At 58.7% G+C, this 57,671-nt stretch carries 53 protein-coding genes (1 of these 53 cut by a window edge); 25 read left to right on the top strand and 28 right to left on the bottom strand.

All coding sequences use genetic code 11. The features are described from left to right. From ACYZT0_RS20850 to yaaA, 11 genes are all read right to left on the bottom strand, one after another. Positions 1 to 888 carry the 5' portion of an alginate O-acetyltransferase gene (locus ACYZT0_RS20850; protein WP_462042803.1) on the bottom strand. The gene continues 288 nt to the left of window position 1, outside the view, so 888 of the gene's 1,176 nt are visible here — the first part of the coding sequence; it begins with the start codon at positions 886 to 888; its stop codon lies beyond the left edge, outside the window. Between the two features lie 11 nt (positions 889 to 899). Next, positions 900 to 2,465, bottom strand: a complete 1,566-nt coding sequence (locus ACYZT0_RS20845; protein ID WP_462042802.1) for an MBOAT family O-acyltransferase — start codon at positions 2,463 to 2,465, stop codon at positions 900 to 902. A gap of 215 nt (positions 2,466 to 2,680) precedes the next feature. Beyond that, on the bottom strand, positions 2,681 to 3,805 hold the full coding sequence (locus ACYZT0_RS20840; protein WP_462042801.1) for a mannuronate-specific alginate lyase: 1,125 nt from the start codon (positions 3,803 to 3,805) through the stop codon (positions 2,681 to 2,683). A gap of 7 nt (positions 3,806 to 3,812) precedes the next feature. After that, positions 3,813 to 5,261: an alginate O-acetyltransferase gene (locus tag ACYZT0_RS20835; RefSeq protein WP_462042800.1), complete on the bottom strand. Its 1,449-nt coding sequence runs from the start codon at positions 5,259 to 5,261 to the stop codon at positions 3,813 to 3,815. A 10-nt stretch (positions 5,262 to 5,271) separates the two neighbouring features. Beyond that, the gene (gene algG / locus ACYZT0_RS20830) at positions 5,272 to 6,861 is read right to left on the bottom strand and encodes a mannuronan 5-epimerase AlgG (RefSeq protein WP_462042799.1); all 1,590 of its coding nucleotides are present in this window, start codon (positions 6,859 to 6,861) and stop codon (positions 5,272 to 5,274) included. Between the two features lie 26 nt (positions 6,862 to 6,887). Then, positions 6,888 to 8,375, bottom strand: coding sequence for an alginate export family protein (locus ACYZT0_RS20825; protein WP_462042798.1), 1,488 nt, complete (start codon positions 8,373 to 8,375; stop codon positions 6,888 to 6,890). Beyond that, positions 8,372 to 9,778, bottom strand: a complete 1,407-nt coding sequence (gene algK, locus ACYZT0_RS20820) for an alginate biosynthesis TPR repeat lipoprotein AlgK (RefSeq protein WP_462042797.1) — start codon at positions 9,776 to 9,778, stop codon at positions 8,372 to 8,374. Before algK ends, ACYZT0_RS20825 begins: the two co-directional genes overlap by 4 nt. 11 nt (positions 9,779 to 9,789) lie before the next feature. Then, positions 9,790 to 10,959: a PilZ domain-containing protein gene (locus ACYZT0_RS20815; protein WP_462042796.1), complete on the bottom strand. Its 1,170-nt coding sequence runs from the start codon at positions 10,957 to 10,959 to the stop codon at positions 9,790 to 9,792. Positions 10,960 to 10,994: 35 nt separating this feature from the next. Then, entirely contained in the window at positions 10,995 to 12,476 is a 1,482-nt protein-coding gene (alg8, locus tag ACYZT0_RS20810) for a mannuronan synthase (RefSeq protein ID WP_462042795.1), read from the bottom strand. 122 nt (positions 12,477 to 12,598) lie between these two features. Next, a complete protein-coding gene (locus ACYZT0_RS20805; protein WP_462042794.1) occupies positions 12,599 to 13,915 on the bottom strand; it encodes a nucleotide sugar dehydrogenase in 1,317 nt (438 codons plus the stop codon). 806 nt (positions 13,916 to 14,721) lie between these two features. Next, positions 14,722 to 15,501: a peroxide stress protein YaaA gene (gene yaaA, locus ACYZT0_RS20800; RefSeq protein WP_462042793.1), complete on the bottom strand. Its 780-nt coding sequence runs from the start codon at positions 15,499 to 15,501 to the stop codon at positions 14,722 to 14,724. 250 nt (positions 15,502 to 15,751) lie between these two features. Here yaaA and ACYZT0_RS20795 point away from each other — a divergent pair, with 250 nt between their 5' ends. The 12 genes from ACYZT0_RS20795 to cyoE all read left to right on the top strand — a co-directional run bounded on the left by ACYZT0_RS20795 (position 15,752) and on the right by cyoE (position 27,230). After that, a complete protein-coding gene (locus ACYZT0_RS20795; protein WP_462042792.1) occupies positions 15,752 to 16,876 on the top strand; it encodes a polysaccharide deacetylase family protein in 1,125 nt (374 codons plus the stop codon). Between the two features lie 349 nt (positions 16,877 to 17,225). After that, entirely contained in the window at positions 17,226 to 18,620 is a 1,395-nt protein-coding gene (locus ACYZT0_RS20790) for a PhoH family protein (protein ID WP_462042791.1), read from the top strand. A gap of 103 nt (positions 18,621 to 18,723) precedes the next feature. Then, positions 18,724 to 19,197 (top strand): cyclic pyranopterin monophosphate synthase MoaC, encoded by a 474-nt coding sequence (gene moaC / locus ACYZT0_RS20785; protein ID WP_033061025.1) that lies wholly within the window; start codon positions 18,724 to 18,726, stop codon positions 19,195 to 19,197. After that, a complete protein-coding gene (moaD, locus tag ACYZT0_RS20780) occupies positions 19,194 to 19,436 on the top strand; it encodes a molybdopterin converting factor subunit 1 (RefSeq protein ID WP_462042790.1) in 243 nt (80 codons plus the stop codon). The genes moaC and moaD overlap by 4 nt, the downstream gene beginning before the upstream one ends. Before the next feature lie 3 nt (positions 19,437 to 19,439). Further along, positions 19,440 to 19,892, top strand: coding sequence for a molybdopterin synthase catalytic subunit MoaE (gene moaE, locus ACYZT0_RS20775; protein WP_462040347.1), 453 nt, complete (start codon positions 19,440 to 19,442; stop codon positions 19,890 to 19,892). Between the two features lie 196 nt (positions 19,893 to 20,088). Then, a complete protein-coding gene (locus tag ACYZT0_RS20770; RefSeq protein WP_462042789.1) occupies positions 20,089 to 20,865 on the top strand; it encodes an ABC transporter substrate-binding protein in 777 nt (258 codons plus the stop codon). A gap of 191 nt (positions 20,866 to 21,056) precedes the next feature. Further along, complete coding sequence (locus ACYZT0_RS20765; protein ID WP_462042788.1) at positions 21,057 to 21,566, top strand: disulfide bond formation protein B; 510 nt, start codon at positions 21,057 to 21,059, stop codon at positions 21,564 to 21,566. 817 nt (positions 21,567 to 22,383) lie between these two features. Then, on the top strand, positions 22,384 to 23,328 hold the full coding sequence (gene cyoA / locus ACYZT0_RS20760; protein ID WP_462042787.1) for a ubiquinol oxidase subunit II: 945 nt from the start codon (positions 22,384 to 22,386) through the stop codon (positions 23,326 to 23,328). Positions 23,329 to 23,331: 3 nt separating this feature from the next. Beyond that, a complete protein-coding gene (gene cyoB / locus ACYZT0_RS20755; protein WP_462042786.1) occupies positions 23,332 to 25,362 on the top strand; it encodes a cytochrome o ubiquinol oxidase subunit I in 2,031 nt (676 codons plus the stop codon). 3 nt (positions 25,363 to 25,365) lie between these two features. Continuing rightward, a complete protein-coding gene (locus ACYZT0_RS20750; RefSeq protein WP_462042785.1) occupies positions 25,366 to 25,992 on the top strand; it encodes a cytochrome o ubiquinol oxidase subunit III in 627 nt (208 codons plus the stop codon). Continuing rightward, a complete protein-coding gene (gene cyoD, locus ACYZT0_RS20745; RefSeq protein ID WP_462042784.1) occupies positions 25,993 to 26,331 on the top strand; it encodes a cytochrome o ubiquinol oxidase subunit IV in 339 nt (112 codons plus the stop codon). A gap of 11 nt (positions 26,332 to 26,342) precedes the next feature. After that, complete coding sequence (gene cyoE, locus ACYZT0_RS20740) at positions 26,343 to 27,230, top strand: heme o synthase (RefSeq protein WP_008147631.1); 888 nt, start codon at positions 26,343 to 26,345, stop codon at positions 27,228 to 27,230. Positions 27,231 to 27,350: 120 nt separating this feature from the next. Here the strand turns inward: cyoE and ACYZT0_RS20735 are convergent, their stop codons facing one another. Then, a complete protein-coding gene (locus tag ACYZT0_RS20735; RefSeq protein WP_462042783.1) occupies positions 27,351 to 28,760 on the bottom strand; it encodes an aminotransferase-like domain-containing protein in 1,410 nt (469 codons plus the stop codon). 148 nt (positions 28,761 to 28,908) lie between these two features. Between ACYZT0_RS20735 and ACYZT0_RS20730 the strand changes: the two genes are divergently transcribed. The 10 genes from ACYZT0_RS20730 (at position 28,909) to ACYZT0_RS20685 (ending at position 38,189) form a co-directional block, all read left to right on the top strand. Further along, positions 28,909 to 30,012 carry a hypothetical protein gene (locus ACYZT0_RS20730; protein ID WP_462042782.1) on the top strand — a complete coding sequence of 368 codons (1,104 nt, stop codon included), beginning with the start codon at positions 28,909 to 28,911 and terminating at the stop codon, positions 30,010 to 30,012. Positions 30,013 to 30,054: 42 nt separating this feature from the next. Next, a complete protein-coding gene (locus ACYZT0_RS20725; RefSeq protein WP_462042781.1) occupies positions 30,055 to 31,335 on the top strand; it encodes an ATP-grasp domain-containing protein in 1,281 nt (426 codons plus the stop codon). A gap of 50 nt (positions 31,336 to 31,385) precedes the next feature. Next, the gene (locus tag ACYZT0_RS20720; protein ID WP_462042780.1) at positions 31,386 to 31,880 is read left to right on the top strand and encodes a RidA family protein; all 495 of its coding nucleotides are present in this window, start codon (positions 31,386 to 31,388) and stop codon (positions 31,878 to 31,880) included. 84 nt (positions 31,881 to 31,964) lie between these two features. Next, positions 31,965 to 32,429 carry a cupin domain-containing protein gene (locus ACYZT0_RS20715; RefSeq protein ID WP_462042779.1) on the top strand — a complete coding sequence of 155 codons (465 nt, stop codon included), beginning with the start codon at positions 31,965 to 31,967 and terminating at the stop codon, positions 32,427 to 32,429. A gap of 225 nt (positions 32,430 to 32,654) precedes the next feature. Then, a complete protein-coding gene (gene yfcF / locus ACYZT0_RS20710) occupies positions 32,655 to 33,299 on the top strand; it encodes a glutathione transferase (protein WP_462042778.1) in 645 nt (214 codons plus the stop codon). Positions 33,300 to 33,330: 31 nt separating this feature from the next. Next, positions 33,331 to 34,671, top strand: a complete 1,341-nt coding sequence (locus ACYZT0_RS20705; RefSeq protein ID WP_462042777.1) for a KamA family radical SAM protein — start codon at positions 33,331 to 33,333, stop codon at positions 34,669 to 34,671. Positions 34,672 to 34,695: 24 nt separating this feature from the next. Continuing rightward, positions 34,696 to 35,568, top strand: a complete 873-nt coding sequence (locus ACYZT0_RS20700; RefSeq protein WP_462042776.1) for a branched-chain amino acid aminotransferase — start codon at positions 34,696 to 34,698, stop codon at positions 35,566 to 35,568. A gap of 21 nt (positions 35,569 to 35,589) precedes the next feature. Further along, entirely contained in the window at positions 35,590 to 36,348 is a 759-nt protein-coding gene (locus ACYZT0_RS20695) for a TauD/TfdA family dioxygenase (protein WP_462042775.1), read from the top strand. 66 nt (positions 36,349 to 36,414) lie between these two features. Then, positions 36,415 to 37,374: a diiron oxygenase gene (locus ACYZT0_RS20690; RefSeq protein ID WP_462042774.1), complete on the top strand. Its 960-nt coding sequence runs from the start codon at positions 36,415 to 36,417 to the stop codon at positions 37,372 to 37,374. Positions 37,375 to 37,388: 14 nt separating this feature from the next. Further along, the gene (locus ACYZT0_RS20685) at positions 37,389 to 38,189 is read left to right on the top strand and encodes an N-acyl homoserine lactonase family protein (protein WP_462042773.1); all 801 of its coding nucleotides are present in this window, start codon (positions 37,389 to 37,391) and stop codon (positions 38,187 to 38,189) included. Positions 38,190 to 38,303: 114 nt separating this feature from the next. Here ACYZT0_RS20685 and ACYZT0_RS20680 read toward each other — a convergent pair whose 3' ends face one another. The 5 genes from ACYZT0_RS20680 to ACYZT0_RS20660 all read right to left on the bottom strand — a co-directional run bounded on the left by ACYZT0_RS20680 (position 38,304) and on the right by ACYZT0_RS20660 (position 43,608). Then, entirely contained in the window at positions 38,304 to 39,734 is a 1,431-nt protein-coding gene (locus tag ACYZT0_RS20680) for an aminotransferase-like domain-containing protein (RefSeq protein ID WP_462042772.1), read from the bottom strand. Positions 39,735 to 39,955: 221 nt separating this feature from the next. Then, on the bottom strand, positions 39,956 to 40,660 hold the full coding sequence (locus ACYZT0_RS20675; RefSeq protein ID WP_462042771.1) for a hypothetical protein: 705 nt from the start codon (positions 40,658 to 40,660) through the stop codon (positions 39,956 to 39,958). Between the two features lie 137 nt (positions 40,661 to 40,797). Continuing rightward, positions 40,798 to 41,313, bottom strand: a complete 516-nt coding sequence (locus ACYZT0_RS20670; protein ID WP_462042770.1) for a hypothetical protein — start codon at positions 41,311 to 41,313, stop codon at positions 40,798 to 40,800. A gap of 64 nt (positions 41,314 to 41,377) precedes the next feature. Next, positions 41,378 to 42,895, bottom strand: coding sequence for a sensor histidine kinase (locus ACYZT0_RS20665; protein ID WP_462042769.1), 1,518 nt, complete (start codon positions 42,893 to 42,895; stop codon positions 41,378 to 41,380). After that, positions 42,892 to 43,608 carry a response regulator transcription factor gene (locus ACYZT0_RS20660; protein ID WP_462042768.1) on the bottom strand — a complete coding sequence of 239 codons (717 nt, stop codon included), beginning with the start codon at positions 43,606 to 43,608 and terminating at the stop codon, positions 42,892 to 42,894. Before ACYZT0_RS20660 ends, ACYZT0_RS20665 begins: the two co-directional genes overlap by 4 nt. Before the next feature lie 151 nt (positions 43,609 to 43,759). Here ACYZT0_RS20660 and msrB point away from each other — a divergent pair, with 151 nt between their 5' ends. Further along, positions 43,760 to 44,278 (top strand): peptide-methionine (R)-S-oxide reductase MsrB, encoded by a 519-nt coding sequence (gene msrB / locus ACYZT0_RS20655; protein ID WP_462042767.1) that lies wholly within the window; start codon positions 43,760 to 43,762, stop codon positions 44,276 to 44,278. A gap of 68 nt (positions 44,279 to 44,346) precedes the next feature. Beyond that, positions 44,347 to 45,051: a peptide-methionine (S)-S-oxide reductase MsrA gene (gene msrA, locus ACYZT0_RS20650; RefSeq protein ID WP_462042766.1), complete on the top strand. Its 705-nt coding sequence runs from the start codon at positions 44,347 to 44,349 to the stop codon at positions 45,049 to 45,051. Between the two features lie 12 nt (positions 45,052 to 45,063). Here the strand turns inward: msrA and ACYZT0_RS20645 are convergent, their stop codons facing one another. From ACYZT0_RS20645 to ACYZT0_RS20635, 3 genes are all read right to left on the bottom strand, one after another. Further along, entirely contained in the window at positions 45,064 to 45,468 is a 405-nt protein-coding gene (locus ACYZT0_RS20645; protein WP_462042765.1) for a GNAT family N-acetyltransferase, read from the bottom strand. Beyond that, a complete protein-coding gene (locus tag ACYZT0_RS20640; RefSeq protein ID WP_462042764.1) occupies positions 45,465 to 46,478 on the bottom strand; it encodes a sensor domain-containing diguanylate cyclase in 1,014 nt (337 codons plus the stop codon). The genes ACYZT0_RS20645 and ACYZT0_RS20640 overlap by 4 nt, the downstream gene beginning before the upstream one ends. A 75-nt stretch (positions 46,479 to 46,553) precedes the next feature. After that, complete coding sequence (locus ACYZT0_RS20635; RefSeq protein WP_462042763.1) at positions 46,554 to 47,459, bottom strand: LysR family transcriptional regulator; 906 nt, start codon at positions 47,457 to 47,459, stop codon at positions 46,554 to 46,556. 102 nt (positions 47,460 to 47,561) lie between these two features. Here ACYZT0_RS20635 and ACYZT0_RS20630 point away from each other — a divergent pair, with 102 nt between their 5' ends. Next, positions 47,562 to 48,737, top strand: coding sequence for an acetylornithine/succinylornithine family transaminase (locus ACYZT0_RS20630; RefSeq protein ID WP_462042762.1), 1,176 nt, complete (start codon positions 47,562 to 47,564; stop codon positions 48,735 to 48,737). Between the two features lie 8 nt (positions 48,738 to 48,745). On the opposite strand, the gene ACYZT0_RS20625 is transcribed toward ACYZT0_RS20630, so the two are convergent. The 8 genes from ACYZT0_RS20625 to ACYZT0_RS20590 form a co-directional block, all read right to left on the bottom strand. Then, positions 48,746 to 49,000, bottom strand: coding sequence for a Txe/YoeB family addiction module toxin (locus ACYZT0_RS20625; protein WP_462042761.1), 255 nt, complete (start codon positions 48,998 to 49,000; stop codon positions 48,746 to 48,748). Beyond that, positions 48,997 to 49,251, bottom strand: coding sequence for a type II toxin-antitoxin system prevent-host-death family antitoxin (locus ACYZT0_RS20620; RefSeq protein WP_134096615.1), 255 nt, complete (start codon positions 49,249 to 49,251; stop codon positions 48,997 to 48,999). Before ACYZT0_RS20620 ends, ACYZT0_RS20625 begins: the two co-directional genes overlap by 4 nt. A 182-nt stretch (positions 49,252 to 49,433) precedes the next feature. Continuing rightward, positions 49,434 to 49,943 carry a P-loop NTPase family protein gene (locus ACYZT0_RS20615; RefSeq protein ID WP_462042760.1) on the bottom strand — a complete coding sequence of 170 codons (510 nt, stop codon included), beginning with the start codon at positions 49,941 to 49,943 and terminating at the stop codon, positions 49,434 to 49,436. Between the two features lie 31 nt (positions 49,944 to 49,974). Further along, a complete protein-coding gene (locus tag ACYZT0_RS20610) occupies positions 49,975 to 51,897 on the bottom strand; it encodes an alkaline phosphatase D family protein (RefSeq protein WP_462042759.1) in 1,923 nt (640 codons plus the stop codon). A 170-nt stretch (positions 51,898 to 52,067) separates the two neighbouring features. Continuing rightward, positions 52,068 to 52,289, bottom strand: coding sequence for a formate dehydrogenase subunit delta (locus tag ACYZT0_RS20605; protein ID WP_462042758.1), 222 nt, complete (start codon positions 52,287 to 52,289; stop codon positions 52,068 to 52,070). Next, positions 52,286 to 55,168 carry a formate dehydrogenase subunit alpha gene (gene fdhF / locus ACYZT0_RS20600; RefSeq protein ID WP_462042757.1) on the bottom strand — a complete coding sequence of 961 codons (2,883 nt, stop codon included), beginning with the start codon at positions 55,166 to 55,168 and terminating at the stop codon, positions 52,286 to 52,288. Before fdhF ends, ACYZT0_RS20605 begins: the two co-directional genes overlap by 4 nt. Then, a complete protein-coding gene (locus tag ACYZT0_RS20595) occupies positions 55,165 to 56,712 on the bottom strand; it encodes a formate dehydrogenase beta subunit (RefSeq protein ID WP_462042756.1) in 1,548 nt (515 codons plus the stop codon). Before ACYZT0_RS20595 ends, fdhF begins: the two co-directional genes overlap by 4 nt. Next, positions 56,709 to 57,185 (bottom strand): formate dehydrogenase subunit gamma, encoded by a 477-nt coding sequence (locus tag ACYZT0_RS20590; RefSeq protein ID WP_462042755.1) that lies wholly within the window; start codon positions 57,183 to 57,185, stop codon positions 56,709 to 56,711. The genes ACYZT0_RS20595 and ACYZT0_RS20590 overlap by 4 nt, the downstream gene beginning before the upstream one ends. Positions 57,186 to 57,671: the final 486 nt, after the last annotated feature.

The following is a 57,671-nucleotide window of genomic DNA, read 5'->3' as shown; positions in this document are numbered from 1 at the left end:
CCAGTTGGGGTTGGCGCTGTAGCTGGTGCCGATCAGGGCCACCGGCACTTCAGTGTTGGCGAACAGGGCGTCATCACCGGCAGGCTGGTCTTGCGCCGCAACGGTATTGCGCTTCTGCAACGGCTCTGGCTTCGGCATCAGGTTTTCGAACAGCGGGTCCAGCGGCAGGAACAAGCGCAGGTCGCCCTTGTGAGTCACCTTCTCCGCAGGTTCAGTGACGAAGTGTTGCGGCTCGCCGCTCAGCGGGTATTTATCGGTAATGGATTTCGCCAGGGTCTCGGCGGCGATTTGCGCGCCTTCCGGGGTCCAGTGGGTGTCGGTGCGCAGGAACACTTGCTGACCGTCCAGTTTGCCCTTTAGCAGCGGACCGAACAGGTCGGGAGCGAGTACGTTGTTGGCCGCCACATGAGCGTGGAAGTCCTCATAAAGGTTGGCGTGGATGCTCGAAGGCTTCACTTCACCCAGGTGTTCCGGGTACAGGCGAGTCTTGGCCGGCACAATCGCCATGACCAGTTTCACGCCTTTCGCTTTCAGTTCCTGGCGCACGCCTTCGACCAGCGCGTAGTTGCCTTGCAGGTTCAGCTCTTCGTTTACGATCGGGTTGAATTCCTCATCGCTGTACAACCACTGATCGCGACCGAGCACAACGCCCGGACGACCTTCGTTGAACAGTTTGAAATCCAGCGCAGCCCAAAGGTTGGTGCCCAGACGCTTGATCGGGAACTCGTCGTCGTAATGCGTCTCCACAGCTTTGCTCCAGCGGCCGTTGAGCACCGTCGTTTCGGCGCTGGTGTTAAAGCCGAAGAAACTGCGCGTGGACCACACGCCCAGCACCAGCAGGGTCAGCAGGAACAAGGCGATGTAGAGGATGCGTAATGAGCGGGTCATAGTCAGATCCCTCAGAACTGGAAGTAAAGGAACGGCGAGAAGCTTTGCGCCGAGAGTTTGAAAATCGAGGCGATGAACAACACCAGTACCAGCGTGCGCATCACGTAACGGGACCAGTCAGCGGTCCAGTAGGCCGGTTGCACGGTCGCTTCAACGCCAACGGTGTAGCCAGGTTCGTGGATGCTGCCCGGGTTGTCGCCCGGTACGGCTTTGATCATTCCAGGCGTCGCGGTGGCCGGGCCATCGGCCTCGACGTTCACCACAGGCTTGGTCTTTTCAGGCGGCAGGTTGGTGTAGAAATCACGAATACCGAAGAACGCCAGGGTGACGTAAGCCACCACCAGCGTCGCCACTTGCAGGCCGGTGAGGCTGGCCTGGTTGAGTTCCGACAGTGACCATTCACCGAAGCTGAACATCGCACCGTACATACGACCGGCGACATGCAGGTTTTCCGAGCGGAAGATCACCCAGCCCATGACCACGAGCAGGAAGGTCAGCGCCCAACGGATCGGGTTGATGCTGCGCGGCGACGTGTTCAGGCCGAGGGCTTTTTCGATTGCCAGCCACATGCCGTGCCAGGCGCCCCAGACGATGTACGTGATGTTCGCGCCGTGCCACAGACCACCCAGCAACATGGTCAGGAACAGGTTGCGATAGGTCATCAGCGTACCTTTGCGGTTACCGCCCAGCGTGATGTACAGGTAGTCACGCAGCCAGGTGGACAGGCTGATGTGCCAGCGACGCCAGAACTCGGTGATCGACTGGCTGATGTACGGCTGTTTGAAGTTTTCCATGAAGCGGAAACCCATCATCAAGCCCAGACCGATCGCCATGTCGCTGTAACCGGAGAAGTCGAAATACAGCTGCGCGGTGTAGGCCAGGGCGCCGAGCCAGGCGTCGCCCGTGGTCGGGTTCTGCAAGGCGAAGCAATGGTCGGCCACCACCGCGAGAGTGTCGGCGATGAAAACCTTCTTGATGAAACCCTGCATGAACCGCGTGGCACCCTCGGAGAACTTGTCGAGGGTGTGAGTGCGGTTGTTGAACTGGTCGGCGAGGTCGCGAAAACGCAACACGGGACCCGCGATCAGGTGCGGGAAGATCGCCACGAAGGCGGCAAAGTCGATCAGGTTACGGGTCGCCGGCGTGTCGCCACGGTAGACGTCGATGATGTAGCTGATGGACTCGAAGATGTAGAACGAGATCCCGATCGGCAACAGCACGTGGGTCAGGATGAACGGCGACAAACCGACCGAGGTCATCATCGCGTTGATGCTGTCGACGCCGAAGTTGGCGTACTTGAAGTAGCCGAGAATGCACAGGTCGACGCCCACGCCCAGGAGCAACCAGCGCTGTGCCGGTTTGGTCCGAACGCCTGCGGCACCGACTTTGAGGCCGATCCAGTAGTTCCACAACGTGACGGCTGCGAACAGCGCAAGGAAGTCCACACGCCACCAGGCATAGAACACGTAGCTGGCGATCAGCAGCAGCAGGTTGCGATAGCGTATTCCGCTTAAGTAGTACATGCCGAGAAAGATCGGCAAGAACAAAAACAGGAACACGTTGGATGAAAATACCATCCCGGTCTCTCCATGTTTAACCAACAGTCAAGGGCCAACGGCCCCCCCAAACCCCCCACCGAAAAACCGGGGGATGTATTGCATTCAAAATCGCCGCGATCCCTTGTAGGAGCGAGGCTTGCCCGCGAAGGCGGAGTGTCAGTCGACATCATTGGTGGATGTCAGACCGCCTTCGCGGGCAAGCCTCGCTCCTACAAAGGGTTTTGCGTTTGGTTCTAGGAGCCTTTTTTGCCCTTCTCGTTCGCCGGGTCGTAGACCTTGGTCAGGTCACCCCCGAGGCGGAAGGTCTTGAACGGCTGCATCTCATGCTTTTTCTCAAGCACATCCGGCGAGCAGGTGTAGAGCGTGCAAAACGGTTCGAGCCAGGCGAATTTCGAGTCGACCTTGAGGTCGGTCATGTCCTGTTCTTTACCGTTCTTGCTCTCGAATTCTTCCGGGTCTTCGACACCCGCGAGCACTCGATCACCCAGGCGCTTCAATGCACCGTTGTTTTCCTGACGCAAGTCCACGCCGTTGACCTGGGCGAAACTGGCGATCATCGCCAGCGGCGGCAGGGCGTAGTTGTGATAGGCGAGGGCGCGTTGCTGGCGCTTGAGTTCGTTGGGCAGGAAACCCTGGGCGTCGATTTGATTGGCGCCGACCTTGAATTCCTTCACCGACCAGTCGAACAGGTCGCGGCGGTTGGTGGCGATGGAAGTCGCCATCACTGACCAGGCGGCCCAGTACGAGTGGTTGTTGGTTTGTTCCAGCGGCAGGTTGTCCCAGTCGCTGACCACTTGATCGGCCATTTTGTTGAACCAGGCCTCAATCAGTTGCGACTCTTGTTGATGGTTCGCCAACGGATGCGAGTCGGAAAACTTCAGGCGGATATAGGACGAGGCCATGCTGCCCAACGCCCATTTGCGCATGGACTTGCCGGTGTGGTTGAAGTCCTTGGACATCAACGCATCGGCCTTGGCCCAGGCGGTCAACCAATTCAGGGTGCATTCCAGCTGTTCCGGGCGACCGTCACGCATGTACTGCATCACGCGCTTGCTGGTGCCGCGCTCAATCTTGGTGATGTCGGCAGTCGTGTCACGGAAGGCTTTTTCCGATGCCTCGTTCAGGGTCGAACGGGCCTTGTCGGAACCTTCGTATTTGCTGCGAAATTGCAGGGCACCGGTGTACGGCGTCGGCATGGCGTCACAGCCTTCGCTCTTGTCGCCGGTTTTGACTTTTTCAATCGGCGCGAAGTATCCCTGTGGCGGACGCAGTGGCGCGGCGGCCTGGGTGGCCCCGGCGAACATCGCCAGCGTCAGCAGGGAGGGCGCGAGTAACTTTTTCAAAGTTCGGGTTTGCATATGAACCTCATTGCCCGGCCTGAGCGGTACGCTGCCCAGCGCCGGAGAACACGTTGCGTTTGCAGATTTTCGCTTCGACTTTCTGTGGCGCGGCACCTGCTTCAGGGCCCTGGACTTCGACGGCCAGCAGATTCTGCGAGGCCCAGTCTTCGTCCGTGCGCAACTCAAAGGCGAAACGCCCGTCGGTATCGGAGGTTTCCGGTTTCTCGATCTTGATGTCCTCGTGGCGACCGTTCATGTACCAGAGGGTGGCTTGCAGAGTTTTCACCGACGGATCGGCGAAGCGAATGTCAACCTGGTGGCTGCTGTTTTGCAGATTCAGGTTCTTGGTGTTGACCATCAATTCGTTCTTGCCCGGTTTCAACGTGGTGCTGCCAGTCATCTGTGCATCCTTTCCTTCGCAACCGTTGTCCAGCAGCGCCATCATCTGGCGGTAGATGGTTTCCTGGTCGAGGCGATAAAGCGGCGAGAATTCCCAGATCAGAATCTTCGGCGGCTTGGTCTGGAACTCTTCGCTGCCCAGGTACTGCAGCATTGAACCTTCCAGGCCACCACCGGGGAACGCCACGTTGAGGATATCGGCGCCGATGGCCTCTTCGAGGAAACCGGCAAAGTTGTAGTTCTTGCCACTGTGGCTGGTGCCGACCAGGGTGACTTCCGGATTGCCGGAATCACTGAACAGATCGCCATCAGCTGCCTCGCCTTTCGGCTCGGTGGTGAACTGATCCATGTACTGGGTCGCGTAGCTGGTGCCACAGAGTTGACCGGCCATATTGTGTAACGTTCCGGTCTTGCCCATGCGACCCGACTTATGGCTCTCGAATTCGCGTTTCGGCACGTCGGCAAAGGCCGGCATTTTCTTGATTTGTTCACCGACGATTTTCGCCGTGCGCTGGGCACCATAAGGCGTCCAGTGTTGGTCGCCGCGGAAGTAGAAGTCGTGGGCCTGCAGGGTCTCAGGCAGCGATTCGTTGGTCAGCGGCGACAGGTCCGGCACGGTGTAGCCCATGGCGGCGAAACGCCCGAGCATGGTCTTGTAGTTCTTCAAGGCCTTGTCGAAATCGAACTTGGCCTTGTCTTCCGGGTTGAGCTTGTTACGGTTCACAAGACCACGGGTCGGCTGGTAAACAACGACCAGTTCCACGCCTTTGCTCTTGAACGCGTCGTGCAGTTCTTTCATGCGTTTGTAGCCAGCGGGCGTGGTGTCGAACTCGGTGCGCAAGTCTTCTTGCGTACGGAATAGCCAATCGCCCTGGGCCTGCACCAGCGTGGTGAAGTTCTGCTGGTAACGCGTGGTGTAGTTCTTCGCGTCGTGCGCTTCCGGGCACAGGTTGCAGCACGGTTCGGCGTCGAAGCTGGGTGCTTTGGCTTCATCAGCACGAGCGCCAGCGCTGGCCGCGAGAATGCCGGCGGTCAGGGCCGACAGGCTGAGTAATTTGATCAAGTGTGAGTGCATAAAATTATCCTCAGTCCCGCATTTCGGTCTGGCGTTCGACAGGGTCGATCAGCACGGCTTTCTGCTGGCGTACCAGCAGGTCGAGAATTTCATCCTGGCGCTCGCCAAGAATCCCGTTGAAGCTGATGCCGCTGGATTTGGTCGGTGCAAGCATGGACACGCGATACAACTCGACGCTCAGCGGCGAGTCGATGGACAGTGGTCCGCTGCCGTTGCCGGCCAGTTCGCCGCCGACCACGATCAGGGACACCTGGGCGTCGAACGGGTCGAGCTTGATGTCACGGTCGGTGTCGCTCAGGTCCTTGATGTGCCCGTAGACACCGGTAAGGCCGTTTGCCATGGACAGGTTTTCGTAGAGGCGGATGTTCACGCTGTTACGAATCCGGATGCCGTGACGACGGTTGCTGATCACTTTGTTGCCCCACAGCAGGTTGTCGCCACTCTCGTAGAGGGTGATGCCGTCGGTGTGGTTCTTGTAGATCTCGTTGTAGGCGATCAGGTTGTTCACGCTGTTACGGTCGATCACCAGGCCCGACAACTTGTTGTCGTAGCTGCGGTTGTTGAAGATGAAGCTGTCGTTGACCTCACGGGAAATAATAATCCCGTGCTTCTTCTTGGTCCCGAACACCGTGTTGTCGGCGATGATCAGACCGTGGGAACGGTCATGCGGGTCAATGCCGTAGACGATGTTGTCTTTGTAGGTGTTGCCCTTGACCACAAAGTCGCGGGCTTCGTAACAGTAGAAGCCGTACCACATGTCCGAGAACTCGGAGCCGACGATCCAGCCGGTCGGTTCAGGGCGCTTGAGCACCTTGGCCATGTTCGGCGTGTACTGGGAAATACTCACGCCGTAAGACTTACTGTTGGCGTAGCCGAAACTGGCGATTTTGCTGTTGGCGATGTAGGTCTCGGTACCGCCCCAGGACAGCAGGAACGGACGGAAATCCTTCGGCGAGGTAAACGTTGCCGGGCCGTTGGTCTTCTCGCGCCAGCCAGTGATTTTGGTATCACGCACAAACAGCTGACCGTCGTTGACCAGGAACGAACCGGCCTCTTGGGACAGGCGCAATTCCTGGGTCTGCTTGTCGATTTCCAGAATGCCGTGTCTACCGACCACGATCGGCAACTTCGCCAGGAACACACCCGGCGAGGTTTCGCTGAAGTACTGCTTGGGCACCTTCTTGGCCAGATCCTTGAGGTTCATGTAGCCGTCGTCGACGAAGATGGCCTGCGGGATGCCGTGCTGACGCACCACCCATTCAGACATCTTGTTGTCGCCGCCGATGAAGTCCTTCAGCGCGTCTTCCTGCATCATCCGGCGCACGCTGATTTTGCCGGCCTTGGTGCGCACGATTTTCGCGGCGATGGCTTCGGCGGTGTAGCCGGACATGTCCGGCAGTTTCGGTTTGGCCAGCTCCAGCGGCGCAGTCGGTGCGCTGCTGACGGTGTAGGTCCTGGCCTGTTGCAACCCTTTGGCAATGGTCGCCGGTTGCCCTTTTTGAGCGGGCACGGCCGGCTCCACCGTGGCGAAGGCTGCCGTGCTGGCCAGCAACATCGCACCGGCCAGCAAGGTTATCGAGCCTCTCTTCGGACTGATCATGACAGGAACTCCCTTAGCCGTTCGCATCAGAAGCGCCAGATCACGTCGACAAACGCGCGGTGCATGTACGAGTCGACGCCTTTGCCATACGCATCGCCGGGCTTGAACACACCGCCACGCAAACGCACCAGGGCCGAAGGCTCATCGATCGATTGGCTCAAGGCTGCGGGCAGCAGGCCTTGCTTGAAGTACTTGGTGACGACCACGTCCATTTCCTGACCGAGGTCTTTGCTGCCATCTTCCAGCGGCAGGGACGTGCTGGAGAGCACCGCGCCGGTCACGTCGTCGGTGTCATTCTGGACGGCATTGATGCCGTTGCTGCCGACCGGCTTGTTGCCGTCGACGCGCCAGAATTTGTGGTAGATCACACTGGCGTCGTATTCGTCGTTGAGCATCCACGAGCCGAACAAGGTCGCGGACTGCATGTTGTTCGTTTCACCACGGAACGCTTCGCCGAAACGGTGAACCCGCGAGCGGGTACCGGTGTAGTTCGAACGGTTGCTTTGCAGGCCGTTCTGTTGGTAATCAGCGCTGGCACGGGCATAAGCTGCACCGACTTGCCATTGCGGATCGAGGCGCAGACGCACGCCGAGGTCGGTGGCCCAGCCATCAATGTTGCCGCTGGTTTTGGCTTGTGCCGGCGCGGAGCCATCGGCGTTCAACGGGTTGGCCTTGTCGCGGTCGCCGCTCATGCCGGTAACGCTGCCCCAGTAATTGACGGTGTTGGTGTTGCGCCAGTTGTAGGCATCGCTGTCGGCGGTGAGGCCGAGCCAGCTGATATCGCCATTCTCTTTCTTGTCCAGAGAATCGGCGGGAACACCCGGCTGCGCGATATCGAGCTTGCCGTCATCGTGGGTGTGGTGACCACGAATGCCAACCCAGTTGCCCGGGTTCCACTGGTACGCCGCGTCGGCGTAAGCGTGCAGGCGATCCTTGTCCTTGGGCGCGAGTTCGGTGAGATCGGTGCGGTATTCGCTGAAGCGCTCAGCAACACCGGCGTTGGCGCGCAACAAGGTGGTGTCGAAGGTCCAGTTCAGGGCTTCGATGTTGGTGTCGCGCCATTGGCCGTCGTCATTGCGCAGGCGCTGGCGACCGAGTTTGAGTATCTCGCCGGGGTAGGGCGTAAGGCCGCTGTAACCGACCCAGAACTCGCGCATCGCCAGGTAGTTTTTCTTGGTCTTGCGATCACCGTTGTCGGTGGCCTGGGTGCCGGCGCTGTCGGACTGCTGCAGGGTGTCGGTCTCGATGATGTCGGTGGACGTCACGGCCTGACCCATGGCATAGGCGCTCCACGCGCCGCTCTCGCCATAGACCCACGGACGCAAGTCGAGGCCGACGCCATTGACATCACCGCCCTTGGCAGTGCCGAGGTCGGCGTCGTCTTCGGACTGGGCGGTGACTTTCACGTCAAGGCCGTAGTTCTTGCTCTCAGTCAGGGCCGCCAGGGTCGGGCACGACCACAAGAGGGCGAATGACAGGCCAATACCAGCCTTAACGAATGGATTCAACTTCATAGGGATTCCTCGCCGTCTTTTTCTTCCAGGGCATGCAGTTCCAGCGTGTTCTGGCGCAAGGCACCACGAACGGCCTGTTCTTGTTTCAACAGGCGTTGGGCCTCGGCGAGCTGGGCAGGCGGCAGTTGGGCTTCGAGAGTTTGCGCAAGTTCAGTGGCTTGCGGGGTGTTCTGAGCCTTGGCCAATTGGCTGAAGACATAAGCGTTGAGCGGGTCGGGCCTGGTGCCCTTGCCTTGGGAGAACAGTTGGGCAATGGCGAAGTCGGCGCTGTTCTGGCCGTTACGCGCAGCCTTCAACAGGTGATCCAGCGCTTTCTGCGAATAGACCTTGCCCAGGTAACCACGGCGGTAGATCTGGCCGAGGTAGTAATCGGCGGCCACTTCCTTGTCGACAGCTTTCTGGAAATGTTCTTCGGCGACTTTGGCGTCGGCCGGCACCCATTTGCCTTCGTAGTAGAGCTTGCCCAGCAACAGTTCGGCTCGCGGCTGGTCAGCGGCGCGGCCGTTGTCCAGATACTTCATCATCGTGTCGACGTCGCCGAGTTCAGGAAAGTCGTAGAGCAATTGCGCCAGGCTGACCCAGGAAGCAGGGTAGGCGGGAGCGATGCCTTCGAGCAGCGACTGAGCCGTTTTCTCGTCGGTCTTGCCCAGACTCGCATCGCCCAATACACGGGCCACGCTGTCAATTCGTTGAGCAGAAACCGTGCCGCGGCTTTGAGCGGCCTGCATCTGCTTGATCAACTCGGCCTGTTGTTCTGGCTGGGCTTTTTTCTGATAGACCGTGGCCAGTTCGACGTAGCAGATGTCGGTGGTGTTCAACGCGGCTTTGCAGATGGTTTCCACTTCGTCCAGGTGCTGGTCGTAAGTGCCCTGGGTGCGATAGAGCAGCACTTGGGCGAGGCCCGCTTCCGGTTTGCCTTCGGCGCGCCATTGGCTGATCTGCTGTTGCGCGTTGACGTTCGGGAAACTGTGCGGGTATTGCAGGTACAGCATCGCCAGTGGGATCAGGGTGTTGCCTTCGCCATTGGCCGAGGCTTTTTTCAACAGGCCTTCGGCTTCGTGCTGTTCGGCTTCGGTGGAGCCGGGTTTGGCCACCAACAGACGACCCAGGCGAGCCTGAGCCCGTGGCGAGACGCCGGCCGCGGCGCGGTAAGTCGCTTCGGCACGCTTGATCTGCGCCGGGTCACGGCTGTCGACTTGAATATCGGCCAGGCCAACCTGTGCTTCGCTGTAGCCCAGGTCTGCCAGTTGCTGGTAATTCTGCGCCGCCAGCGAGGTATCACCGCGCTTGAGGGCTTCGTTGGCCAGACGCTGGTCGGGCAGGCCGGCGCATCCGGCCAGGGCGATTGCCATGGCCAGAGTCAGCGGGACTGGCAGGATTCTGAGTGGGCTAGTCACGGGCATGTCCTCTGTTATTAACGACCGGCGGCCATGGCTTTATCGATCAGCCAGTTCAGGTTCGGACCACGAGTGGCATTCACTTCAACCGGGCGACCGGCGAAAGCGCTGTCCAGCGGCTCGTCAGGCTTGATCAGCACGCGGATGTCGGACGACAGGTCGGCGCTTTTCAGGCTGGTGCTGCTGACGATCGTGCCGCTGCGGGTTTTGTCTTCGCCGGCGATCTGGAAGCTGACGGCGCTGCCTGGAAGCACATCGCCGAACTGGCGATAGGAGAAGCGCGCTTCAACGTTGGCTTCGCTGTTACGCGGCACCAGTTGGAAGATCACGTCGCCCTTGCTGGCGTATTGACCGTTGGCGACCATTTGCTGCGCCACGGTGCAATCGCACGGCGACGTCAGGGTGCCGGTCATTTGCTTGCCGAACAGTTCTTCAACCTTGGCCGGTTGCAGTTGGTTATCGTCCAGATGGCCCTTGAGTACGTCGAGCATGCTGGTGCTGAACGTCGCCAGGGGGGCGCCTTTGGCCGCAACACCGTCGGTTTTCACCAGGCTCTGCACAGTGCCGTCGCGCGGCATGGTGATGTTCATACCCGCCACGCTGACCAGACCGGCCTGGGCGTGGCTGACGAAGTACATGCCGTACACCGACTTGAAAATGAAGCCGAATGCCGTCAGACCGACGAGGAAGATCGCGAAGCTGAAGGTCACTGCACGCAGACGACCGAACGCGGTCATGCCGTGGCCGCCATCCTTGACCTTGCGCGCCTTGGTGAAGTTATCGCGCTGCAGGGTTGCCAGCACTTCACCCATGCTGACAATGTCGCCGGCCAGGTGCGAGGTGATCAGGTGGCGCAGAGTGGAAATGTCCTGAGACTCGAGGTTCTGGAACTGGCAACCGGTACGGCCGGTTTCGCGCTCGTGGGAGCGGACCAGTAACTCGACGTCCATGGCCAGGCCAAGGTTATCGATGACGAACTGCAGGCGCGCCTTGTACACGTCGCCGATTTTCAGTGGCAACTGACCGGCGTTGAAGGCCAGACCGCCAGCGGAGAGGTCGAGGACCCGAGCTTCTACCGGGGTCCGGTCAGGACCGTAGAAGCGCAGCTTGGCCGGGATTTTCACTCGGGCGTGCTGGCGCTGGGCTTCTGATTCATGGACTACGTTGGCGTTGACGGCGGTATTCATATGGGCGATTTCCTAGTTAATTCAGGCAAGTTCGGTCAGACCATCATCAGCAGCACAGCAACAAAGATGCTGCCGGCGGAGAAGGTCATGGTCCGAGACGACCAGGTGTTGAACCAACGTTGAAAGCTGGCGAGATCACGGGTCAATTTGGTGTCCTGGCGAGTCCAGGATTGTTGGTCGAGGCGGAAGAACACGTAGATCTTCACCAGCGCGCCGACGATTTGGTTGTAATAGAGAATCGCCGGGTAGGCCGGGCCGATCTTGTGACCGGAGCAGGACAGCAGCAGGGTCAGGATCAGGCGGGTAATGCCGATCCACAGCAGGTAAACCAGGATGAACGCGGCGCCGTACTTGAAGGTGGCGATGATCGCGACCGTCAGGCCCAACAGCGATGTCCACATCGATACACGCTGGTCGAACAGCACCACCGAAGTGAACAGGCCGAGGCGTTTCATCCCCAGGCCCAGTGCGCGGGAGTTCTGGCGCAAGTTGTTGCCGTACCAGCGGAACATCAGTTTGCGACTGGCCTTGATGAAGCTTTTTTCCGGCGGGTGTTCCACGGTGTGAATGGCGGCGTCCGGCACGTAGAACGTGTCGTAGCCCAGGCGCATCAAGCTGAACCAGCTCGACTTGTCATCACCGGTGAGGAACTTGAAGCGGCCCAGGCGCCAGTGTTGCAGCGAGTCGCTTTCCACGTCGGCGATGAAGTCCGGGTCTGTCACCACGGTGGCACGGAATACTGACATCCGCCCGGTCATGGTCAGCACGCGTTTGGACAGGGCCATCGAGCACATGTTGATGTGTCGTTGGGCGAATCGCAGTTTGTGCCATTCGCTCATGATGTAGCCGCCGCGCACTTCGCAGAACTCGTTGGTGGTCAAGCCGCCGACATTGCCGAACAGCTGGAACCACGGCACGGTCTTGAGCACGACGCCTTCGGCGAGCACGGTGTCGCCATCGATCACTGCAACCACTGCGCGGTCGTCCGGCAGGTGGCGGGAGATGGCGCGGAAACCGTAAGCCAGGCCATCGCGCTTGCCGGTGCCGGGAATGCGCACGAAGTCGAGCTTGACGCGAGCCGGTGGGTTCATCCGGGCCCAAAGGCTTTTCACCAGCTTCTCATCGGACATTTCCACGATGGAGCAGACCATGGTGGTTGGCAGGCCGCAGTCGATCGCTTCGCGAATCACCGAGGCGTAGACCTGGGCGGTGGTCAGCGCGTCGATACGAAAACTGGTGACCATCAGGTACACATGTGACGGGTTTGCCGCTTGACCCAGCTTGCGCACTTTGCGCCGCAGGTGCGGGTAGACCACGTACAGAAACAGCATGCCGCGCAGAAAGTGCGTGGCACCCATCGAGTAGCGCCAGATACCGACGATACCGATCAGGAAGATGAAGTCCTTCGACTCTGAGTCGAACGTGGACGCAGGCAGCGCCATGGCGATGCCCATCAACAAACTTAGGTAAAACAGCCAACCGGCGGCCTGAAGTAGGCCGTGCTTTAGCCTGTGCATAATCTGCATCCGTCTCTATCTCGGGCGAGCCTGTGGGGTGGCCCGATGGGGTTAAGGCAGGCGAAAAAGCCGGGAGGGTTTGCTGGCGATATGAGCGCCGCAAACCCTCCCGATGCCGCTTGTTACCAGCAGATGCCTTCAGTCCGACCACTTGCGCTAGTGGCTTGGGACATGAAACCGACCAGGTCGATTACTTGCTTGCCGTGTGGAGCTTCTTGCGCCAGCGCGCGGAACTTCTCGTCACGGTTGCCGAGGATGATCACGTCGGAGTTGTTGATCACGTCGTCAAAGTCGGAGTTGAGCAAGGACGAGACGTGAGGGATCTTCGACTCGATGTAATCCTTGTTCGCCCCGTGAACGCGGGCGTATTCGACGTTGGTGTCGTAGATGCTCAGGTCGTAGCCCTTGCCGATCAGCATTTCCGCCAGATCAACCAGCGGGCTTTCGCGCAGGTCGTCAGTACCGGCCTTGAAACTCAGACCCAGCAGGGCGACTTTGCGTTTTCCGTGGCTGGTGACGATGTCGAAGGCGTTCTGCACCTGGGACTCGTTACTGCGCATCAGCGAGTTCAGCAGCGGTGCTTCCACGTCCAGCGAACCGGCGCGGTAGGTCAGGGCGCGAACGTCTTTCGGCAGGCAGGAGCCGCCGAACGCGAAGCCAGGGCGCATGTAGTACTGGGACAGGTTCAACGTCTTGTCCTGGCAGACCACTTCCATCACTTCACGACCATCGACGCCGACAGCCTTGGCGATGTTGCCGATCTCGTTGGCGAAGGTCACCTTGGTGGCGTGCCACACGTTGCAGGTGTACTTGATCATCTCGGCCACTGCGATGTCCTTGCGGATGATCGGAGCATCGAGCTCTTCGTACAGCGATTGCAGAACGTCGCCCGAAGCCTTGTCGAACTCGCCGATGACGGTCATTGGCGGCAGGTCGTAATCGGCGATCGCGGTGCTTTCACGCAGGAACTCTGGGTTCACTGCTACGCCGAAATCGACGCCGGCTTTTTTGCCGGAGCAGTCTTCGAGGATCGGGATGACAACGTTTGCGACAGTGCCCGGCAGAACGGTGCTGCGAACCACGATGGTGTGGCGGGTAGTCTTGTCACGCAGGACAAAACCGATCTCGCGGCACACGGCTTCGATGTAGTTCAGTTCCAGGTCGCCGTTCTTCTTGCTCGGCGTGCCAACGCAGATCATCGACAGATCGGTGGCGCGAATCGCCTCGGCGAAGTCGGTCGTACCGCGCAGGCGGCCCGTCTCGATACCTTTCTGCAGAAGTTCGCCCAGACCCGGTTCAACAATCGGCGATTTGCCGGCGTTGATCATATCGATCTTGTCTTTGGCGACATCGACGCCAACGACGTCATGGCCCCGTGCAGACAGGCAACCGGCACATACTGCACCGACGTAACCCAAACCAAATATGCTGATGCGCATCGCATTTACCTCTGTATTTATCAAGCCATAACATGGCCGGAGTTAATGGTGTTCAGCGGTTATAGTGCACTCGGAAGTGCGCCTTGAAGGCGCCACGATGCCGCGTGCAGGCATATAAGTTCCGAGTGTCTAAATAAGTTCACTCAAAATGTGCGCAACTAGGCTTTATTGTTATGGCTTGCCCTGTTATGCAGCAGATCTTCTAATCAGAAGACATTCGTGCAAAGGTCTTGCGCGCTCAATGCCAGGCCAGAAGCCCGTAAATCAAGCGGTTGGGTGCTCAGGTGAGCACGTTTATAGGGGCGCAGCCTTGGCCTTGTAGGGGATATTTATGAGGCTTATCTCCTATCCTTCATGTGTTGCCCAAATCAGGGACCCGTTCGCAGAAGTTAATGTGACAACTTTGCTAGGTGAATCTCTTCTCTGCGTAAGTTATCTCGTACAAGCGCCGAGAGAATGGTTACCGGTGGTATGAGCGACGCATTTGGACATAGTTCCTGTCCGCCCATCGCGAATTCTGAAATTTCTTGAAATATCGGAAAAGATGGCACTGCTTTCATATTGATAGCAACGCCTGTCTTACCCTTGATACATAAGGTTATTGTCGGATTAGATAGTTATGTGCCACTACCGATAAAAAAATTCAGTGCCACTACTGAAAAAAATCATCAAAGTCGAGTGAAACTAAAGTTAGTAAAAAGAGTGATTGTTTTTTGGCGCCAATGAAGTGGCAAATCGAGCGGGGATTGTTGGACGATCAAACGTCGGCGCACGACCCATTAATGAGGCGTGCACCGATCGGGTGCTTACTCTGGCGCGTGATCGCGCAGGAACACAAAATTGTCCGGTTTAGACTGCTCGGCGCTGTAGCGATAGCCTTGCATATCGAACTGCTTGAGGATTGCCGGGTCGTTGATGCGTTCTTTAATAACGAAGCGACTCATCATGCCGCGGGCCTTTTTCGCGTAGAAGCTGATGATTTTGTACTGGCCGTTCTTCAGGTCCTTGAATTCGGTATTGATGATGCGCGCGTTCAGGGCGGGGCGTTTGACCGACGAGAAGTACTCGTTGGAGGCCAGGTTCAGCAGCACGTCATCGCCTTGATCGGCCAGGGCTTCGTTCAGCCATTCGCTGATCCATGTGCCCCAGAAAGCATACAAATCCTTGCCCCGGGCATTCGCCAGTTTGGTGCCCATCTCCAGTCGATACGGCTGCATCAGGTCTAGCGGGCGCAGCAGGCCGTACAGGCCGGACAACATGCGCAAGTGCTGCTGGGCGTAATCGAAATCGGCTTCGCTGAAGGTTTGAGCATTCAACCCGGTGTAGACGTCGCCCTTGAATGCGAGCAATGCCTGTTTGGCGTTGGCGGGGGTGAACGCCGGCGTCCAGCTGCCGAAACGCGCGGCGTTGAGCCCGCCGATCTTGTCGGAGACGTGCATCAACTCGCTGATCTGCGCTGGGGTCAGTTCGCGCAATTGCAGGATCAGCTCCTGGGAATGGTCGAGGTATTGCGGCTGGGTGAAGCGCTGGGTCGCCGGCGGTGTTTCGTAATCGAGGGTCTTGGCGGGGGAAATCACCATCAGCATGAAGTCGTCTCCTTTAATCGTGGGGGCGATTCTAGGGGGTTGTTCATGCTGACTCCAGCTATGGACGCGATAGGCGCCAGACGGCGATCGTTCCCACGCTCCGCGTGGGAATGCCTCCCCGGACGCTCCGCGTCCGCTTTGGCGGTGACGCGGAGCGTCACTGGCTGCATTCCCACGCAGAGCGTGGGAACGATCATCGAGGCGGCGATCAGCTATAGTGCCGCGCGGGTTTTGTTATGGAGACATCCCATTGCGTATCGTTTTTCTAATCACGGCCTGGCTCTTGAGCTTCGGTGCCCTGGCCACTCCGAGTGATGTGGCGACGCTTGATCGCAGCACGTGGCCCGAACAGCTCAGCAGCCCGACCCTGTTTGACGTTGCGTCACGGGCCGAGATCCTGATGTTCGCCCGTGTTCTGCTGGCCAGCGAGTCTCTGGATGAAGGGAGCCTGGCCCAGCGCATTGGGTTGCGAACGATCAATCTGGAGTCGATCAACAACCTGCGCCAGCGCCTGTGGCTGCGCCTGCTGGCCAACTACAACTTTGCCCAGCAGAGCTGCGATCAGGATGCCTCCTTCTGTTTCCTGGTCGAAGACTTGGACACTCTGCGCCAGCAGGCCGCCAAGTTTCAGGTCAGCGATGAGAGCTACTACATAAAGTGGGCCGAGCCGAGCCGACTGTTCCATGCCCAGTACCTGGACGAGCAATTGCGCAAGGCGGCGCTGTTTCCGCAAAGCAGCAGTGAAGTTGATCGTTTTGGCGACTATGAGCGCAATGGCGAGGCGATGCATGACCGGCTGTTTTTGCTGACTTTCGACAGCGCCGCCAATGCCACGCCGGATAACACGGCCTGGGCCACGGAATACCTGCGCAAGTCGAACATGAGTGGCACGTTCTTCGTCCTTGGCAAGGACATCCAGGCCCGTCTGGCCGATCGCTCGGTGGCCAGCCTGCAAGCGACTTACTCAAAGCAGTGCATCGGCGTGCAAGGCTGGGAGTTTCGCTCCCACAGCCATTGGCAGGACTGGCAGGATTCGGTGCGACGCAGTGTCGAACTGGTCAAGAGCAAACTGCCCGAGAACTACGTACCATTGTTTCGGCCGCCCGATGGTCAGCGTCGTTCTGACGCTGAAGGCTTTTTCGAGTCCCAGGGCTTGCAGGTGGCGCTCTGGGATATCGACGCCCAGGACGGTGCCGGCAAGCTGAAAGCCAATCAGAGCGCGCAACGAGTGTTGAGTCTGATGCTGTTATGGCGACACGGGGTGATCAACTTCAATGTGAAACAGGATGCGCTGAAAACGGCGATGCCTTGGCTCATCACGCAAACGGCGCAAAGCGGAATCGGCTGGGAAGACTGTCAGGACGCGTTTCGCTGAAAACGGCGAAAGGTCGTAAACATTGGGCGAAGGGCGATTTTTGGTGAGGATTCGATGCAGGCGGACTTCCGACTTTAACGGGGTGATGGCAATCCGCCTAGTGCTATTGGTCACTCAGAAAAATAAACTTCAAAAAAACGTCAAAGTACTTTTTTCTGTCACAGGTTTTGGAGTATTACGAAGACAGACCGCCGAAACCTGCAACACAGGTGGCGTCTTCCAAGACCCCTGTGTGCAGTTCACTTGCATTTCGCTTTTTGTAGGTAGTGCGGGGTGAATTCGGTGGCCACTTCGAGGCGCAGCACTGTCACGGTATTGCGTCGACTGGCTCCCACAAAGGTGACCGAGTATGGATGATCACGGACGTAGTTCTTCCTCCAACCAGCCAATCCTTTATGTACTCGATACCAACGTATTGATTCACGATCCAAACGCCCTGCTTAACTTCGAAGAACACCACGTCGCCATCCCGATGACCGTGCTTGAAGAGCTCGACAAGCTCAAGAGCGGGCATCACAGCGTGGCTGCAGAATGCCGTCAGGCCATACGCCTGATCGACAAGACCCTGGGCGACGCCAGCCCTCAAGATGTCGAGCTCGGGGTTGCGATCCAGCGTGGCAAAAGTGGGCCCAAGGGCTTGCTGTCAATTCTGATGAGCAAGCGTGCCGAACCGAACATCATTCTGCCCGAGCACCTGAACGACAACATCATCATCAACCAGTTGATCGACTTGCACGCGCGCGAACCCAATCTGCCCGTGGTGCTGGTCACCAAAGACATCAACATGCGCCTCAAGGCCCGGGCTTGCGGGATCGCGGCCGAGGACTACAGCACCGACCAGCTGGTCGACGACGTGTCATTGCTTCCCAACGGTTATCACAACATGACCGGCTCCTTCTGGGACCGCGTGAGGAATGTCGACACCCGCCAGGATCACGGCCGCACCTGGCACCAGGTGCAGCTGATTGACAACCTGCCGGCGGTGCACATCAACGAGTTCATCATCGATGAACAGGGATTTGTCGGCTGGATCAAGGAAATCCAGAGCGACAAATTGCTGATTCTCGACCTGCATCAGGAACCCCTGTTGCACCAGGAAGCCTGGGGCCTTAAACCGCGTGACATTTATCAGAGCCTGGCGCTGTACGCCTTGCTTGATCCGGATATTCACCTGGTCAATCTGACCGGTGCGGCCGGTTCGGGTAAAACCATCCTCGCATTGGCGGCGGCGATCGAGCAGACCATGGTCAGCAAACGCTACCGGCGCATCATCGCTACCCGTAGCGTGCAGGGCCTGGACCAGGAGATCGGCTTCCTGCCCGGCACCGAAGCGGAAAAAATGGAGCCTTGGCTGGGCGCCATCACCGACAACCTCGAAGCCTTGCACATGGATGACGAAAACACCCATGGCAGCGTCGATTACATCCTCAGCAAAGTGCCGTTGCAGTTCAAATCCCTCAACTACATTCGAGGCCGCAGCTTCCAGCAGAGTCTGATCCTGATCGATGAATGCCAGAACCTCACGCCGCACCAGATGAAAACCATCATCACCCGTGCTGGCGCCGGTTCCAAAGTAGTGTGCCTGGGTAACCTGGCACAAATCGACACGCCTTACCTGTCCGCGACCAGTTCCGGGCTGACGTACCTGACAGAGCGCTTCAAGGATTTCCCCAACGGGGTGCACATCACCCTGCAAGGGGTGCCACGTTCGATACTGGCCGAATACGCCGAAACGCATTTGTAACCTCCTCAACAGAGCCGGGCGGCCTGCGCAGGCCGCCCGGTTTTTTATGGCCGAAATTTGACCCACAGGTTTACAATCGGGGCTCCTGATCAGGAGTATCCCTGTGCTGACTCATCTCGATTCCCAAGGTCGCGCCAATATGGTCGACGTCACTGAAAAAGCCGTAACGTTCCGTGAAGCAACGGCCCAAGCGCTGGTGCGCATGCTGCCCGAAACCCTGCAGATGATCGTCAGCGGCGGTCACCCCAAGGGTGATGTGTTCGCCGTGGCGCGTATCGCCGGTATTCAGGCCGCGAAGAAAACCAGCGATTTGATCCCTCTGTGCCATCCGCTGCTGCTCACCGGCGTCAAGGTCGAGCTCAGTGCCGAAGGCGACGACACCGTGCGCATCGTCGCGCGCTGCAAGTTGTCGGGACAGACCGGCGTAGAGATGGAAGCCCTGACCGCCGCCAGCGTCGCGGCGCTGACTATCTATGACATGTGCAAGGCCGTGGATCGCGGCATGACCATCGAAAGCGTGCGGTTGCTGGAGAAACTCGGTGGCAAGAGCGGCCATTTCCAGGCGGATCAGCCATGAACGTCACCGTGAAGTTTTTTGCCCGTTACCGTGAAGCGCTCGGCGTGGAGTCTGTGAACGTGGAAGGCAATTTCGCCACCGTCGACGATGTGCGCGCGCTGTTGGCCCAGCGTGACGGTGCCGATGTGTTGAGTGAACAGAACCTGATGTGCGCCCGCAATGAAGACTTGTGCCAGCTCGATGAGCCGGTGAGCGATGGCGATGAAGTGGCATTTTTTCCGACCGTGACCGGAGGCTGAACCATGGCGATTCGCGTGCAGTCCACGGCGTTCGATCCGGGTGCTGAAGTCAACGCCATGCACGCCGCCAATGTGGGCGTCGGTGCGGTGGTGAGTTTTGTCGGCTATGTTCGCGACTTCAATGATGGGCTCGACGTCGCCGGGATGTTTTTGGAGCACTACCCGGGCATGACCGAAAAGGCCCTTGGCAAGATCGCCGCAGAGGCTGAGCAGCGCTGGCCGCTGCTCAAACTTGAAGTGTTGCATCGCATCGGCGCCCTGGAACCGGGTGAGCCGATCGTCTTCGTCGGCGCTGCCAGCGCCCACCGCCAGGCCGCGTTCGATGCCTGCGCCTTTGTCATGGACTACCTGAAAACCCGCGCACCGTTCTGGAAGAAAGAAAACACCCGTGATGGGGCACGTTGGGTTGAAGGGCGTGACAGCGATCATGCGGCGGCGGATCGCTGGAAGCAGTAAGTTCTTTTGGCGCCTGCAAATACGCCTTCGCAACACCCGATCTCCTCCCGACCACCGGCCGGCACATCTTCATTTGCCCTAATTGACGGTCCGTACATAAAAGTCCAGTATGGAATTATATGTACAAATAAGCCTTCCCCGTTTTAGTTTTTTCTTCTGTCTTGCCAAACCAACAACAACCCGCGAGAGAACGAACATGAAGAAACTCCCCCTCATTACCGGTCTGGCTATGAGCCTGTTGGCGTGCAGCTCCTTGTTCGCCGCCGATAAAACCCTGCGCATCGGCATCGAAGCAGCTTATCCACCGTTCGCGTCCAAAACCGATAAAGGCGAGATTGTCGGTTTCGACTACGACATCGGCAATGCCCTGTGCGCGCAGATGAAGGCCAAATGCGTATGGGTCGAAGGTGAATTCGACGGTCTGATTCCTTCCCTTAAAGTGAAGAAACTCGACATGGCGCTGTCGTCCATGACCATCAACGAAGACCGTAAGAAGTCGGTGGATTTTACCCACAAGTACTACTTCACCTCATCGCGTCTGCTGATGAAGGACGGCGCGGTCGTGGATGATCAGTACGCGAGCCTCAAGGGCAAAACCATCGGCGTGCAGCGCGCAACCACCACAGACCGTTACGCCACCGAGGTTTTTGAACCGAAGGGTATCAACGTCAAGCGTTACAGCAACAACGAAGAGATTTACATGGATCTGGCAGCCGGTCGCCTCGATGCCATTTTTGCCGACACCATTCCACTGAATGACTTCCTGACGATGCCCCGTGGCAAAGGCTATGCGTTTGTCGGACCGGAGCTCAAGGATCCGAAATACGTGGGCGAGGGCGCCGGGATTGCGGTGCGCAAGGGCAACACTGAATTGGTGTCCGAACTGAACACTGCCATCGACGGCATTCGTGCCAATGGCGAATACCAGAAGATTTCAGAGAAGTACTTCAAGTCTGATATCTACGGCGACTGATCAATCGCTTGCGGGGGGGCTTTTTCACGAAAGTCCCCGCGCGGTTCCGATTTTTGAAAAAAGCTTCAACGTTAATCCCTTCTTAACCGGCTCGTCGTCTATTCCCCGATACCCAGCTGTGCGCGCCGGACTCTCAAAGGTCAGGGCCAGCGTGTAGACTTCGGGCAATCGATATTCAGAAGGGAAACGCAATGAGCGAGGAAACAATGCGGTTGGGCCGTGAACGGCGCTATCTGGTGTTGCTGGGCATCATCTGCCTGGCGCTGATCGGCGGCGCGCTGTACATGCAAATAGTTCTAGGCGAGGCGCCGTGCCCGCTGTGCATCCTGCAACGTTATGCGTTGCTGCTGATCGCGCTCTTCGCGTTCGTCGGCGCGGCCATGCGCACCCGCCGCAGCATCACGGTATTTGAAACCCTGGTGGTGATCTGCGCCCTGGCAGGCGTCGGGGTGGCCGGGCATCACGTCTATACCCAGTTCTACCCGGCGGTCAGCTGCGGCATCGATGTGCTGCAACCGATTGTCGACGGTTTACCACTGGCGAAGATCTTCCCGCTGGGCTTCCAGGTCGACGGCTTCTGCTCCACGCCGTACCCGCCAATCCTCGGTCTTTCTCTCGCTCAATGGGCTCTGCTGGCCTTTGTGCTGGTCGTGGTGCTGGTGCCGCTGCTCACCTCGCGAAACCGTAAAGCGCTTCGCTGAAGCCATCCGCCGCATCGCTGCGTCACACAAAAAAACGCTCCGGTCCTCATTGAGAGGGCCGGGGCGTTTTGCATTTTAGGGCTCAGGTAAAATGACCTTGATGCGCGACAAGTCTGGGTGCGACACATGTGCGACATGTTGTCACAGCAGGAGTGTCGCAAGGCATTTCAACGCGCCCAATTGGTAGCGTGTCACGCAACAAAATTGGTCTTTGTCACCGTCGGGCGACTTCAACCCGAAAAATCTGGAACAGGCAGTTTTAACAGGCCTTGGCGAATTGCCAGAGCCCTTGTCACATAGGGGCTTGGGCGAGGTCGGCGAAGGGGGCAGAGCCTTCGATACTGTCTGAACTGCCTGAGGTAGACCTACTATTTTTGGTGTTTTTGTTGAGAATCTATTTCGATACCATGGCGCACTTTTGCAAATACCGTTATTGATTGTTGCTGGAATGGATAAAAATTATTTCGGGATGAGACATGGTTTATAAAACGTTACATATCTACAATCGCCCGCACTGAATTCCCGGCACTGCTCACCCCTGAGCAGGAATAGGGCGTCGAGAGGCCAATTGGCTTCATACGACTCCCAGGTGTCGGTGCCTTCCAATTATCCGCACCAAATGGAATTGGTCTGTAACAAGGCCTTTGACCACGAATTCGAATAAGAACTCAACGCTAGCCCAGGATTTGTCGAACAGCGTCTGACGCGCGACGGGCAGCCACTTATTCAATCCAAGAAAAATGCCAACCCTTGGCAGGGTGAAGTGTTGGCGATCAAAACCCAACTGCATTGCGCAAGCTGCTTTAGAGGTCGTGAGATGAGTAAAAACAGGTACCCCAGACTACTAGGCTTATTGCCGCTGCTCGGCACATTGCTGCTGACAGGCTGCAACATGACCTTGCTCGATCCCAAGGGCCAGGTTGGCCTGGATGAGCGAAACCTGATCATCACCGCGACGCTGCTGATGCTGTTGGTCGTGGTTCCGGTCATCGTCATGACCTTCCTGTTCGCCTGGAAATACCGCGCGTCCAACACCAACGCCGTTTACACGCCGAAGTGGTCGCACTCCACCAAGATCGAAATCGCGGTGTGGGCTGTACCGGTACTCATCATCATTGCCCTGGGTTATGTCACCTACAAGTCGACCCACGCACTGGACCCGTACCGTCCGCTGGAATCCGACGTCAAGCCGATCACTGTTGAAGTGGTCGCGATGGACTGGAAGTGGCTGTTCATCTACCCGGAACAGGGCATCGCCACGGTTAACAAACTGGTGTTCCCGGCTAACACGCCTATCAATTTCAAAGTGACCTCCGACACCGTGATGAACTCGTTCTTCATCCCGGGCCTGGGTGGCCAGATCTACGCGATGGCGGGCATGCAGACCAAGCTGCACCTGATTGCCAACCAGAACGCTGAATTCGACGGTATCTCCGCCAACTACAGCGGCGCGGGTTTCACCGGCATGAAGTTCAAAGCTATCGCCACTTCCCAGGCGGATTTCGATGCCTGGGTCAGTGATGTCAAAAAGGCACCTAAACAGCTGGAAAAAGCTGAATACGAAGCCCTTTCCAAACCAAGCCAGAACAACCCAGTAGAGCTCTACTCCTCGTTCACGCCGAACCTGTTCCAGATCATCGTCGACAAGTACGAAGGCATGAATCCGGGCAAGCCGATGCACCACGAGAAGAAAGAGAAAGAAGTGGCCCATATGGAAGGGATGGACATGAGTTCGCATTCAGCCGCCGGGGCAGAGGAGTAAACGATGTTTGGTAAATTAAGTTGGGAAGCGGTCCCGTTCCACGAACCGATCGTGATGATAACCATCGCCATGATCGCGCTTGGCGGTCTGACACTGTTCGCGGGTATCACTTATTTCAAGAAGTGGACCTATTTGTGGACCGAGTGGCTGACGTCGGTCGACCACAAGAAAATCGGCGTGATGTACATCATCGTCGCCATGGTCATGCTGCTGCGCGGTTTTGCCGACGCCATCATGATGCGTACCCAGTTGGCCATGGCCACCGAGGGTTCGCCTGGCTACCTGCCGCCTGAACACTATGACCAGATCTTCACCGCGCACGGTGTGATCATGATCATCTTCATGGCGATGCCATTCTTCACCGGTCTGATGAACCTTGCGGTGCCGTTGCAGATCGGTGCCCGTGACGTTGCCTACCCGTTCCTGAACTCCCTGAGCTTCTGGCTGCTGGTTTCCGGCGTGGTGCTGATCAACCTGTCCCTGGGCGTTGGCGAATTCGCCAAGACCGGTTGGGTTGCCTATCCGCCGCTGTCGGGTCTGCAATACAGTCCGGGCGTGGGGATGGATTACTACATCTGGGCACTCCAGCTATCCGGGCTAGGTACGACGCTGACCGGGGTCAACTTCCTGGCCACCGTGCTGAAAATGCGTACCCCTGGCATGAAGCTGATGGACATGCCGATCTTCACCTGGACCTGCACCTGGGCCAACGTGCTGATCGTCGCTTCCTTCCCGATCCTGACCGCCACCCTGGCTTTGTTGACGCTTGACCGTTACATGGATTTCCACATTTTCACCAATGAACTTGGTGGCAATCCGATGATGTACGTCAACCTGTTCTGGGCCTGGGGTCACCCCGAGGTGTACATCCTGATTCTGCCGGCGTTCGGGATCTTCTCCGAAGTCATCTCGACCTTCTCCGGCAAGAAACTGTTCGGCCACCACTCGATGATCTACGCCAGTGGCGCGATCTCGATCCTGGGCTTCATGGTATGGCTGCACCACTTCTTCACCATGGGTTCGGGGGCCAGCGTCAACGCCTTCTTCGGTCTGGCGACGATGCTGATTTCGATCCCGACGGGGGTGAAGCTATTCAACTGGCTGTTCACCATTTACCAAGGCCGTCTGCGTTTCACCAGCCAGGTTCTCTGGACCCTGGGCTTCATGGTGACCTTCGCCATCGGCGGCATGACCGGCGTACTGCTGGCCATTCCGGGTGCTGACTTCGTACTGCACAACAGCCTGTTCGTGATCGCGCACTTCCATAACGTGATCATCGGCGGCGCCGTGTTCGGTTACATCGCAGGCTTCGGCTTCTACTTCCCGAAAGCGTTCGGCTTCAAGCTGCACGAAGGTTGGGGCAAGGCCGCGTTCTGGTTCTGGATCACCGGCTTCTTCGTCGCGTTCATGCCGCTCTATGTACTGGGCTTCATGGGCATGACCCGTCGTCTGAACAGCTCCACCAACCCTGAGTGGGTGCCTTACCTGTACGTGGCACTGTTCGGTGCGGTACTGATCGCTGTCGGTATTGCTTGCCAGCTGATCCAGCTCTACGTGAGCGTGCGTGATCGCAACAAGCCAGAAAACATGTGCGAACACGGCGACCCGTGGAATGCCCACACGCTGGAATGGTCGACTTCGTCGCCACCACCGTTCTACAACTTTGCCGTGCTGCCGAAAGCTGAAACCATCGACCCGTTCACTGAGGCCAAGGAAAACGGTACCGCGTACCAGGCTCCAGCCCGTTACGAGCCGATCCACATGCCAAACAACACCGCGACCGGTGTGGTCATGGGCGCTCTGTTGACCGTATTCGGTTTCGCGATGATATGGCACATCTGGTGGTTGGCCATCGTCGGTCTGGCCGGCACCGTGATCTATTTCGTGATTCACGCTGCACGTGATGACCAAGGCTACATGGTGCCGGTCGAGACAATCGAACGCATCGAAGCCGAGCAGCACAAGCGTCTGGTAGCGGCCGGGAAAGCTCCAGCCACCGCCACCCGTGTTGAAACCTCGTTGGAACAGGCTTAAACCATGTCGAACTTAGTGACCACTGCTGGACACGCCCATGGCACGGACCATGGGCACGACGACCATCACCACGACTCGGGCGAGATGACCGTATTCGGTTTCTGGCTCTACCTGATGACCGACTGCATTCTGTTTGCGTCGATCTTCGCGGCATACGCGGTACTGGTTAACAACGTAGCGGGTGGCCCGTCGGGCCACGACATCTTCGAGCTGCCGTACGTGCTGGGCGAAACCGCTCTGCTGCTGTTCAGTTCGATCACCTACGGCTTCGCCATGCTGGCGTTGTTCAAGGGCAAGAAGAACCAGGTGCTGGGCTGGCTGGGCATGACCTTCCTGTTCGGCGCCGGCTTCATCGGCATGGAGATCAACGAGTTCCACATGCTGATCTCCGAAGGCTTCGGTCCTAACCGTAGCGGCTTCCTGTCCGGGTTCTTCACCCTGGTCGGCACCCACGGTCTGCACGTGACCAGCGGTCTGATCTGGATGGCGATCATGATGTATCAGGTGCAGAAAAAAGGCCTGACGGCGACCAACAAGACCCGTCTGAGCTGCCTGAGCCTGTTCTGGCACTTCCTGGACGTAGTGTGGATCTGCGTATTCACCGTTGTTTATCTGATGGGGACTCTGTAAATGGCTAACGCAGCTCACTCACACGATGGCCACGACGCCGGCCACGGCAGCGTCAAGTCCTACGCCATCGGCTTCATCCTGTCGGTGATCCTGACCGTCATTCCTTTCGGCCTGGTGATGTACCCGTCGCTGCCGAAAGCCATGACCCTGTGGATCGTACTGATCTTCGCAGTGATCCAGGTGCTGGTGCACCTGGTGTACTTCCTCCACCTGGACCGCTCGGCCGCCCAGCGCAACAACGTGATCGCGTTTATTTTCGCAGCATTGGTCATCGTTCTGTTGGTAGGCCTGTCGCTGTGGATCATGTTCAGCATCCACACCAACATGATGGCGCACTGAGGAAACTCCGGATGTCCTTTAAGCACTTTATCCAAATCACCAAACCGGGGATCATTTTCGGTAACGTGCTTTCTGTGGCGGGCGGATTTTTCCTGGCCTCGAAAGGGCATGTCGATCTGGCCATTTTCCTGGCCGCCATGATCGGCACGTCGCTGGTGGTGGCTTCCGGTTGCGTGTTCAACAACTGCATCGACCGCGACATCGACCTGAAGATGGAACGCACCAAGAACCGGGCGCTGGTCCAGGGCTTGATCTCCCTGAAACTGGCCCTGGCTTTTGCGACCGTCCTGGGTGTTTTTGGCGTTGCACTGTTGTACAAAGTGGCCAACCCGTTGGCCGCTTTGTTCGCGGTGATCGGCTTTGTCATCTATGTCGGCTTCTACAGCCTGTACCTCAAGCGCAAGTCGGTTCACGGCACGCTGGTGGGCAGTCTGTCGGGCGCCATGCCGCCGGTGATTGGGTACGTGGCTGTGACGAACAGCTTCGACATGGCCGCACTGACGTTGCTGGTGATGTTCAGCCTGTGGCAGATGCCGCATTCCTACGCCATCGCGATCTTCCGCTTCAACGATTACCTGGCCGCATCGATTCCGGTGTTGCCCGTGAAGCGCGGGATTGAAGTGGCCAAGAAGCACATCCTGCTCTACATCCTGGCGTTCCTCGTAGCGACCTTGATGCTGACCTTCAGCGGCTACGCCGGCATGAGCTACCTCGCCGTCGCCGCGGCCATGGGCATGTACTGGTTGTACATGGCCTGGACCGGTTACAAGGCAGTGGATGACACGGTCTGGGCACGCAAGCTGTTCGTGTTCTCGATCTTCACCATTACCGCGTTGAGCGTGATGATGTCGTTGGACTTTAAAGTGCCAAGTGAGCTGTTGCTGACTTACGCGCCTTAAAGTTTAGAGGCTGCAAAGAAAAGCCCCGCCTTCGAGAGAAGAGCGGGGCTTTTTATTGATCAGGCCTGAAAGCCCCGGATCCAAAAGTAGTAGCTGGCTAGCCACAGGGATTGGATTTGCTCAGCTGTCGAGCAACCGGAAAAACCGCTCCCGCACCTGGGTGTTATCGCTGTGCGCCACGTTGAAGCGCAGGAAGTGGCTAGCGTCCGGCGCTTTGCTGAGCAGGGTGCCGGGAGCCAGCACCAGGTCGTTTTCCAGACCTTTCCTCGCCAGCGTTTCGGCATGCAGTCCTTCGGGCAAACGCGTCCAGATAAACAACCCTTCCCCCGGCAGAGAAGACACCGAGCAACCTGCCTCCACCAGCCAACTCGTCACCCGACTGCTCGACTCGTAAAGCCGATCCACCGTGCGCCGGGTATGTTTGGCATAGCTGCCATCACTGAGCATCGTGCAGATAATCTGCTCCGCCAATTCCGACGTCATGCCACCGCAGGCCATTTTGAGCGTCACCATCTGCGCCGCCAGTTGCGGTGACAGAACCGCGTAGCTGACACGGCTGTTAGCCGTCAGGGTCTTGGAGAAACCGGAGACGTAACTGACGTTGTCCAGCCCGCCCGCTGCCAGGCGCGGCGTCATTCGTTGCTGGAGGTCGCAATACAAATCGTCTTCGACGATGTGGAAACCATAGCGGTGACTCAACTCCAGCAAGCGATAAACCTGCGCCGGGGAGAACGAATGCCCGGTCGGGTTGTGCAAGGTATTGTTGGTCATGTAGAGCACGGGACGATGGGCAATCAGCAGTTGCTCGAAGGCCTCCAGGTCCATGCCATCACTCCCGCGGGGGATGGTGATGACCCTGACACCATGCAAGGCCAGATTGGTGTGCATGGTGAAGTAACACGGGTCGTCGAGCAGCACCGTGTCGCCGGGTTTGACCAGCAGGCGCATCAGCATGTCGATGGCCTGCACGGTGTTGGCCGTGGTGATGATCTGGTCCACCGGCACTTCGATGCCCAAGGCCGACAGCTTGACCCGCAACGCCTCGCGCAGCGGCAGGTAACCGCCAGCGACGCCGTATTCGCCCATGCGCAGGGAGGTTGCGCGCAACGTGCCGCGCACGGCTTTAAGCAACTCTTCAGCCGGCAGCCACGAGGACGGCAGGAAACCGGCGCCAGGGCGCAGCGCGCCATTGTCCAGCAGCACCGCGCGGCGGACCACGCTGAGCGTGTCTTGAGGTTGCAGGTCCGGGCCGGCATCGGTCTTGATCGTGATGCTGGAACGGTGCACGTAATGCCCAGACCCCTGGCGTGAAACCACCAACCCCTTGGCCCGCAAGCGGTCCAGAGCATCCACCACCGTGGATTTACCCACGTTCATCAACTCGGAGAGTTCGCGAATCGGCGGTAGCCGGGAGCCGTGAGGCAGGCCTCCGTGGCTGATTGCCTCCGATAACTGATCGACGATCTGCTGAACCAGCGGCACACCCGGCTGGAACTCGATAGCGGCGATCACTGCACGCTGAACCTGCATTTTACTGGTCTCTCCGGCAGTAAAGTTCGTTCGATTCTATACGAACTTGCTCTGATGAAAACAAGGGTCTCTCGCTACCATCACCTTACAGACTTTCCTGATTGTTCGCGGCTATCGCGTGAACAACCGCTGGTTCCAGAGGTGTTGCATGAGTGTTGAAACAACGGTCGCCGTGGTGACCAAACCGGTGATTAATGTTCGCCTGTTCATGATCCGAATCATCACCGCCGTGTCGCTGTTTGCCGTGCTGGGCAAGGCCAACGTCTGGCTCGACACCGCCACCAACAGCATCCTCGCCCTTGGTTATCGGGCCTTGCTGTTGCTGTTGCCGTTGACCTTGTTGGTGTTGGGCCGGCGTTCGCTGAGCGTCACGTTGCTGTGCGCCGCCCTCGGATTGGTGTTGCTCGCGGTCACCAGCAACGAAGGCATGGTGATGTTCGCCGCCGCGTTGTTTGCCTACGGCATCGCAATTGCCGGTTACCTGATCAAGAGCGAAGCGGCCCAGACCAAAGAGGGCGCGGCCTACAACCGGGTGGCGATGAACATGGGCAGCCTGCTGGCGGGGCTGATCCTGTTGTCGCCACTCTTGACCCCCACTATGTTTTTCCTCGGTGCTGCCGCTTTCGTACTGCTCTGTTTACCCATCGCCATGGGCGCAACGTTCACCACGCAACCGGTGGTTGCCAGCCCTGCGACCCAGGATGGCAGCGGCTGGCGCAACAAACTGCCGTGGGTGATCGCCGGCATCATCATGGGGATCAAACTGTTTGGCGTGTTCTCGATCCTGCCACAAGCCATCCTGCTCGAAACCGGTGAATTACCGGCCTGGTATGGCCTGATGCTGATCCTCAACAGCGCGGTGGTGGTGTTCGCTCAGGTGCCGATGATGAAACTGATCGAACGCACCGGGCGCTTCAAGGTGGTGGCCGTGATCGGGATCATTGTCGGCGGCTTTGCGGTGCTTTCGTCTCCCGCCGCTTTCCACGTCGAAACCCTCGTCGGCGCACTGATCTGGGTGGCGCTGCTGTCCCTCGCCGAATGTGCGTTCAGCTACCTCGATTACTTCTCCGTCAAACAAAACAACATGTTCGTCAAGGAAGTCTCCCTCGGCGTTGGCGCCGGGCTGACGGTGCTGATCATGCGGGTCGTACCGGCGCCGTACAACGCGCTGGTGCTGGCTGCCATTGGCGCGGGCGGGATCCTGGCCTGGTACTACCTCAACCGTAAATCCAATGCGTCGCTGCACGACTGAGTCATCGCGTTTGCGTTTTTCACTTCACAGGTCGGGGGCTTCATGAATACGACGTCATGCGTAGTAGTGGTCGGGTACAACGGCAATCGGGTTCACGATATCCAGAAACTGCGCGAGCTCTGCAAGACGCTTTATAACGCCCGGCTCATCCTGCTGGTCGAGCAGATTCAGCCCGATGACAATCAGGTGGCGGATCACGTCTGCAGCACTTCACTGGCGCCCGAAGACGTGGCAGCCTCCCTCGAACTGGTGGTGGGTTGTCTGAACGCCGATCGCTGGAAGTTGATCGGGGTTTTGCCTTTTTCCGACCGTGGCGTGCTGCTCGGCGCCGCGCTGGCCAGCCATTTCGGCCTGCCCGGCATCACCCCGGGCGAGGCGCGGGCGGGGCTGGATAAACAGATTTTTCGCAAGCTGGAAGCGGCTGCCGACACGTCACCGGAGCATTACCGTCCGGTGTTTTCCGCACGCATCGAGAGTCTGCCCGAATTGCGTCAGAGGGTCGTCGAACTGGGCGGCAAAGCATTCATCAAGCCGGCCTGCGAAGGGGCGAGCAGAGGTTGTCGGGTCATCCATCATCCGTCCGAATGCGACGAGGCCTGGCAGGCACTCAAGCCATATCGCGAAGACGGGATCGTGCTCGAAGAGCTGATCCAGAACGCCCGGGAATACAGCTGGGACTACGTCGCCGGCAGCACTTGGGTCACCGAGAAAACCACCACTGAAGGCGCCTATCGCGCGGAAATCCAGCAAGTGGTGCCCGCGCCGTTGGCGGCCGATGTGCAGGCGCGATTGGCGGCTGCCGGTCGGCACATGTCCGGGCTGGTCTCGCGGGATAACGGCGCTTATCACAACGAAGTGTTTCTGCGCAGCGACGGCCTGACCTCGGCGGTGGAAACCAACATGCGTCCCGGCGGCATGCACATCTGGGACCTGGCCCGGCTGGCGTTTGTGGATTTCGATCCGTGGGAACGCTGGGTCAGATGGGCGGTGGAAGGCCAGACCGAACCCCACGATCCTGTCGCCCGAGGCTATTGCGGCATCCGCCTGCTCAGAGCACCGGCCGGTGGTCTTTTGCGCTCCACGCCGGACATTGAGTCGCTGGCCCGGAAAATGAACTTCGAACTGGTGGAAGCGCTGTATGCCAAGCGCGTCGGTGATTCGGTCACGGCATTGGTACAAGACAACACGTCATTCATCGGCCACATCGTGTTGTTCAGCGAAGACTACGGGCAGCTCAGCGACAACCTTCTGCGACTGGCAGAAGCGATCGAGTCTTGCGTCGAGGTCACCTGCCTGGCACCGGCGACGAGGGCGTGTGGCTGAGCCGGTGGGGCCTGTGTTTTTTTGCGTTATTGATTCAGAGGGTTTGGTAAATGATTAAGCAAAAGAGCTGCGATGAGCGTTTCATCGAACTGGCAAAAGAACTCGGCTACGACATCTACGACGAGAACACCGCCGGCGGGCATTATGCCCCGCTGATTCGGCATCACGACGAACTGTACGTCAGTGGTCTGGTGCCCCGCATGAATGGCGAAATTCAGTACCCCGGAAGAGTCGGCCTGGAATTGAACATGGCGGATGCTCAAGCGGCAGCCAGTATCAGCGCGATGCGCGGGCTCGCGCTGATCGTGGATGCCATTGGTTCGCTGGATAAAATCAAGTCACTGATACGGGTGACGGTTTATGTGAAATCCACGGCGGATTTTGTCGATCTCAGCGAAGTGGCCAACGGCGCATCGGATGTATTCAGCCATGTGTTGGGGGATGCCGGTAAACATACTCGAACGACCGTGGGTGTTTATCAATTGCCGAAAAATGCCGCGATCGAAGTTGACATGATCGCAGCGCTGAAACCGTCAGCGTTATAAGTGTTAGTTGTTCGGCTTTACAGTGCTGAATGGTTGGCCTAAGGTTCGGTCATTCAGGTAAACACAATAAGTTGGAACTCGCGGATGAATAACGTTCAAGGTGCGTTTTTTTCATATAAGGACTTTCGCCAGAGTTTGCACCAGCCGTCGCTCAGTGCACGGGTGTGGAAGAGTGGTGAATTGACAGACATGCGTCAGAGCCTCCAGGCCAGCGAAATCGATATTGTCGCGCTGGCCCAGGACAACAGCATCGAAGGTTGTAAGTTGACGCCAGGGATGGCGGTGTCCATGCAATGGTTGAAACCCGGTGCGGTGTTGAACGGGCATGCTCATTCGTGGTGGCACCTGTTCATCATTCAGTCCGGCCGCGGCGCGTTGACCTTGGGCGATGCGGATGAAGTGAGTGTCAGCATTGGCGATGTGCTGCTGGTGCCGGCGTGGACCAGACACGGCTTCGTCAACACCAGCGACGACGAGCCGCTGGCGATGCTGAACATGAGCAACATGCCGCAAATGGCGCTGCTCTCCCATTTGGCCAGCCAGACCTGATCACTGCCAGCCGTCATTTTCCCTTCGTTGCACACCAGGGAGTCAGCGTTCGCTGACTCCCTTTTTCTTTTCTGCAGCCCCTGCAAATCCTCCTGGCGATCTGCGCTTTGGAACTTTCTGTATCGATAGAAACAGATAATTTCTGTATCTGTTCAGCGCTTGATCAACTAACTACGATCACTTCCAAGGCAACGGATTAACGTGGTTAATGCAAGGGAGCGTTCTATGGAAAGTAACAAGCTAAAGTTATATGTCGGCGCAGATTATGTCAGTGCCTTTGCGATGTCGGCTTTTGTTGCGTTAAAGGAAAAGCAACTTTCATTTGAGCTGGTTACGCTGGATTTGAAAGCGCGAGAGAACGATCAGGCGAGTTATCGTGATCTGTCGCTCACCTGCAAGATTCCCACGCTCATTCACCAGGAATTCGCATTGTCGGAATCTTCGGCCATTGCCGAATACCTGGAAGAAATAGCGCCGGGGCATAAAAAGCTATTGCCACAGGACATCAAACAGCGAGCACGCGCCCGTCAACTCCAGGCCTGGTTGCGCAGCGATTTGTTGGTCATTCGCAAAGAACGTCCGGCGGATCTTATTTATTTCGGCAAAAAAGATACTCCGCTGTCCGACGATGCCCTGGCCGCCGTCGACCGGTTGTTCTTTGTCGCCGATCGATTGCTGGAGGGGGGCGCCGAGCATCTGTTCGGTGACTGGAGCATTGCCGACACCGACCTGGCAATCATGCTCAACCGACTGGTCGCTAATGGTGATCAGGTTCCCGCCCGACTTGCCGCATATGTCCGCCGCCAATGGGATCGCGACAGTGTTCGGGCATGGATGGACATAGAGCGCAAAGCGCCGGCCATCCAGTAAGCACCGTCAGCCATTCACCAGGAGCGCTGCCATGCAGGGAATGTTGGAGCAGGAAAGATACAAGCCCTATAACTCACGCACCATTCGAGACACACCGTACTGGCAGAAACTGACGCCAGCGCTGCAGGAAGCCATGACCGTCGTGGCACGTGTCATGCCGTTTCGCACCAATGAATACGTACTGGGCACGTTGATCGACTGGAACAACATCCCGGATGATCCGATTTTCCGCATGACCTTTCCCCACAAAGACATGCTGCTGCCGGACGAGTACGCGGCGCTCAAGCAACTGATCGAACGGGATGATGCCGTCGCCATCAAGCGTCGGATCGAGGAGATCTGGCTGCGCATGAATCCGCATCCGGCCGGGCAGCTGACCCATAACGGCGTGACCCTCGACGGAAAAGTCCTGCCGGGCATTCAGCACAAGTACCGTGAAACCGTACTGTTTTTCCCCGGTGCCGGTCAGACCTGTCACGCCTACTGCACGTTCTGTTTCCGCTGGGCCCAGTTCATCGGCGAAGAAGAACTCAAGTTCAATGCGCGTGAATCCCAGGAGCTGGTGAGTTACCTGCGCGTGCACACCGAAGTCACCGACGTGCTGATCACCGGTGGTGATCCGATGATCATGAATACCCGCTCGCTGGCGGGGTACATCGAGCCGTTGCTGGCATTGCCTCACCTGAAAAGCATCCGCATCGGCACCAAATCCGTGGCGTATTGGCCGCAACGGTTTGTCAGCGACAAGGACGCGCCCGAGCTGCTGGAGCTGTTTAAGCGGATCGTCGCGGCGGGGAAAAATCTCTCGATCATGGGTCACTACAACCACCCGGTGGAGATCCGCCAGGACATCGCCCGTCAGGCCGTCGAACGTATTCGTTCCAGCGGCGCGACATTGCGCATGCAGGCACCCGTGATTCGGCACATCAACGAGAATCCCGCCGACTGGGCCGCGCTCTGGACCGAAGGCGTGCGGCTCGGCGCGGTGCCTTATTACATGTTCGTCGAGCGTGATACCGGCCCCAGCCATTACTTCGCGATGCCACTGGCCCGGGCGTTCGAGATCTTTCAGGCGGCGTACCGCACGGTGTCTGGATTGGCGCGCACGGTTCGCGGTCCGTCCATGAGCACCTTCTACGGCAAGGTGTTGATCAACGGCATCGAAACCGTGGCCGGAGAAAAAGTCTTCGTGTTGCAGTTCCTTCAGGCTCGTGATCCGCAATGGGTGTTACGCACCTTCTACGCGCGCTTCGATCCCCGGGCGACCTGGTTCGATGAGTTGCGGCCAGCGTTTGGTGAGCGGTCGTTCTTCTTTCAGACCGAGCCTGTGGCGGTACCCGAATTAATACCGGTTCTGCTCGAAACGGCGTAGGACGATTCTTTAGGAGATATGGATATGAGCGGTATCCCGTTTGATCAGCGAGAAGGTTTCATCTGGCTCGACGGCGAGTTCGTCGAGTGGTCACAGGCACGGCTGCATGTGCTGACCCACGGCCTGCATTACGCGAGCACGGTGTATGAAGGGGAGCGTGTCTACAACGGCAAAATTTTCAAACTGCGCGAACACAGCGAGCGGTTGTATCGCTCGGCGACGTTGATGGATTTCGTCATTCCCTATGAGCTTGCCGAACTGGAAGCGGCCAGCCATGAGCTGCTGCAACGCAACAAGGTGGTCGACGGTTATCTGCGGCCGGTGGCCTGGCGTGGCAGTGAAATGATTTCCACCTCGGCCCGCTTCAACCGCGTCCATGTGGCGATTGCCTGCTGGCAATGGCCGAGCTATTTCGATCCGGCCGGGCACATGGCCGGCATTCGTTTGAAAACCGCCGAGTGGCGTCGTCCGCCACCCAGTTGCAGTCCGTTTGAAGCCAAGGCATCCGGGCATTATCAGATTGCCACGCTGAGCAAGCACGATGCTGAAAACAGCGGTTACCACGACGCCTTGATGCTCGACTGGCGCGGCAATGTTGCCGAAGCCACCAGCGCCAACGTGTTCTTCGTCAAAGGTCGGACGTTGCACACCCCGGTGCCGGATTGTTTCCTCAATGGCATTACTCGTCAGACCGTCATCGAACTGGCCAATACGTTGGACTACCAGGTGGTCGAGCGAACCATTGTTCCTACGGAGCTTGGTGACTTCGACGAGTGCTTTCTCACCGGCACCGCTGCCGAAATCACGCCCGTGCAGCGCATTGATGAACAGCGCTATCGACCGGGCAACGCTTGCCGCGAATTCATTGCCGCTTACACCTCAACCGTAAACGCCTGATAAACAGCCAGGAATATCACCATGACAGATCAAGGGATTGTTGCGTCTAAACCTTACGTTTCATTGGGCCACCGTCACGAGGAATTGTCGGCGCGAGGCTGGACGGTGCTGACGCCGGACGAGTTCGCCGACGATGTCGTCGGTACGCTGCATGAGTTCGGCCCGGTCATTCCGCAATTCAATGGGCAGACCGCCTTCGCCATCACCCGCAAGCCGGGGTACGAAGACTTGCCGTATTCCCAGAGCATGAACGGAATCGGCCCACACACCGAAGCGCCAGTGTACGGACCGCCGCCGCGCTACCTGGCGCTGCATTGTCATCAACAGGCGACGTGCGGTGGCGGGCATACAGGGCTGGTGGATGGTTATGAATTCCTGGCGTTTCTCGAACGCACCGATCCCGAGCTGCGGGAATGGATCGACGACACGCCTGTGGAGTTTGTCGCTACCGCCAAGCCTGGCGAAGCGGCTCAGTGCCGGGTCAGGGAATACATCCTGACGCCTACAGAAGAAGGGGACATTTTCCGCTTCAGCTACAACCAGTTTCACTACGGCGATGTGAATCCTTCCAAGGAAGATCTGCTGCACTCGCAAGTCGCCAATAGCGCCTCGCCACTGGCCAGGTTTGCCGTTCTGGGTGAAGCGCATTTCGTGCAGCACCACACCCCGGTGCTGATTCCCGACGGATGCCTGCTGATCTGGGACAACTGGCGAATGATCCACGCCCGCAGTCGATACACTGACCCGGCGCGAAACCTGACCCGCTATTGGCTGGCCTGATTCATCCGTCACCTTAACTCTATTGGCGTACCCGTCATCGGGTACGCGTCCTACAGGTATCGCGTCATGCAAACAGCAATCGAGATCGCCAAGGTCGATCATCAACTGGTCGTGCGGCTTAATCAGGCGTGGACCAAAAGGGCCACGGTGTGTGCACCGGACAAGGTCGAAGCCAGTGAAGCGTTCGATCCGACGCGCCCGGATTACCCGGAGTGCATGGTGCCGTTTTTCCATCATCCGAAATTCCAGGCCCTGAGCGATGAACTCAAAAGCACCGTGGTGACCTGGGGCTGGATCGGCTACAACCTGCGCACGGTGACCGCGGAAGAACACGTGGTGAACCCGGCGTTGAGCGTCATCGCCAATCAGTACCTGGGCAAGGACGACTGGCATTTTCGCGAGGCCATGCAGCAGACGTTGATCGACGAGCACTACCACACGCTCATGCACCTGCGGGCCATCGAACGGACCAAGGTGGAGCGGGCGCTCGATCAGGATCTGGATTTGCCGCCGTCGGTCACTTATCTGCGGCTGATCGCCCTGCGCGAAGAACTGGCCGAGCCGTGGCAGCGCGACCTGGCGGCGATTACCTTTGCAGTGGTGGCCGAGATCAGCGTCAACGCCTATCTGGATTTGCTGGCCGACGACCAGAGCATTCAACCGCAAAACCGCCGCGTGGCCGAACTGCATAACCGCGATGAGTATGCCCACAGCAAGATTCTCGCCGAAGTGGCGAAGGTCATGTACACGAACATGCAACCGCCGCAACGGGCGTTTTTCGCTCACACGTTGTCGGTGGCGCTGAGTGCCTTTGTCGCTCAGGACTACTCGATGTGGGAGGCGATTCTGACGCAGCTAGGCGTAGAAGAGGCCGAGCTGATCATCGCCGACACCCGGGAGAGCAACAAGAACGCCACGATCATGCGTGACTACAGTGGCCTGCATCGTCTGGCCAAGGATCTGGGCATCAGCGACGAGATCGATTTCGACTTCCGTCCGACCCTCAAAGCCACCGTAGCGGCCTGAATCAGGAGGTGAATGTGTCCGTTCCTGTGTACGAAGTGTTCGCCATCCGTGTCGGTGCCAATGCCCAGCGCACCGCCCGGGAAAACTTTCTCTACGACGCCTGCTGTGGTGATCCGAATGCGTCGATGCCGTTGGATTACTACTTCTGGGTCATTCGTAATGAGCAGCAGGTGATCGTGGTTGATACCTGTTTCCAACCGGCCACGGCGGATCGGCGCAACCGTCAAATGTATCGCCTGCCGGAAGAATCCCTACGCCAACTAGATATTGATCCGGCACAGGTCGACAACCTGATCCTTACCCATTTGCACTGGGATCACGCTGGCAACCTCGGGCTTTTCCCGAAGGCCACGGTGCATTTGCAAGAAGCGGAACTGCGCTTCTGCACCGGGCCGAAGATGGCCCATCACACGGTGAACAAAACCTACGAGGTCGACGATGTGATGTCGGCGCTTCCACCGCTGTTTGAAGGCCGGATGCGCTTGCACACCGGTACGGTCGAGGTGATTCCCGGAGTGACATTGCACCCGGTGGGCGGGCATACACCGGGTAGCCAAGTTGTGCGGGTGAATACCGCTCGAGGGTGGATTGTTCTGGCCTCGGATGCTGCGCACTTGTGGGCCAACATCCGTCAGCGCAGTCCGTTTCCGATACTTGATGATCTGGCGCAGACGCTTGAGGCGTTCGGTCTCATCGATAGCCTGGCTGACGGCGAAGACCATGTCATTCCCGGTCATGACCCTCTGATCGCCGAACGTTTCCCCCATTGGAATGACGATCCGCACATCATCTGCCTGCACCAAAAACCAATCTGAAGATCTCTCAGATCCGTAGGAGCGAGGCTTGCCCGCGAAGAACGATAACGCGGTCATTCTGACGGACCGAGTGATCGTTCTTCGCGGGCAAGCCTCGCTCCTACAAGGTGTGTGTCAGCCCTGGTTTTTGAGGAGTTGGCCGAGGGTCGCCAGCGCGTCATCTATGCGCGGTGAATACGGCGCACCGCAGCCGATGCGCACAAAGTGATTGAAACGCTGGGCGTTGGAAAAGATATCCCCAGGCGAAATCTGAATGCCCTCCTTCAACGCCTCATGGAAAAACGCCATGGACGAATGGGGGTGAGGCAGTTCCACCCACAGCAACGTTCCGCCCTGAGGATTGGTCACGCAGGTGCCAGCGGGAAAGTAGCGAATGATCGCCGCGCTCATTTGCTGGCGTTGTTGAGTCAGGATTTTCCTCAAACGGCGCAGGTAACGTTCGTAGGACGGCGTCTTCATGAACGCACTGACGGCCAGTTGCGACAACGCCTCACATCCCCGGGTCTGGGTATGTTTGAGCATTTCCACGCGGTCGTGCCATTTCCCCGCGCTGATCCAGCCCAGGCGTATGCCCGGTGCCAGGGTTTTGTTCAGGGACGCGCAATAGATCACGTTGTCGGTGCGATCCCAGTGCTTGAGCGTGGACAGCGGCTGCTCGGTATCCACCAGATCGCCATAAGTGTCGTCTTCGATCAACACCGTCGCGTGCTCTGCACACAGTTGCACCAGCCGCGCCTTGTTGGCGTCGGGCATGATGCTGCCCAGCGGATTTTGCAGGTTGGGAATGACGATCAGCGCCTGAATCCGTTCGGGGCCTTGTAGCAGTTGTTCGAGGGCGAACAGATTGATTCCCGCGTGCGAAGTCGCCGGAACTTCCAGTACCCGCAGGTTCAGGCTTTCAAGAATTTGCAGCAAACCGTAAAAGGTCGGCGACTCCACCGCCACGGTGTCGCCGGGTTGGGTGACCGCGCGCAATGCCAGGTTGATCGCTTCGGTCGCGCCGTTGGTGATCACAATCTTCTCTGCTGGCAGGTTGGCCTTTGTGGTCAGCGCCCGTCGGGCAAGGATATTGCGCAATGTGCTGTTGCCGCCGGTGGAACCCGCCGCGCCGAGCAAGTGCGGATCGTGCCGCAGCGCCTTGATCATATGGTCTTGCAGGGTCTTCAACGGATAGAGTTCCGGCGCGCAGAAGGCGCTGGCGAAATTGACCTTGATCGTCGCGCGTTGACTGGCCTTGAGTACCGATGAGACCTGTTCATGAATGCCGACGTAGACGCCGATGTCCAGTGGCGTGGTAGGTGCGATCGGGATGGGTTTGGGCAACGTATCGGGCTGACGAATGTAGTTGCCGGAGCGCGGACGGGCTTCCAGCACGCCACAGTCCTCGAGTTCCCGGCAAACCTGCACCGCGGTCGACAGGCTGACGGCGTGTTTTTCCATCATCAGTCGAATGGAGGGAAACCGTTCCCCGGTTTTCAAGGTGCCGCTGCGGATCGCGTCGAGGTAGTGATTGGCTAACTGACGGTAAAGGGGCGTCGTGTTCATGCTGACCTCAGCAATCGCACCACTGAGGTCTTGGGCTGGAAAGTGAGATGACGCTCCCTGCAGGCTGACCCGTGGTGCTGAAGGGTTAAGGGAAAGAGTTTGTTCTGCCGCTGATACGTGAAGAGTAATCGCGGTTTTGAGAAATCACGGGCAATAAAAAGCCCCGCTCTAGGGCGGGGCTCTTAAGTCAGTGGCGCCCGAAGCGCCGCTGATGGATCGTGTTACTGCGCGGCGATGCTGTAGCCATCGAACGCGGTTTGCTGCTGAAGCGCGGTGATGATGTTCTTGCGGTTAACCGCTTGTTCGGCCCCGGCATTGTCCAGGAAGGTCTCGCTTTCCAGCTCCGCTTCTTCGCCTTCGCCAACGAAGGTGAAGCCCAGGAACTCCAGCGCTTTACGGTCAACGTTCAGTCGCGAACGTGGGGTGCGCAGCGGCAGCGTGACGCTGATGCCGTCTTTGCTGATGGTGAACACTTCGACATCTTTCTTGGCGCGAGCAGCCTTGCTCTTGCCACTGCTCGGGTTGCTGATGGCCTGGTGGGTCTGGTTCAGCACCTTCAGTGCGAGGCCGTAGACCAATTCCTGAAACGCCGGATCGTCCTTGAAGCTGGAGAGAATCCGGCTGATCGGGAATTTGCTGCTCAAGTCTTCCAGGGCTGCAATGTCGGCAGTCTCAGCGTCCTTGAGTTGCTTGAGTTCGCCCATCAATTCGTAGGCTTTATCGTCGTCGAAGCTGTCGTGAGCCTGGCGAATCGCGGCGCGCAGCTCGCGGATCTGGTCGCTTTCCCGGGTGGACTGGAAAGCGTCCAGGACCATCTCGCTGATGGTCTTGGCCTGGGGCACGTGATGTGAAAGATTGATGGAGTTTTCGTATTCCGCTTTGGACGACAAGGTGACTACGGATTCAGCGGTATTGGAATCGGACATTGAAATTTCACTACTTCTTTTAACTTGGGTTGAGGCGAGAAAGCACAGGGCCTTTTCAGGCCGCCTAATCTATTGGACCGAGGCGGCGTTGTCACGGATGAACAGGCGGCTGGTCATCATTTTTGGCACTGCGACTTTTAACCGGCGGCTATCTGGAGGCGTTTTGCCTGAAGTGTCAGCAGCAGTCGATAGAACTTCAACGCCCGACCGCTGATCAGTCCACAGACAAAACCTGAAGCCGACGCCTTGAGCAGCAACATCTCAAGGGTGGCGGCCAGTTCCGGGTAAACATCAATCTGGTAGCCGAAGTAATAGTTCACGGCAAAAAACAGCAGGTAGAGCACCAGGGTTTTTGTTGTGCCTGGCACGATCAGTCCGGTTTGCGGATCATCCAGTTCAATGCCCTTGCGTGGGAAAATCAGCAGCGCCGCGAGAGCGCCCAGGATGACCGCGGCCAACCAGCAGCCAACCGAAAGCTGTGGATTCAGCATCAGGTTCAGCGAATAAAGCGACCAACCCAGCAAAAGCGGCGGTGTGAGGAGCAATGAAGTTTTGCTTTCACAGGTCGGGGACAGGGCTTTGACGCCGTAGTAACAAAGCAGCAGAAATATCGCGTACACCCACAGCGGGGTGTTTTGCAGGGTGTTGAGCATCGTGCAGCGTCCTTGCCGAAATGGGTGCCAGGATATTAGTCGTTGTTGTGGCCCAGACAGTCGACTATTTCCCCAGCGTATTCAAATTCAGCGACCGAACCGCCCATTGCTCGGCCGTTTGCTGATCCACCGCCAACGAAAAGCGGAAGGTCGCGCCGCGTCCGGGAACATCAATCAGCTGGATCTCGCGGCCGTGCAATTGCAGGATCCGGTGCACGATCCGCAACCCCAGTCCGCCATCACGCCGTGCGCCGCCTATGTTGAACGGGCGCAGGAACAGACCTTCGCGCAATTGGGCGGCGATGCCGGGGCCGGTGTCGCTGACGGTGACTTCGATAAAAGGCCCTTGAGGGCGCAGGCCAACTTCGATTTCTCCACCTCGGGGGGTATGGCGCAGGGCGTTGTCGAACAGGTTGGTCAGCACCCGCTCGATCAACCCCAGGTCGGCGCAGGCGGCCGAAACATTGGGTGCGAAGGTGGCCTTGAGTTCGACTTGTCGCGCCTCGGCCGTCAGTTCGAATTTCTGGAAAATGTCCTGCACCAGATCGGTCAGCGAGAAGCGCTCCAGCACCGGCTGCACAAAGCCATGTTCCAGGCGCACCAGTTCCAGCAGCGATTGCGCCAGACCACCCACCTTGCGGCTTTGATCCAGCGCGATGCCCAGGTAACGGCGGCGGTCGGTGGGGGACAACGTGGCGTCCTTGACCGACAAGGTTTCCAGGTAACCATGCAGCGAGGCAAGAGGCGTGCGCAGGTCGTGGGAGATGTTTGCCACCAGTTCGCGGCGTTCCTGATCCTGGCGAGTCAACGAACGCCATTGTTCACCGAGGCGCGCTTGCATCTGCCGGAAGGCCGCGTCGAGTATGGCAATTTCATCGTGGCTGGCGGCTTTTTCCACCGGGACGGATGAAGGTGGCGTTACCGGAGCGCCATCTATATCGAACTGGCTGACAGTTTCGGTCAAACGGCGCAAAGGGCGTGTGATGAGGGCAAATGCCGTGAGACCGGCAATCAGGCACAGCAACGCCACCAGCCCGATGGACAACAGTGCGGTATTCAGGGCGGCGCTGGTGGCGCCGCGTTCGGCGAAGCGGTCGTGCTCTTCGCTGAGCAGCACCACATAGAGATAGCCCGCCGGTTTGCCGTTGACCTGTAAAGGCGCGGCGCTGAACACCTTGCGGCCATCGACGCTGCGCGGATCGTCGCCGAGAACCGGCAGGGTATCGCCCTTGAGCAGGCGCTGGATCGGCGCCAGGTCGACCCGCTCCCGGCGTATCCGACCCTCGGGCGCAGCACTGCCGACAATCTTGCCCTCGGTGTCGAGCAGATACACCTCGACACTGGGGTTGACCAGCATCAGCTGGCTGAACAGGTCGCGCACGGCGTCAGGCATCAGGCCTTTCGTGTCCATCAGCACCGTGTCATGGGCAATGTGCTGGGCCAGATCCCGCGACAGCCCTTGCACCACTTCCAGCTCATGCATCTGGTTGGAGCGCACCTGCAACCATGCCGACGTGCCGCAGCACACCAGCAGCAACACGGCGAAAACCACAGACAGGCGCTGAGTCAGGGTCAGTCTCACGGCTGCTCCTCCTTTGCCACGAATTTGTAGCCTCGTCCCCACACCGTGAGGATGCGCACCGGTTGTGCCGGATCCGCTTCAATCTTTGCCCGCAGGCGGTTGATGTGTGTGTTGACCGTGTGCTCGTAGCCTTCATGGCTGTAGCCCCAGACCGTGTTGAGCAGGTCCATGCGCGAGAACACTTTGCCGGGCTGACGGGCGAAGAAATACAACAGGTCGAACTCCCGTGGCGTGAGGTCGAGACGGCGCCCGTCAAGGGACACATCGCGAGTGATCGGGTCGATGGAGAGGCCGTCCATGATCAGGCTGCCGGCGTCCATTTTCAGGTTGCGGGCCATGGCTTCGACCCGTCGCAACAGCGCTTTGACCCGGGCCACCAGTTCAAGCATCGAAAAGGGCTTGGCCAGGTAATCGTCGGCGCCGAGTTCGAGCCCGAGAATTCGATGCACTTCGCTGGAGCGCGCACTGGTAATGATGATCGGTGTGTAGCGGGCCATGGCGCGGGCGCGGCGGCAGATTTCCAGGCCGTCGACGCCGGGCAACATCAGGTCGAGGATCAGTGCGTCCCAGCTTCCTTGCTGCAGCAGTCGCATGCCTTCATCGCCATCGGCGCAGTGCACCACCTCGAACTGCTCATCGCGTAGATGCAGGCAGATCAGGTCGGCGATATGCAGGTCGTCCTCGACCACGAGGACGCGTTTGGTCTGTTCCATCAAGCTCAATCCTTCGGCGCAATGAGCGCATTGTGCGGGTTTTCCGGGGGCGGAGTTATCACGAATTGTTTAACTTCTCGTGAGGATTTGGCGATCAACCCAAGCCTAGGCTGTGTTCCATGTCAGGCACCTGGATTTTTCGGAGACGACCATGTTTTCACGGCGACAGTTTCTCGTAGCAAGCGGCGGGCTAGGCGCTGCAGCCCTGGTCATCGGTGTATTGCCAAAATTTACCGCAAGTTCTGCGCTGGTCGGTGACGCCAGCGCGGCGGAGGTGTTCGAGGTGACTCACAGCGACAGCGAATGGCGCGCCATGCTCAGCGCCGAGCAGTACGAAATCCTGCGCGAAGAGGGCACCGAACGGGCCTACAGCAGCTCGCTGAACAACGAGCACCGTGAAGGGACTTTTGCCTGTGCCGGTTGCGACCTGCCACTGTTTTCTTCGGCGACCAAGTTCGACAGCCGCACCGGTTGGCCGAGCTTCTGGGCACCGCTGGACAAGGCTGTGGCCACTCGTCAGGACCGCTCCTTTGGAGTGCTGCGTGAAGAAGTCCACTGTCGGCGTTGTGGCGGTCATCTGGGCCATATCTTCGATGACGGACCCAAACCCACCGGTTTGCGCTACTGCATGAACGGCCTGGCGATGACGTTCGAGCCGCAGGCGGCTTGATCCATGGGCACTCCTTTTCGCGTTTACGTTCGGTTGATCGTCATTCCATTTATTCAGGAGTCAGCCTCATGAAAACCCTATTCACCTGGCGCCGCGCCCTGTTGGGCCTGGCCGCTGCCGGCGTCATCGGCCATGGCTCAGCGTTCTCTTTCAGTGCCGAAGACGCAGTCATCATTCCTCCACCCACTCTCGACGAAACCACCCAGGCCCACAGCGAAACCGCAGTCTTCGCCGGCGGTTGCTTCTGGGGTGTCCAAGGCGTGTTCCAGCATGTCAAAGGGGTGACGAAAGCTGTCTCCGGTTACGCCGGCGGTGCAACCAACACCGCTCAGTACGAGCGGGTCAGCGAGGGCGATACCGGTCATGCGGAATCCGTGGAAGTCACCTTCGACCCCCGTCAGGTCAGCTATGGCACCTTGCTGCAAATCTACTTCTCGGTGGCTCACAATCCTACCGAACTCAACCGTCAGGGACCTGACAGCGGCACTCAGTATCGCTCGGCGCTTTTCCCGGAAAACAGCGAACAGCAACGTGTCGCTCAGGCCTACATTACCCAGCTCGACGCCGCTCATTCGTTCAACAAACCTATTGTCACCAAGCTGGAAACCTACAACGGTTTCTACCCGGCGGAGGAGGAGCATCAGGATTTTCTGACCGAGCATCCGACCTATCCCTATATCGTGATCAACGATCTACCGAAGGTCGCGCAGCTGAAGCAGCTGTATCCGGATCGGTATCAGGAGAAACCGGTGTTGGTGAAGGCGGGGATGTGAATGGTGGGTATGTTATTTACGACGTGGGCGCTCCATCGCAATGGTCGACGCTTCAAAACCCAGGCTTGAAAAGAAGTCCGAAGCGCCTTCCCGACCTGCTCGTAGAACCCAGGTAATGTCGGTGTTCTCGGCCATGACATGCTCAACCAGTGCACGCCCGATACCTTCACGTCGATGCTGCCCACAGACGACGACCATCGACAGATAACCGTTTGATAGGCCGTCAGTGATGCCTCGGGCAAAACCGACAATGCGGGAGTTCTTCACGGCAAGGGCGGTGCGTTGGGAGTTAGTGATCAACTGCGCAAAATGTTCAGCGGAACCTGTGCGGTGAGCCCATCCGTTCTGCCCCAGAAAAAGCTGTACGGACACTACTTCCGAGGGCAGTACATCGCGGACATGCAAGACATTGCTCATCCAGAAATCACATTCTTGCCTGCGATCTTCGATCGGTACAGCGCTTGATCCGCCCTGGCCAGCAGCCCGGTCTGTTGTTCTTCTTCAAAGCGCTGAACCACGCCAATACTCATGGTCACTTGAAAATCCCCGATCGGCAGCAAGCCTGCAAGGCCGTGGCGGATTTTCTCGGCGAGGGTCCGGGCGTCGGCGAGTGGTGTATTGGGAAGGATCATGATGAACTCGTCACCGCCCCACCGCGCGAGCAGATCGCCCTCACGCACGCAGTGCTTCACGCTTTCGACCACTTGCACCAATGCCGCATCTCCCAGCGCGTGGCCATAGTGATCGTTGATGCACTTGAAGTCGTCGATGTCCATGGCTATCAGCGACAGTGGCTGACGAAAGCGCTGGGCGCGATCACATTCCTGGGGCAGGGATTTTTCCAGGCGATAGCGGTTGGCGATCGATGTGAGTGCGTCGGTTTCTGCCAGTTTGCGGTTTTCTTCGAGTTGAATTTGTAGCTGCAGATTGACTCTGGAAAGCTCCCGGGTGCGCTCTTCAACGATCGCTTCAAGGGATTGGTTGCGCCGTTCAAGCGCTTCGAACAGGCGCTTCTTGTCTTCGATGCTGCGGTGTGCGCCGACCATCCGCGCCACCGAGCCGTCGGCATTTCTTGCCAATACGTAGCCACGGTCTTCGATCCAGGTATAGCTGCCATCCTGCATGCGGCAGCGATACTCGGCCTGATAGCCGGGGGCTCGTTGATTCAGGTAGTCATCGAACAGTGCCATGACGTGCGAGTAATCATCGGGATGGATCACGTTTTCCCAAGTCAACACGTTGTTATCCAGGGAATGAGGCGCGTAGCCGAGCATCTCGTACCACCCAGGGTTGCGATAGACGAACCCTGTGTTGGCGTTCCAGTCCCAGATGCCGTCGCTGACCAGTTCCAGAATGGTGTGCAGCATGTCTTCGTTCAAATCCGACAGATTGAATTTCAACGGCTCGATATTCGACGCCTCACCCATCTCCGCTCTCCCTGCCGCCCTGATTTCAAAGTGACCCATCAGTCGAGGAGATTAGTGCATGGCGTATTCGGTCGGCTAGTGCTTGCCCCATCTCTGCAAGGCAAAGTCGACGAAACTACGCATTTTTGGCAAACGGTAGCGATCCTGGGCATACATCAGGTTCATCGGTCGGCTCGGCGGCAGGTAATCCTGCATCAATGCCACCAGTTTTCCGTCCTTTAGATCTTGCTCCATCAACGCATCAGGCAACACTACGATGCCCATTCCGGATCGCGCCGCTTGATGCAGTCCTGCCGAACTGTTGATCAACATCGGCCCGTTGACCGCTACCGCCACTTCGCCTTCGGGACCGGTCAAGCGCCAATGTTTTTCCACCGACTGCCAATCATCCCCGGCCGGATAGGCAAAGGACAGACAGTCGTGGTGTTGCAGCTCATCAGGTTTCTGCGGTGTGCCTTTGCGCGCCAGGTATTCCGGTGATGCACACAGGGTCAGGGTGTAGTCGAGGAGTGGACGGGCGATCAAATTGGTCTCCTCGGTATTGCCCAGGCGAAACGCCACGTCGAAACCGTTTTCGAGCAGGTCAGGACGTCGATTGGTGAGGACCACATCCAACTTGACGCGTGGACACAGCAGGGCGAATTCACTCAGGGCGGGTGCCAGTTTTTCGCTGCCGAACGTCAGCGGTGCGGTGATGCGCAAGGTGCCGCTCGGCTCGTCGAGGGCCTGCTCGGCCAAGCGCTCGGAGTCAGCCACCAACCCCAGGACTTCGAGGCAGCGTTGATAGTAAGCCGTGCCGAATTCCGTCAACCGCTGGCGCCGCGTCGTGCGGTTAAGCAAGCGCACGCCCAGACGTTGTTCCAGCGCCCGTAGGTGATTGCCGACCATTGTCGTGGACATTTCGCACTGGAAGGCGGCGGCGGTCATGCTGCCGGTTTCCACCACTTTGACGTACACGGTCATTGCCTGGAATAAGTCCATTATCAAGCTCGGCTTTAAAATGATTGAAGTGTTGCAGCGTTTATCTAGCTCAGGTGGCTAACCATACTGCAAAAACACCGACAATTGATGGAGCTTGATGTCATGACCGCCGCCTGCCTTATGACCACTTACCAACCCTTGGCCTTGAGTTTCAGCAAGGGCCTTGGCACGCGCCTGTGGGATCAGGCCGGTCGTGAATACCTGGACGCGGTGGCGGGCGTGGCGGTGACCAATGTCGGCCACTCCCACCCTAAAATTGTCTCAGCCATCAGCGAACAGGCTGGTCTGTTGCTGCACACTTCCAACCTCTACAGCATCGACTGGCAACAGCGGCTGGCGCAGAAACTGACGCGGTTGGCGGGCATGGATCGAGCGTTCTTCAACAACTCCGGTGCCGAAGCCAACGAAACCGCGCTGAAACTGGCGCGGCTATATGGCTGGCAAAAAGGCATCGAACAACCGCTGGTGGTGGTTATGGAGAACGCCTTTCATGGCCGGACCCTGGGCACCTTGTCCGCCAGCGACGGCCCGGCGGTACGCCTGGGTTTCAACGAGCTGCCGGGGGACTTCGTCAAAGTGCCATTTGGCGACCTCAAGGCGCTGGACGAAGTGCAGCAAGCCCACGGCCCGCGCATCGTGGCGATCCTGATGGAACCGATCCAGGGTGAAAGCGGTGTCCAGATGGCCCCGCCCGGTTACCTGAAAGCCATTCGCGAACTTTGCAATCGGCGTTCGTGGCTGCTGATGCTCGACGAAATCCAGACCGGTATCGGACGCACCGGCCAGTGGTTTGCGTTCCAGCACGAAGGCATCGTTCCGGACGTCATGACCCTGGCCAAAGGCCTGGGCAACGGCATTCCCATCGGCGCCTGCCTGGCTCGGGGCAAAGCCGCCAACCTCTTCACCCCCGGCAGTCACGGCAGCACCTTCGGCGGTAATCCACTGGCCTGCCGGGTCGGTTGCACCGTGCTGGAGATCATCGAAGAACAAGGGCTGCTGGAAAACGCCAAACTTCAGGGCGAGCGCTTGCTCGCCAGATTGCGCATCGAATTGGCGTATGACCCGAACGTCCTGGAGATCCGCGGCCAGGGTTTAATGATTGGCATCGAACTCAAACAGCCCATTCGCGACCTGACCCTGATCGCCGCACGGGATCACGGCTTGCTGATCAACGTGACACGGGGCAAGACTATTCGCTTGCTGCCGCCGCTGACGATTGATGAGCGAGAAGTTGAGATGATTGTCAGAGGGGTTTGCCGGGCGCTGAAAGCCGCCTGAGATTTATCTCAGTAGTGGTATCTACACATCACGATGCGTATTTCACCGTCCTCGACTGCATAGACCAAGCGATGCTCGGCTGTAATCCGGCGCGACCAGAAGCCGCTCAAGTTGTATTTGAGCGGTTCAGGTTTTCCGAGTCCATCGAACGGCTCGCGCTGGATTGATTTGATCAGCAGGTTGATTCGCTTAAGTCCTGCCTTATCGTTTTGTTGGAACCACAGATAGTCTTCCCAACCTTCAGGAGTGAACTCGATTTTCATTCTTCGATGAGTTGCCTGGTTTTGGTTTTCCCTGCCCGCAGGTTGCCGATCGATTTGATCAGGCGTTCAGCATTAGCAGGGGAGCGAAGCAGATAGGCAGTCTCTTCGAGAGCGTTGTACTCCGCCAGAGACATCATCACCACGGGTTCGCCTTTCTGGCGAGTGACCAACAGTGGGGCGCGGTCTTCATTGACCCGATCCATGGTTTCGGCAAGGTGTGCACGTGCTGTGGTGTAGTTGATGGTTTGCATGTTGTAGTCCTCGCTCGATGCAAAGAACGTACAGAAATGAGTACAGGATGACAAGGTGATACCTACGAGTGGTCGTTACGCAGACGATGCATCTACGTTTGTACTGAGTATCGCCGAAGATTCTTCGAGACGTTTCCGTGATCGATGTAATCCCGATCCGATTAACACGCCATCCCCTGTGCTCAAATGCGCCGGGTGTGGGATGAGGGATGGATGAAATCGGTCATTTGCGCTCGGTTCATGAGTTGCAGTTTCGAACCGCTAAAACCATCGAACAGACGCTGATGCGCGGCAAATCCACTGGACTCCTCGCGCGTACGATAGCTGCGGGCCCAGTCCAGCAATGCAATCAACAACTCGTCATGCTCGTCCCGTTGCGCCTCTCGCTGACGAATATTGGCGACACATTCGTCATCATCAAGACACAGCCAGATCAGCGCTGTTGCCCGGGGCAAGAGTTCGCTGACGATCCAGCCGTAAACGCCTTCGATCACCCAGCGCTCTTCACCGGCCAGCACCCGTGCCATGCCCAGCGCCTCGGCACGGGGGCGGGGGATGCTGAGTTCGTCGGACAACCAGTGAATCGAGTCGAGATCGACCCATGGTATGTGCAGGTGCTCGGCCAGTCGTTCGGCCAGCCAGCTTTTGCCGGCGCCGGAGTTACCGATGATCAGGGTTCGATTGAGGTTCATGAGCGACACCGATCAGTGTGAGCGAATGCCTTCAGTCGTCATTCTCAGGCGCAACCATCCGCGTCTTCGGCGAACCGTTTGAGTTGTGCTGATAAATTTCCTGGGGCTGTCCTTTTTCATTAAAGAACACCTGCCCGATCCCCGCCGAATTCCACAGCCGTTCACCCGCTTCAGCATGTTCCGGGACGTGTGGAACAATGCGCATGCGCCGGCGTTTGGTCAGCCAGTTCAGCGGCGAGCGCGGCGAGTAGAGCCAGCGATTGAGGCGGTCGAACCATTCGAGCAGGGCCGGAGGGAATTCGTTCTTGATGCCGCTGCTGGTGATCTGCCAGATTCGCGGACCGGCTTTGCGGTGTCGGATCAATACTTCGTAGACGAAGGAATAATGCACATCGCCCGACAGCACCACGTAGTTACCGGGCGTGCGCGAGTGTCGGAAAATGTTCAGGATGACCTGGGCTGCGCCGCGATGGGCCATCCAGTTTTCGGCGTCCACCAGCAGGGGATAACCACACCAGCTGAAGACCCGCTGCACGGTTTCGATCAGTTTGACGCCGAAGATCGGTGCCGGCGAAACGATGATTGCCGACGGGTGATCGAGCAATTCCTGTTGCAGTTCGCTGAGCGCTTCCCAATCCAGCAAACCCGAAGGCTGCTTGAGGGTCATCTCACTGCGCCAGCGCCGGGTGCGGGTGTCGAGCACGACAATGGCCGGGCTAGTAGGCAGCACGTAATGCCAGTTCTGAAACCTCAGCAGCTCATCGATCAAACCGTCCTGAACGTCGCTGTCGAGATAATGGTCCTGCCCTGTGGCACTCAATAAACGGGTTTTTTCCAGCACGCCGTCGAATGCATCCGGGTTGTTGCCCCAGCCCTGACACACCATATAAGCAATCAGTGCGTTGCCGATGATGCGCTTGGAGAACGGATGACCGTAGGCCGTTTCCTCCCATTGCGCGGAAAGATTCCAGTCATCGGTAATATCGTGATCGTCGAAAATCATCAGGCACGGCAGATGCGCGAACGCTCGGGCGACACCCCCCAGACCCGCTTTGAAATCATCGATGCGCGTTTGCTCAAGCGCATAACGCTCGCGTCTTTCGGGAATCAATTTTGGTGGTTTTGGAGCGATCAATGTCCAGGGCGTCGGTGACCACACCAGCAGGTACATGGCCATGATCTCGGCGAACGTCACCAGATGATTGTCGGCACTGCTGCTGGTGAAAATCGGCTTACGCACCCCGCCGAAAAATCGCTCGCGCAGGGTTTCGTTGCTCTTCAGCGCCGGTAACAAATCCGCACGGTGGTAGTAACTGGCGGGATCCTCGTAGAGTTTGGCGCTGTCGCTGACCACCGCACCTTCGAGGTGTTCGCCGAACAATCCCAGCCGCGCGATCAAGGCATGGATGGCTCGCAGCATGGGGCCCGCGACATCGTCTGCGTACACCTGATCGCCGCTCATCATCAGCAGCGCCGGACGTTTGCGCACGTCCGGTTCGGTCTCCAGCAAACGATCGACACACAGCAAACCGTCCGGGGCCGGATGGTGAGGTTTGCGGCAAGAACCATGCAGCAGCTGGTCGACTCGCGAGCGCAGGACGAAGTTCGGGCAACGGGCGTCGCCGTACAGCAAGTGCGGGGCCCAATCGGCGATGCCTGCGCCAGCGTCGTCAATCAGCAGGTCATATTCGATTAACGTGTCGCAGGGCAGGGCGGCGTCCAGCGGCACATCGATCAAATGAACAAAGGCCTGGGTGCCCACCGCAATGATCGTGCACCGATGCGCGTCGAGGTGGATATCGTCGCGATCTTGCAGGCGCAACGTCAGCGACAGCGCCCGCGACCCCACCAGCCACATCACCAGCCGCGTAGGTTCCAGCCGCCGCAACAACGGCCCGACCAGGACAGGGGGCAGGGATTGATGATCGTCTGGCAGTGGCAAAGACATGGACATCCGGGTGCTTGGAACAGAGAAGCGCAGGATGATAACGCAGCTGATGTCAATGAATGGCAACTGGCTTGAATCCGACAGTCAAGGCAACAACTGGCAGCCCGCCCGCCAAGCACCGCACAAGTGAAAGCCCCGAAAAACTCGGGGCTAATCCCAAGGGATCGTGTGTGAACCTAAGCCTCCCAGCCCGCCCCACTGACCGCCGCCTGCGCCAAAGGGTGCAATTCTGCCCCTTGATGCTCTGTCTGCCAGGCCAGCAACTCCTTGCGCATGCCGGGCGTCCAGTACATCTGCAGATGATTACGTACGCCGAGCACCGCCAGTTGCTGGTCCGGTTCACTGGCGAAGTACTGGGCGATCTGGTTGACCATTTTGATCAGGTTGTCAGTGCTCATCGGCGTACCTCCGCTTTAGCGCCACGCGCCTGGCGGCGTTCGTCGAGCAGGCGCTGTTGGTTGTCGCTGAATTCCTGGTAGCGTTTTTGCCACTCGGAAGGGTGGTAGACGCGGCTGACTTCCACGGCGGTGACCTTGTACTCCGGACAGTTGGTGGCCCAGTCGGAGTTGTCGGTGGTGATGACGTTGGCCCCCGATTCAGGGAAGTGGAAGGTGGTGTACACCACGCCTGGGGCGACCCGTTCGGTGACTCGCGCACGCAGTACGGTCTGTCCGGCGCGGCTGCCGATGCCAACCCAGTCGCCTTCGTTGATGCCACGGCTCTCGGCGTCGGTCGGGTGGATTTCCAGGCGGTCTTCGTCGTGCCAGGCGACGTTTTCGGTACGCCGGGTCTGGGCGCCGACGTTGTACTGGCTGAGGATGCGCCCGGTGGTCAGCAGAAGAGGGTAGCGATTGTTGACCTTTTCCTCGGTGGGCACGTAGCCGGTGAGCATGAAACGCCCTTTGCCGCGCACGAATTCCTCGATGTGCATGGTCGGCGTGCCGTCCGGTGCCGCGGCGTTGCACGGCCATTGCAGGCTGCCGTGGCGCTCCAGTTCGGCGTAGCTGACGTTGGTAAAGGTCGGCGTCAGGCTAGCGATTTCATCCATGATTTCCGACGGATGCGTGTAGTGCATCGGGTAGCCCAGAGCGTTGGCCAGGGCCACGGTGCCTTCCCAGTCGGCCTTGCCGCCCAGCGGCTCCATGACCTTGCGCACGCGCGAGATGCGCCGCTCGGCGTTGGTGAAGGTGCCGTCTTTTTCCAGGAATGAGCATCCCGGCAGGAACACGTGGGCGAACTTGGCGGTTTCGTTGAGGAAAATGTCCTGCACCACCACGCATTCCATGGCCGACAGCGCCGCGGTGACGTGCTGGGTATTGGGATCGCTCTGGGCGATGTCTTCGCCCTGGCAATACAAGCCCTTGAAGCTGCCGCCCAGTGCGGCCTCGAACATGTTGGGAATGCGCAGGCCAGGGTCGGGTTGCAGGGTGACGTTCCAGGCCTGTTCGAACTGCGCCCGTACCACCTCGTTGGAGATGTGACGGTAGCCGGGCAGCTCATGGGGGAAGGAACCCATGTCGCAGGAGCCCTGAACGTTGTTCTGCCCACGCAGTGGGTTCACGCCCACGCCTTCGCGGCCGATGTTGCCAGTGGCCATGGCCAGGTTGGCGATGCCCATGACCGAAGTGCTGCCCTGGCTGTGCTCGGTGACGCCCAGGCCGTAATAAATCGCAGCATTGCCGCCAGTGGCATACAGGCGAGCGGCGGCACGGATGTCGGCAGCGTCTACGCCGCAAATGGGGCCAATGACTTCCGGTGCGTTTTCCGCGCGGCTGACGAAGTCGCTCCAGCGAGCGAAATCGCTGCCCTCGCAACGGGCGTCGATAAAGCCCTGATCGAGCAGGCCTTCAGTAACGATGACGTGGGCCAGGGCATTGAGCATGGCGACGTTGGTGCCCGGACGCAGGGCCAGGTGCAGCTCGGCGCGGGCATGCACCGAGTCCACCAGATCAATGCGGCGTGGATCGATGACGATCAGCCGCGCGCCTTCACGCAGGCGGCGTTTGAGCTGGGAGGCGAACACCGGGTGGGCGTCGCTGGGGTTGGCGCCCATCACCAGGATCACGTCGGCCTGCATCACCGAGTCGAAACTCTGGGTGCCGGCGGACTCGCCCAGGGTTTGTTTCAGGCCATAGCCGGTAGGCGAATGGCAGACCCGCGCACAGGTGTCGACGTTGTTGTTGCCGAACGCGGCGCGCACCAGTTTTTGCACCAGGTAGGTTTCTTCGTTGGTGCAGCGGCTGGAGGTGATGCCACCAATGGAGTCGCGGCCGTACTTTTGCTGCAGTCGGCGGAATTCGCTGGCGGCGTAGGTCACCGCTTCATCCCAGCTGACTTCCTGCCAAGGGTCGTTGATGTGCTGGCGGATCATCGGCTTGGTGATGCGATCCGGGTGGGTGGCGTAACCCCAGGCAAAGCGCCCTTTGACGCAGGAGTGGCCGTGGTTGGCCTGACCGTTCTTGTCGGGAACCATGCGCACCAACTGGTCGCCTTTCATCTCGGCGCGGAACGAGCAGCCCACGCCGCAATAGGCGCAAGTGGTGATCACGCTGCGTTCGGGCTGACCCAGTTCGACCACGCTTTTTTCCATCAGGGTCGCGGTGGGACAGGCTTGCACACAGGCGCCGCAGGACACGCATTCCGAGTCGAGGAAATTCTCGCCACCGGCGGCCGCGACCCGGGATTCGAAACCGCGCCCGGTAATGGTCAGGGCAAAGGTGCCCTGGGTTTCTTCACAAGCGCGCACGCAGCGGTTACAGACGATGCACTTGCTCGGGTCGAAGTCGAAGTAGGGGTTGGACGTGTCCTTCACGTCGGCCAGATGGTTGTCGCCTTCATAGCCGTAACGCACCTCCCGCAGGCCGACCTGGCCGGCGACGGTTTGCAGCTCGCAGTTGCCGTTGGCCGAGCAGGTCAGGCAGTCCAGCGGGTGATCGGAGATGTACAGCTCCATGACGTTGCGCCGCAGCGTGGCGAGCTTCGGCGTCTGGGTATGCACGCTCATGCCTTCGCTGACCGGCGTGGTGCAGGACGCCGGGTAGCCGCGCATGCCGTCGATCTCCACCAGGCACATGCGGCAGGATCCGAAGGCTTCCAGGCTGTCGGTGGCACACAGTTTGGGAATGGTGGTGCCCAGCAGCGCGGCGGCGCGCATCACCGACGTCCCTTCGGGCACGCTGATGCTGCGGCCGTCGACGTTCAGGGTGACTTGCACCTGGCTGTCGCGGGCGGGGGTGCCTAAGTCGATATCGGTGTTCGGGTCGAAGAGAGTGATCATTGGTCGGCCTCCGAGGCTTGCAGGCCGAAGTCGGCGGGGAAGTACTTGAGGGCGCTGGCTACCGGAAAGGAGACCATGCCGCCCAATGCGCAGAGCGAACCGTATTGCAGGGTGTCGCACAGGTCCTTGAGGATGATCACCTGCTCATCGCGACCGCTCTGGTCCGGCGCGGCCAGCAAACGGTCGATCACCTCCACGCCCCGGGTCGAGCCAATGCGGCAGGGGGTGCATTTGCCACAGGATTCCTCGGCGCAGAACTGCATGGCGAAACGCGCCATGTGAGCCATGTCCAGACTGTCGTCAGCCACCACCACACCGCCGTGACCGAGCATGGCGCCGATGGCGGCGAAGGCTTCGTAATCCAGCGGCGTGTCGAATTGCGACGGCGGCACCCACGCTCCGAGCGGGCCGCCAACCTGGGCGGCCTTCAGCGGCCGGCCACTGGCGGTACCACCGCCGTAGTCTTCCACCAGTTCCCGCAGGGTCAGGCCAAAAGCCCGTTCCACCAGACCGCCGTGACGAATATTGCCCGCCAGCTGGAAGGGCATGGTGCCCAGGGAACGGCCCATGCCGTAATCGCGATAAAACTGCGCGCCCTTGGCCAGAATCAGCGGCACCGAGGCCAGGGTCAGCACGTTGTGCACAAGGGTCGGCAGGCCGAACAAGCCCTTCAAGGCGGGGATCGGTGGCTTGGCGCGGACGATCCCGCGCTTGCCTTCGAGAGAGTCCAGCAGCGCGGTTTCCTCACCGCAGATATACGCGCCAGCACCGACTCGCACTTCCATATCGAAGGCCTGGCCGCTGCCGCCGACATTAGCGCCGAGGTATCCGTTGGACCGGGCGATGTCCAGCGCCTCGCGCAGTGTCGCCACGGCTTGTGGATATTCCGAGCGTACATAAATGTAGCCGTAACTGGCCCCGACGGTGATGCCGGCAATGGCCATGCCTTCGATCAGCAGGAAGGGGTCGCCTTCCATCAACATGCGGTCGGCGAAGGTGCCGGAGTCGCCTTCGTCGGCGTTGCACACAATGTATTTCTGCGCAGCCTGGGTGGCGCGCACCGTGCGCCATTTGATGCCGGCCGGGAACGCCGCGCCGCCGCGACCACGGAGGCCCGAATCGAACACTGCGGTCGCGGTTTGCTCGCCGCCCAGGGCGACGGCCTGGGTCAATCCCTCGAAGCCGCCGTGGGCCCGGTAATCGTCCAGCGACAGCGGCCGGGTAATGCCGGCGCGGGCGAACAGCAGGCGTTGTTGAGTCTTCAGATAAGGCAATTCTTCCACCAGGCCCAGGGCCAGTGGATGGCTGGACGGCTCGCCTTGCAGCGCCTCGAGCAGGGACGGCACATCGGCAGCAGTCAGCGGGCCAAAGCCGATTCGGCCTTGCGGGGTGTCCACTTCCAGTAGCGGTTCCAGCCAATACAGACCGCGAGAGCTGGTGCGTTGTAGGTCCAAATTAATCTGATTTGAGAGGGCCAAGGCCACCTCATCGGCACCCACGGCACGGGCCAGCGAATCAGCGGGCAAATAGAGACGCGGCATCATGCGTCCTCCCGGCAAGCGTCGAGCAGCGCATCCAGACGCTCGGCGCTGAGCCGCGCATGCACCTGGCCATCTAATTCCAGAGCGGGCGAACAGGCGCAGGCGCCGAGGCAATACACCGGGCGCAAACTGATGCTGCCGTCGGCGCTGCTGCCGTGGTCGTCCAGTTGCAGACGTTCGCGCAACTGCGCGGCGAGCTCTTCGGCACCACGGCTCTTGCAGGACTCGGCCCGGCACAGACGCAGGATATGCCGGGCCGGAGGTGCGGTACGGAAGTCATGGTAAAAGCTGATCACCCCGCGAATCTCCGCCTGACTCTGATTGAGGGCGTGGGCAATCTCGGGGATGGCGGCATCGGGGATGTAACCGATGCCCGCCTGAATCTCATGAAGGATGGGCAACAGTGCGCCGGGGGAGCCCTTGTGGCGCTCCAGCAGACTGTTGACCATCGGCAGGTGCAACATCTCATCAGGCATTCAGCATTCCTCACGGTCACGGACAAACCAGAAGGTTGTCGGTCGTCCGAAAGTGTCGGCTGCGGCACTCACACCACGTCACGGAATCGTGGCAATTTCAGGCCGGTGGCCAGGGCACCCTGAGCGGGCATCTTGTTGTGCCCGGCGCGGTCTTCGCCGCACCTCTTAAAGGGCATAAAAGCAGCTTGCCATGGCGCTTTTGATTCAACTGCACCAAAGCGACGTGTTCAGTTCTGCCTACGACTATGCATTAAGTCTAGATGAGTGGGGCGCGGGGTGTTTACTCACTGGCCTAATGCCCTGAGGGCCTGTCGATGCCTGGTAAACTTCAGGCATTACACGTAAGAAAAAGCTCCAGATCCTTGGGCAGCTCTAGCGAGCAAAGCTGTTCTATTGCGTTAATTTGCTCCGCGGTAAGCCGATAGTCGTACACGCAATCTGTAGTGGTCTAATGAAACCGGACACCCATTTAGGCGAGAATGCTCG

The organism is Pseudomonas sp. ZS1P83 (assembly GCF_054897825.1).
Note: the sequence above shows the minus strand (reverse complement) of the source record. Positions and strands in the feature narration are given on the sequence as shown.

Coding starts and splice junctions, on each gene's coding strand:
- ACYZT0_RS20845 (WP_462042802.1), bottom strand. CDS start 2,465: ATGGTATTTTCATCCAACGTGTTCCTGTTTTTGTTCTTGCCGATCTTT.
- ACYZT0_RS20840 (WP_462042801.1), bottom strand. CDS start 3,805: ATGCAAACCCGAACTTTGAAAAAGTTACTCGCGCCCTCCCTGCTGACG.
- ACYZT0_RS20835 (WP_462042800.1), bottom strand. CDS start 5,261: ATGCACTCACACTTGATCAAATTACTCAGCCTGTCGGCCCTGACCGCC.
- algG (WP_462042799.1), bottom strand. CDS start 6,861: ATGATCAGTCCGAAGAGAGGCTCGATAACCTTGCTGGCCGGTGCGATG.
- ACYZT0_RS20825 (WP_462042798.1), bottom strand. CDS start 8,375: ATGAAGTTGAATCCATTCGTTAAGGCTGGTATTGGCCTGTCATTCGCC.
- algK (WP_462042797.1), bottom strand. CDS start 9,778: ATGCCCGTGACTAGCCCACTCAGAATCCTGCCAGTCCCGCTGACTCTG.
- ACYZT0_RS20815 (WP_462042796.1), bottom strand. CDS start 10,959: ATGAATACCGCCGTCAACGCCAACGTAGTCCATGAATCAGAAGCCCAG.
- alg8 (WP_462042795.1), bottom strand. CDS start 12,476: ATGCACAGGCTAAAGCACGGCCTACTTCAGGCCGCCGGTTGGCTGTTT.
- ACYZT0_RS20805 (WP_462042794.1), bottom strand. CDS start 13,915: ATGCGCATCAGCATATTTGGTTTGGGTTACGTCGGTGCAGTATGTGCC.
- yaaA (WP_462042793.1), bottom strand. CDS start 15,501: ATGCTGATGGTGATTTCCCCCGCCAAGACCCTCGATTACGAAACACCG.
- ACYZT0_RS20790 (WP_462042791.1), top strand. CDS start 17,226: ATGGATGATCACGGACGTAGTTCTTCCTCCAACCAGCCAATCCTTTAT.
- moaD (WP_462042790.1), top strand. CDS start 19,194: ATGAACGTCACCGTGAAGTTTTTTGCCCGTTACCGTGAAGCGCTCGGC.
- moaE (WP_462040347.1), top strand. CDS start 19,440: ATGGCGATTCGCGTGCAGTCCACGGCGTTCGATCCGGGTGCTGAAGTC.
- ACYZT0_RS20770 (WP_462042789.1), top strand. CDS start 20,089: ATGAAGAAACTCCCCCTCATTACCGGTCTGGCTATGAGCCTGTTGGCG.
- ACYZT0_RS20765 (WP_462042788.1), top strand. CDS start 21,057: ATGAGCGAGGAAACAATGCGGTTGGGCCGTGAACGGCGCTATCTGGTG.
- cyoA (WP_462042787.1), top strand. CDS start 22,384: ATGAGTAAAAACAGGTACCCCAGACTACTAGGCTTATTGCCGCTGCTC.
- cyoB (WP_462042786.1), top strand. CDS start 23,332: ATGTTTGGTAAATTAAGTTGGGAAGCGGTCCCGTTCCACGAACCGATC.
- ACYZT0_RS20750 (WP_462042785.1), top strand. CDS start 25,366: ATGTCGAACTTAGTGACCACTGCTGGACACGCCCATGGCACGGACCAT.
- cyoD (WP_462042784.1), top strand. CDS start 25,993: ATGGCTAACGCAGCTCACTCACACGATGGCCACGACGCCGGCCACGGC.
- cyoE (WP_008147631.1), top strand. CDS start 26,343: ATGTCCTTTAAGCACTTTATCCAAATCACCAAACCGGGGATCATTTTC.
- ACYZT0_RS20735 (WP_462042783.1), bottom strand. CDS start 28,760: ATGCAGGTTCAGCGTGCAGTGATCGCCGCTATCGAGTTCCAGCCGGGT.
- ACYZT0_RS20730 (WP_462042782.1), top strand. CDS start 28,909: ATGAGTGTTGAAACAACGGTCGCCGTGGTGACCAAACCGGTGATTAAT.
- ACYZT0_RS20725 (WP_462042781.1), top strand. CDS start 30,055: ATGAATACGACGTCATGCGTAGTAGTGGTCGGGTACAACGGCAATCGG.
- ACYZT0_RS20720 (WP_462042780.1), top strand. CDS start 31,386: ATGATTAAGCAAAAGAGCTGCGATGAGCGTTTCATCGAACTGGCAAAA.
- ACYZT0_RS20715 (WP_462042779.1), top strand. CDS start 31,965: ATGAATAACGTTCAAGGTGCGTTTTTTTCATATAAGGACTTTCGCCAG.
- yfcF (WP_462042778.1), top strand. CDS start 32,655: ATGGAAAGTAACAAGCTAAAGTTATATGTCGGCGCAGATTATGTCAGT.
- ACYZT0_RS20705 (WP_462042777.1), top strand. CDS start 33,331: ATGCAGGGAATGTTGGAGCAGGAAAGATACAAGCCCTATAACTCACGC.
- ACYZT0_RS20700 (WP_462042776.1), top strand. CDS start 34,696: ATGAGCGGTATCCCGTTTGATCAGCGAGAAGGTTTCATCTGGCTCGAC.
- ACYZT0_RS20695 (WP_462042775.1), top strand. CDS start 35,590: ATGACAGATCAAGGGATTGTTGCGTCTAAACCTTACGTTTCATTGGGC.
- ACYZT0_RS20690 (WP_462042774.1), top strand. CDS start 36,415: ATGCAAACAGCAATCGAGATCGCCAAGGTCGATCATCAACTGGTCGTG.
- ACYZT0_RS20680 (WP_462042772.1), bottom strand. CDS start 39,734: ATGAACACGACGCCCCTTTACCGTCAGTTAGCCAATCACTACCTCGAC.
- ACYZT0_RS20675 (WP_462042771.1), bottom strand. CDS start 40,660: ATGTCCGATTCCAATACCGCTGAATCCGTAGTCACCTTGTCGTCCAAA.
- ACYZT0_RS20670 (WP_462042770.1), bottom strand. CDS start 41,313: ATGCTCAACACCCTGCAAAACACCCCGCTGTGGGTGTACGCGATATTT.
- ACYZT0_RS20660 (WP_462042768.1), bottom strand. CDS start 43,608: ATGGAACAGACCAAACGCGTCCTCGTGGTCGAGGACGACCTGCATATC.
- msrB (WP_462042767.1), top strand. CDS start 43,760: ATGTTTTCACGGCGACAGTTTCTCGTAGCAAGCGGCGGGCTAGGCGCT.
- msrA (WP_462042766.1), top strand. CDS start 44,347: ATGAAAACCCTATTCACCTGGCGCCGCGCCCTGTTGGGCCTGGCCGCT.
- ACYZT0_RS20645 (WP_462042765.1), bottom strand. CDS start 45,468: ATGAGCAATGTCTTGCATGTCCGCGATGTACTGCCCTCGGAAGTAGTG.
- ACYZT0_RS20640 (WP_462042764.1), bottom strand. CDS start 46,478: ATGGGTGAGGCGTCGAATATCGAGCCGTTGAAATTCAATCTGTCGGAT.
- ACYZT0_RS20635 (WP_462042763.1), bottom strand. CDS start 47,459: ATGGACTTATTCCAGGCAATGACCGTGTACGTCAAAGTGGTGGAAACC.
- ACYZT0_RS20630 (WP_462042762.1), top strand. CDS start 47,562: ATGACCGCCGCCTGCCTTATGACCACTTACCAACCCTTGGCCTTGAGT.
- ACYZT0_RS20625 (WP_462042761.1), bottom strand. CDS start 49,000: ATGAAAATCGAGTTCACTCCTGAAGGTTGGGAAGACTATCTGTGGTTC.
- ACYZT0_RS20620 (WP_134096615.1), bottom strand. CDS start 49,251: ATGCAAACCATCAACTACACCACAGCACGTGCACACCTTGCCGAAACC.
- ACYZT0_RS20615 (WP_462042760.1), bottom strand. CDS start 49,943: ATGAACCTCAATCGAACCCTGATCATCGGTAACTCCGGCGCCGGCAAA.
- ACYZT0_RS20610 (WP_462042759.1), bottom strand. CDS start 51,897: ATGTCCATGTCTTTGCCACTGCCAGACGATCATCAATCCCTGCCCCCT.
- ACYZT0_RS20605 (WP_462042758.1), bottom strand. CDS start 52,289: ATGAGCACTGACAACCTGATCAAAATGGTCAACCAGATCGCCCAGTAC.
- fdhF (WP_462042757.1), bottom strand. CDS start 55,168: ATGATCACTCTCTTCGACCCGAACACCGATATCGACTTAGGCACCCCC.
- ACYZT0_RS20595 (WP_462042756.1), bottom strand. CDS start 56,712: ATGATGCCGCGTCTCTATTTGCCCGCTGATTCGCTGGCCCGTGCCGTG.
- ACYZT0_RS20590 (WP_462042755.1), bottom strand. CDS start 57,185: ATGCCTGATGAGATGTTGCACCTGCCGATGGTCAACAGTCTGCTGGAG.